The sequence below is a fragment of the Nocardia sp. NPDC051052 genome (genome assembly GCF_044456045.1).
In the GTDB taxonomy this organism is placed as follows: Bacteria; Actinomycetota; Actinomycetes; order Mycobacteriales; family Mycobacteriaceae; genus Nocardia.
This window is the reverse complement of sequence record NZ_JBITFL010000018.1, coordinates 134,085-177,372: the sequence shown is the minus strand read 5'-3', so window position 1 is coordinate 177,372 and position 43,288 is coordinate 134,085. Positions and strand designations below refer to the sequence as shown.

The 43,288-nt window shown below is 68.7% G+C and carries 22 protein-coding genes (1 of these 22 running past the window's edge); 8 read left to right on the top strand and 14 right to left on the bottom strand.

Translation table 11 applies throughout. The annotated features are described in order from the left end of the window. Nucleotides 1-102: 102 nt before the first annotated feature. On the top strand, nucleotides 103-753 hold the full coding sequence (locus ACIBCN_RS40370) for a hypothetical protein (protein WP_396997614.1): 651 nt from the start codon (nucleotides 103-105) through the stop codon (nucleotides 751-753). Here ACIBCN_RS40370 and ACIBCN_RS40365 read toward each other — a convergent pair whose 3' ends face one another. The 10 genes from ACIBCN_RS40365 to ACIBCN_RS40320 all read right to left on the bottom strand — a co-directional run bounded on the left by ACIBCN_RS40365 (nucleotide 754) and on the right by ACIBCN_RS40320 (nucleotide 13,305). Then, nucleotides 754-1,998 (bottom strand): TetR/AcrR family transcriptional regulator, encoded by a 1,245-nt coding sequence (locus ACIBCN_RS40365; protein ID WP_396997612.1) that lies wholly within the window; start codon nucleotides 1,996-1,998, stop codon nucleotides 754-756. It abuts the gene before it with no gap. Nucleotides 1,999-2,179: 181 nt separating this feature from the next. Then, nucleotides 2,180-3,424 carry a TetR/AcrR family transcriptional regulator gene (locus tag ACIBCN_RS40360; RefSeq protein ID WP_396997610.1) on the bottom strand — a complete coding sequence of 415 codons (1,245 nt, stop codon included), beginning with the start codon at nucleotides 3,422-3,424 and terminating at the stop codon, nucleotides 2,180-2,182. A gap of 35 nt (nucleotides 3,425-3,459) precedes the next feature. Further along, on the bottom strand, nucleotides 3,460-3,594 hold the full coding sequence (locus tag ACIBCN_RS40355; RefSeq protein WP_396997608.1) for a hypothetical protein: 135 nt from the start codon (nucleotides 3,592-3,594) through the stop codon (nucleotides 3,460-3,462). Between the two features lie 39 nt (nucleotides 3,595-3,633). Next, nucleotides 3,634-4,974, bottom strand: a complete 1,341-nt coding sequence (locus ACIBCN_RS40350) for a cytochrome P450 (RefSeq protein ID WP_396997606.1) — start codon at nucleotides 4,972-4,974, stop codon at nucleotides 3,634-3,636. A gap of 243 nt (nucleotides 4,975-5,217) precedes the next feature. Continuing rightward, nucleotides 5,218-7,167, bottom strand: a complete 1,950-nt coding sequence (locus tag ACIBCN_RS40345; RefSeq protein WP_396997604.1) for an acetoacetate--CoA ligase — start codon at nucleotides 7,165-7,167, stop codon at nucleotides 5,218-5,220. 31 nt (nucleotides 7,168-7,198) lie between these two features. Beyond that, nucleotides 7,199-8,011, bottom strand: a complete 813-nt coding sequence (locus ACIBCN_RS40340; protein WP_396997602.1) for an HpcH/HpaI aldolase/citrate lyase family protein — start codon at nucleotides 8,009-8,011, stop codon at nucleotides 7,199-7,201. After that, complete coding sequence (locus tag ACIBCN_RS40335; protein WP_396997600.1) at nucleotides 8,008-8,508, bottom strand: MaoC family dehydratase; 501 nt, start codon at nucleotides 8,506-8,508, stop codon at nucleotides 8,008-8,010. The genes ACIBCN_RS40340 and ACIBCN_RS40335 overlap by 4 nt, the downstream gene beginning before the upstream one ends. Then, nucleotides 8,505-9,665 (bottom strand): acyl-CoA dehydrogenase family protein, encoded by a 1,161-nt coding sequence (locus ACIBCN_RS40330; protein ID WP_396997598.1) that lies wholly within the window; start codon nucleotides 9,663-9,665, stop codon nucleotides 8,505-8,507. Before ACIBCN_RS40330 ends, ACIBCN_RS40335 begins: the two co-directional genes overlap by 4 nt. Further along, nucleotides 9,662-11,701: an acetyl/propionyl/methylcrotonyl-CoA carboxylase subunit alpha gene (locus ACIBCN_RS40325; RefSeq protein WP_396997596.1), complete on the bottom strand. Its 2,040-nt coding sequence runs from the start codon at nucleotides 11,699-11,701 to the stop codon at nucleotides 9,662-9,664. The genes ACIBCN_RS40330 and ACIBCN_RS40325 overlap by 4 nt, the downstream gene beginning before the upstream one ends. A 5-nt stretch (nucleotides 11,702-11,706) precedes the next feature. Beyond that, complete coding sequence (locus ACIBCN_RS40320) at nucleotides 11,707-13,305, bottom strand: carboxyl transferase domain-containing protein (RefSeq protein ID WP_396997594.1); 1,599 nt, start codon at nucleotides 13,303-13,305, stop codon at nucleotides 11,707-11,709. Between the two features lie 195 nt (nucleotides 13,306-13,500). Between ACIBCN_RS40320 and ACIBCN_RS40315 the strand changes: the two genes are divergently transcribed. Next, nucleotides 13,501-14,094 carry a TetR/AcrR family transcriptional regulator gene (locus ACIBCN_RS40315; RefSeq protein WP_396997592.1) on the top strand — a complete coding sequence of 198 codons (594 nt, stop codon included), beginning with the start codon at nucleotides 13,501-13,503 and terminating at the stop codon, nucleotides 14,092-14,094. 8 nt (nucleotides 14,095-14,102) lie between these two features. Here ACIBCN_RS40315 and ACIBCN_RS40310 read toward each other — a convergent pair whose 3' ends face one another. Next, nucleotides 14,103-14,849: a 3-hydroxybutyrate dehydrogenase gene (locus tag ACIBCN_RS40310; RefSeq protein ID WP_396997590.1), complete on the bottom strand. Its 747-nt coding sequence runs from the start codon at nucleotides 14,847-14,849 to the stop codon at nucleotides 14,103-14,105. Further along, on the bottom strand, nucleotides 14,846-16,228 hold the full coding sequence (locus tag ACIBCN_RS40305; protein WP_396997588.1) for an MFS transporter: 1,383 nt from the start codon (nucleotides 16,226-16,228) through the stop codon (nucleotides 14,846-14,848). The genes ACIBCN_RS40310 and ACIBCN_RS40305 overlap by 4 nt, the downstream gene beginning before the upstream one ends. Nucleotides 16,229-16,329: 101 nt before the next feature. On the opposite strand from ACIBCN_RS40305, the gene ACIBCN_RS40300 reads away from it, so the two are divergent. Then, nucleotides 16,330-17,295 (top strand): LysR family transcriptional regulator, encoded by a 966-nt coding sequence (locus ACIBCN_RS40300; protein ID WP_396997586.1) that lies wholly within the window; start codon nucleotides 16,330-16,332, stop codon nucleotides 17,293-17,295. Between the two features lie 28 nt (nucleotides 17,296-17,323). Here ACIBCN_RS40300 and ACIBCN_RS40295 read toward each other — a convergent pair whose 3' ends face one another. Continuing rightward, complete coding sequence (locus ACIBCN_RS40295) at nucleotides 17,324-18,067, bottom strand: ABC transporter ATP-binding protein (protein WP_396997584.1); 744 nt, start codon at nucleotides 18,065-18,067, stop codon at nucleotides 17,324-17,326. A 44-nt stretch (nucleotides 18,068-18,111) separates the two neighbouring features. Then, nucleotides 18,112-19,170, bottom strand: coding sequence for an ABC transporter permease (locus ACIBCN_RS40290; RefSeq protein WP_396997583.1), 1,059 nt, complete (start codon nucleotides 19,168-19,170; stop codon nucleotides 18,112-18,114). A 130-nt stretch (nucleotides 19,171-19,300) separates the two neighbouring features. On the opposite strand from ACIBCN_RS40290, the gene ACIBCN_RS40285 reads away from it, so the two are divergent. From ACIBCN_RS40285 to ACIBCN_RS40265, 5 genes are all read left to right on the top strand, one after another. Beyond that, complete coding sequence (locus ACIBCN_RS40285; RefSeq protein ID WP_396997581.1) at nucleotides 19,301-20,497, top strand: sensor histidine kinase; 1,197 nt, start codon at nucleotides 19,301-19,303, stop codon at nucleotides 20,495-20,497. Beyond that, nucleotides 20,494-21,111 (top strand): LuxR C-terminal-related transcriptional regulator, encoded by a 618-nt coding sequence (locus tag ACIBCN_RS40280; RefSeq protein WP_396997579.1) that lies wholly within the window; start codon nucleotides 20,494-20,496, stop codon nucleotides 21,109-21,111. Before ACIBCN_RS40285 ends, ACIBCN_RS40280 begins: the two co-directional genes overlap by 4 nt. A 95-nt stretch (nucleotides 21,112-21,206) precedes the next feature. Further along, the gene (locus tag ACIBCN_RS40275) at nucleotides 21,207-21,632 is read left to right on the top strand and encodes a PPOX class F420-dependent oxidoreductase (RefSeq protein WP_396997577.1); all 426 of its coding nucleotides are present in this window, start codon (nucleotides 21,207-21,209) and stop codon (nucleotides 21,630-21,632) included. 27 nt (nucleotides 21,633-21,659) lie between these two features. Then, nucleotides 21,660-22,409, top strand: coding sequence for a precorrin-4 C(11)-methyltransferase (gene cobM / locus ACIBCN_RS40270; RefSeq protein ID WP_396997575.1), 750 nt, complete (start codon nucleotides 21,660-21,662; stop codon nucleotides 22,407-22,409). Between the two features lie 376 nt (nucleotides 22,410-22,785). Then, nucleotides 22,786-43,288 carry the start of a non-ribosomal peptide synthase/polyketide synthase gene (locus ACIBCN_RS40265; RefSeq protein ID WP_396997573.1) on the top strand. It continues 23,543 nt past the right edge of the window, so 20,503 of the gene's 44,046 nt are visible here — the first part of the coding sequence; it begins with the start codon at nucleotides 22,786-22,788; its stop codon lies beyond the right edge, outside the window.

Below are 43,288 nucleotides of genomic sequence, written 5' to 3'. Positions count from 1 at the left end.
CGCACCAACAAGGCCGACAAGCACCTTTCTCAAGCCTCACCCGACCCGCCTGGGTGTCCAGCACAACGTACTGAACCCCAACGAACTTAAGGAGCACATCTGATGAACGACAACGAGGGCGAGATCGAAACGCCGACCGAGGATTCGACGCCTGTTGAGTCGAGCGATCCTGCGGCAAAGGGGGTTTCGGTCGAACCGGAACAGGAAGCACCGCCGCTCGCGGGCAAGCGTTTCCGGCTGATCCCGGGCCGGGCCGGACGGATCGCACTCCGCGTGGCAGCTGCCGTATTACTCTGCGCCGCAATAGCTTCGACCGTCGTCTTCTACCTCCAGAACAAGGGCAACAAGGCGATCATCGACGCCAACGCGGACGCGCGCACCGCCGCCTGCAAGTACGCCCCGGTCCTGGCTGACTACGACGCCAAGAAACTGGACGACTACTTCGCCGCCGTCCTCGGCGGCGCGACCGGCGACTGGAAGAAGCAATTCGACAGCACCAGCAAGGAATTGCGCGACGTGCTCACCCAGGGCCAGGTGGTGTCGAAGGTCAACGACGTCCAGTGCGCGATCAAGACCGGCGACGAGAACTCCGCCGAGGCCATCGTGGTGATCGGCCAGACCATCACCAGCTTGGGCACCCAGGGCAAGCCCGCACCCGGCCAGCTGTCCATGGTGATGCGGCTGGAGAAGGTGGACGGTCGCTGGTTGGTGAACAAGGTGAACTCACCGCTGGCACCGCCGCCGCAGCCGTAGTTACCCGCCGTCGGGACCGAACAGGACGACCCGCATCAGGTGAACTACCCGCTGCCGCGAGCACACCGGGTCGTCGGATCCGAAGCGCTGACCAAGATCTACGACCAGGGCGAGCGCCGCCTGCACCAGCAGCCTGGCCTCGGCCGCGGACAGCTCGGGCCGCACGCCGACGAGCAGCTTCGCCCACTCTTCGACGTTGAGCCGCTGGATGTTCCGCAGCACCGTCCGCTCGTCGGCAGGCACGTTGCTGATCTCGGCGTAGTAGACGAAGGTCAGCTCGCGTTCGGCGAACGAGCCTGCCACGTACAGCTCGATCACTGTCGTCAACGCCTGCTCGGGGCCGTCCGCCACCGCGACGGCCGGGCCGATCGCGGCCGAAACCCGTTCCGCGGCACGACGGAACGCGGCCGCGAGGATGTCGCCCTTGCTGCGGTAGAAGCGGTACACCGCCGAGGAAGCGGGCAGCCCGGCCGCGGTCGCGATGTCCTCGACGCTCACATTCGGATAGCCGTGCTTGTGGAACAGCTCGATGGCGCGTGCGAGCAGCAGTTCATGCTTGAAGGTCCACGGAATCTCGTTCGCCGCAAGGCGTTTGGCGTGATCGGCGGAGGGCGGAAGGGTGCAGGCGGCGACGGCCCGGCAGGCGGCGCCGAGCAGTGCGGTCAACGCACGCACCGGGATCGACACATGATGATCGCCGATGCTGCTGAGCACGCTCAGCACGGCGGCGGACAGGACAGCCCGGTCCGCCGCGGCGAGCTCTGGCCGGGTCTCGCCGAGCAGCGACGTGAGGACCGAATCCGCCTCCGCTAGTTGGCGGTCCAGGATCGCGGCGTCGGCTTCTTCGAGATAGCGGCGTTGCCAACGCAAGAGTGCGGCGCTGCGGCGATTGCTGATCGACGCCGCGATGAGTGCGTCGATGACCTGCTCGAGCCGTGCTTCGGCGGGCAGTCCACGTGCCGCGTCCGGCAGGCGCACCGCCGCCTCACAGAGCGCGCCGAGCCGCAGCGCCTCCTCGCGGAACAGCGCGTACTTGCTCGGGTAGTGGCGGTACAGCGCGGCCGAGCTGATGTCGAGCCGGGACGCGATGTCCTCCATGCTCACGCCGTGGTAACCGAGCGACCCGAACGCCTCCGCCGACGCCGCCGCGATCTGGGCTCGCCGATCCCGCGGCCGCCGCCGAACCACGCGCGCGGCGGTGCCGTCGGACGCCTTGTCCGCGGCGCGGCCTTCCTGGGCACCCATGCCGCGATGGTAGCCGAACTGGACGCTCGGTAGCGGGGCGTTTTCTTTCTGGAAGCAAACTGAATGGAAGATCACAATGTGAGGATGATTTGGGCAGCTACCACTAGCTCTTCCGATTCACATAGATAGAATACTACGTAACATAAGCGACCGGTCGGTACCGCTCGCCTGTCCGGGAGGTCTAGGCCGCGGCGGGACGACCGAAAAGAACCACCTGCATCAACAGCCGTACCCGGCACTGCGCCGCCATCGGCTGGTCGTCGAACGCGCGACCCAGATCCACCACCAACGCGAACGCGGCGTGGATGAGGAAGCGCGCCTCGGCGGGGGACAGCTCCGGGCGCACCTCGCGCAGCAGCCGCGCCCACTCTTCGACACTGAGCCGCTGGATGTTTCGCAGCACCGTGCGTTCCTCCGTCGGCACATGCTGGAACTCGGTGAAATACACGTAGGTCAGCGCACGCTCGGCGAACGACCCCGCGACGTACTGGTCGATCAGCGTGGTCAGCGCGGCCTCCGGGCTCGCCGCGGTCGCGACCGCCGGACCGACCGCACCCGAAACCCGTTCCGCGGCACGGCGAAACGCGGCGGCGAGCAGGTCGCTCTTGCCGCGATAGAACCGGTACACCGCCGAGGCGGCGGACAGTCCCGCCGCGGTGGCGATATCCTCCACACTGACATTGGGATACCCGCGCTCGTGGAACAGCTCGACCGCTTTACGCAGCAGCAGTTCGTGTTTGAAGGAGTCCGGGATCTCGACCACCTGGACCGGTTCGGCGGCCTGCGCCGCGGGCAGTTCCGTGCCGATGATCGGCTGGCACGCCGAACTCAACAGCCGGGCAAGGGATTTCGCCGGGAGAGTGGCGTGGTGGTCGGCGATGCTGGTGATCGTGCTCAGCAGTGCCATGCGCAATATACGAGTGTCGTCCTCGGTCAGCTCCGGCCGCAGCTCGGCGAGCTGGCTGCCGAGCGCGCCGAGCACGGCGAACTGCTGATCGTTCAGCAGCGTCAAATCGTCGGGCTCCAAGTAGCGGCCCTCCCAGCGCACCAGGGTGATGGTCGGCCGGTTCTCGATGGTGACGGCGATGAGTGCGTCGAGCACGTGCCGCAGCCGCCGCTCGGGCGTCCACGCCGTCGCCTCTTCCGGCAGCTCGACCGACTCGGTCATCGCCCGGCCGACCCGCAGCAATTCCTCGCGGAACAGCGCGTACTTGCTCGGATAGTGGCGGTACAGCGCCGCCGAACTGATGCCGAGGCCGGTGGCGATGTCCTCCATGCTGACGCCGTGATAGCCGAGCGCGCCGAACGCGGCGGCCGAGGCGGCGGCGATCTGAGCCCGCCGATTCTTCGGCCTGCGCCGGACCTCCCGGGGTGCCGAGTCGCCGGTGCTCGCCTTCCGCGCCGTACGGCGATTGTCGACACTCATGCGGACATCGTACTGATCAGGGCTGGTTAGACGGGCTACGGCTCGGTGCGGGGCAGCTGCCGGACCGGCTGGGTGTGCCAGGTCACCCGGAATCGGGGCGGCACCTGCCGGAAGCCCGCGGCCGTCGCCGCGACCCGTAGGCGCGGGTCGCCGCAGGTGAGGGCCGCCACAGCCGATCGGCCACGGCGGCGTCGAGCGTCGTCGCCCGATCAGTCGCGCGGCGTGATGACCAGTAGCGCCTTACCTTCGGGGATCGTGGTGATGTTCCTGGTCTTCGCGCGTTCCGGATCCGCGCCATCCGGGCGTGAAAGAGAATGTCGCACAATGATTTCCCGCAGCACCGCGGTGCCTTCCATCAGCGAGAAGCCCGCGCCGATGCAGCGCCGGACGCCGCCGCCGAAGGGCAGCCAGGTGTTCGGCGCCACCTCGCCGGACAGGAAGCGGTCCGGCCGGAAGACCGCGAGGTCGGGATAGTTGTCGGGGCTGCGGTGCGCGAGCAGGATCGAGGTGTTCACCACCGTGCCCGCGGGCAGTCGCCTGCCGCCGATTGTCATGTCCCTGGTCAGTTTTCGATTGGTGCCGTTGATGATGACGCGCAGCCGCATCGCTTCCTTCATCACGGCCTCGAGGTACTTGTCGTCGCCGATGCGCGCGGCGACGAGGGCCGCTTCTTGGATGTCGGGGTGCGTCGCGATCTCGTATAGCGCCCAGGACAGCGCCGCCGCGGTCGTCTCATGGCCGGCCAGCAACAGCGTGATGAGCTGGTCACGCAGTTCGGCGTCGGTGAGCGGCGGGTCGTGATCGTCGCCGGTGCCCGCGTGCAGCAGCCGGGACAGCACATCGGTGCGTTCGGCCAGATCCGGCGCGCTTCGACGGGCGGCGATCTCGGCGTAGAGCAGGGCGTCGACCGCGCGCATATTCTCGGCGAACCGCTTCCACGGCCCGACGCGGCGGAGCACGCCCCACTTGATCCCGAGGAACACCAGCGGGTTGAGGTGCACGATCCGCCGCAGTCGCGGCGCGAGCTCGGCGCGGGTCTGTTCGTCGGAGACCCCGAACACCACCTGAATCATCACCTCGAGGGTGAGCGCGTTCATCCGGTCGAGCGTGACCACCGTGGAACCCGGTGTCCAGCGGTCGATTTCGGCGACGGCGATGCGGGCGACCAGATCGCGGTAGCCGCGCAGTGCCGAGCCGTTGAACGCGGGCATCAGCAATCGTCTGGCCCGCGCGTGCTCGTCCTCGTCGGTGAGCAACAGGGAGTGCTGGCCCATCACGACGCCGAGGATCTGGTTGCCCTCGCCCGCGTGCAGGTCACGCGGGTTGCCCGCGAAGATCTCCTTGATGTGCTCCGGGCGGGAGAACACCACGGAATGGTCGGCGAGCGGCGGGATACGCAGCGTGAAGACGTCGCCGTATCGGCGCGCGACGGCGGGCACGAAGCGCTGGCGATCGAGCTGGAACAGCACGCTCTGCACGAAGGCGGGCAGTCGCGACCCCGGCGGATAGGCGGTGGTCTCGTCACGCTCCTGGACGTCCTGTGCGGCCACGATGCCACCTTCGTTGAGTATGAGACGAACCTGTTTCATACCACGCTAAGAGATCTATGCCGTGGGGTCTATAACGCGGCAGGTAATCAACCGGACTTGACGCGGTGGTCTGACTTGGTATCGGCGACGCGCGCGTGCCAGCCGTGGCCCGCGCCGCCCAGGCGGCCATTTCCACGGCCGCCCTGGGTGGGCATCCCTACTGCCGGTGACTCCGGCGCCTAGCGGCCCGTCACCGGCGGGCCGCTAACTTACGGTGCCGGGTCGCTGCGCGGAGTACCAATCGAGCAGGTCCGGGTTGTCGACGGCGCTGCGTTCGACGACGCGGGCCGCCTCGGCACCCTGGAACAGCTTCTTGATCGGGATCTCGAGCTTTTTACCGGTGCGGGTGTGCGGGATACCGGGGGCGACAAGGATTTCGTCGGGGACGTGGCGCGGGGAGACCTCGGTGCGAATGGTGGTGTTGATGCGGGTCTTCAGGTCCTCGGTGAGCTCCGCCCCGGGGGCGAGCACGACGAACAGCGGCATCCAGTACCCGCCGTCCGGCTGTTCGGCACCGATGACCAGGGCCTCGGCGATCTCGGGGAGGCGTTCGACGGACTGGTAGATGTCGGCGCTGCCCATCCGGATGCCGTGCCGGTTGAGGGTGGAATCGGAACGGCCGTGCACGACGACGGAGTTGCGGTCGGTGATGGTGATCCAGTCGCCGTGCCGCCACACGCCGGGGTACATATCGAAATAGGCGTCGTGATAACGCTTGCCGTCGTCGTCGTGCCAGAAGCGAACCGGCATGGACGGCATCGGCTTGGTGATCACCAGCTCGCCGACCTCGTTACGGACCGGTGCTCCGGTGCCGTCGAAGGCCTCGAGCGCGGCGCCGAGGAAGCGGGTCGACAGCTCTCCCGGCCAGGCGGGCACGGTGCGGGCGCCGCCCATGAAGGCCGACACCACGTCGGTGCCACCGCTGATGGAATTGACCTGGACGTGCTCACCGGTGTTCGCGCCCAACCAGAGTGCCGACGAGGTCGGCAGCGACGCGCCGGTGATGCCGACCGTGCGCAGCGCGGACAGGTCGTGCTCGGCGCGCGGCACGGCACCCGCCTTCATGCAGGCGAGCACGTAGCCGGGACTGGTGCCGAGCACGGTCGTCCTGGTCTCGGCGGCAATGCGCCACAACCCATCCGGTGCCGGATAGGTGGGGCTGCCGTCGTAACAGACGATGGTCGCACCGACCAGCAGACCGGAGATCTGGAAGTTCCACATCATCCAGCTCGGGCTGGTGTACCAGAAGAAGGTGTCGGCGGGCCCGATATCGGATTGCAGCGCAACGGCTTTGAGGTGCTCCAGCAGCACGCCGCCGTGACCGTGCACGATGCCCTTCGGCAGCCCGGTGGTGCCGGACGAGAACACGATCCACAGCGGATGGTCGAAATCGACCGACTCCGTGGTGATCACGGCGGGCGCGGCCTCGTCGTAGGCGATCGCGTCGGTCCACGCGGTCGCGTCCGCGACGTCGAGGCCGAGCTGGGAAACGGCGATCGTGGCGCGCAGCGTGCCGAGACCGGCTTGCAGCTCGGCGATGTCGGCGCGCCTGTCGTGCGCCTTGCCGCCGAATCGGTAACCGTCCACGGTGATCAGCACGGTGGGTTCGAGCTGGCCGAGCCGGTCCAGTGCGGCCTTGGCCGAGTAGTCCTGGCCGCAGGCGCTCCACACCGCGCCGATGCTGGCCGTCGCGAGTAGCGCGACGACCGTCTCCGGGATGTTGGGCAGATAGCCCGCGACCCGATCGCCGGCCTGTACACCCAATGATCGCAGGGTGCGCGCCAATGCCGCTGTGTCGTCGATCAATTCGGCCCAGGACACCTCGCGCGGCGATGCGTCCTCGGTGATCCCGATGATCGCGGGCCGGTCGCTGCGGAACTGGCGGATGAGCTGATCGACATAGTTCAGCCGGGTGCCCGGAAACCATTGCGCACCCGGCATTTCGGCTTCGGCGATCACCTCGCCCGCGATCTCGCCGAGCTCGAAGTAGTCCCATACCGCATGCCAGAAGTCGGCGAGCTCATCGACGGACCACTGCCACAGCGTGTGATAGTCGGGCGCGACGAGACCGGTGCGGGCCTCGACGAACTTCGCGAAGTCGGTGATCCTGGCGTCGGCGATATCCTGCTCGGTCGGCACCCACTGTGGTTGCACCGCGTTCCTCCTGGCTGTTCGAACTGGTGGGTCAGGCGCGCGCCGCGCGCCGCACGATCTGCTCGGCGTGCCGCAGGACGGGGGCGTCGACCATGCGGCCCTCGAAGGCGAACACGCCACGATGTTTCGGAACTTCGTCGAGCACCCTTCGGGCCCAATCGATCTCGTCGGCCGACGGAGCGTAGGCCGCACGGATGATCGCTACCTGGCTGGGGTGGATGGCGACCTTCGCGTCGAATCCGACGGCGACCGCATCCAATGCCTCGGCGCGTAGGCCGTCGAGATCACCGATATCGAGATATACCGAGTCGAGCGCGAACTTCCCGTACGCCTTGGCCGCGAGCAGCGAGGTGGACCGAACGTGGCGGGCCACGTCGCGATAGCTGCCGTCGGCGTGCCTGCTCGACTTACCGCCGAGCCCGGCGACGAGATCCTCGGCGCCCCACATCACGCCGATCGCGTTGTCCGCCGTCATCGCGTCGCCGACCGTCAGCGCGCCGAGCGGGGATTCGATCAACGCGAGCACCTCGAACTCGGCCAGCGTGGTGATCTGTTCGGCCGATTCACATTTCGGCAGCATGATGCGCCGATACCGGGTGTCGGCCAAGGCGGCCAGATCGAGGGTGTGCTCGTCGGTGCCGACGGCATTGACCCGGACGAACGTGGTCTCGGGGTCGAGGGGCGTCTCGACGAGCGCCTTACGCGCCGCCGCCTTGTCCCCGGCGGCGACACCGTCCTCGAGATCGAGGATCACCACATCCGCTGCGACCGCGGCCTTTTCATAGCGCTCCGGCCGATCCGCCGGACAGAACAGCCACCCGGGCCCCGGCATCGCCCAGGTCATGGTTTTCCGGATTCGGGACGCAGGCGGATCATCGCGTTGCGCACGGCGACCGCGACGACGGTGCCGTGCTGGTTGCGCGCGGTATGGCGGAAGGTCACGATGCCCTCGCCCGGCCTGCTCTTGGACACCCGCTTGTCCAGCACGACGGTCTCGGCGTAGACGGTGTCGCCGTGGAACAGCGGCGCCGGGAACTTCACCTCGGAGAAGCCGAGATTGGCGACGGTGGTGCCCTGGGTCAGGTGCGCGACCGCGAGGCCGACCATGGTGCCGAGGGTGAACAGCGAGTTGACCAGGCGCTGATGGAACGGCTCCTGGGCCGCGCTGTAGGCCGCATCGATGTGCAGCCCTTGCGGATTCATGGTCAGCGTGCTGAACAGCACGTTGTCGGTCTCGGTCATGGTGCGGCCGGGCCGGTGCTCGTACAGCACCTCGGTTTCGAGTTCCTCGAACCACATCCCGGTCTGCACGACCCGGCGCAAGTTATCGGTATCCGTCACAGTCCGAGTTCCCGTCCGATCAGCATCAACTGCACCTCCGTTGTGCCCTCGCCGATTTCGAGGATCTTGCTGTCCCGGTAGTGCCTGGCCACCGGGTATTCGTTCATGAATCCGTAGCCGCCGAAGATCTGGGTGGCGTCGCGGGAATTGTCCATCGCCGCCTCGCTGGCCACCAGCTTGGCGATGGACGCCTGCTTCTTGAACGGCTTGCCCGCCAGCATCAGGGCCGCGGCGTCATAGTAGGCGGTGCGGGCCGTGTGTGCCCGCGCCTCCATCCGGCCGATCTTGAAGGCGATGGCCTGATTCCTGCCGATGACCTGGCCGAATGCCTCGCGCTCCTTGGCGTAGCGCACGCTCTCGTCGACGCAGCCCTGCGCGGCGCCGACCGCGAGCGCCGCGATGGCGATGCGGCCCTCGTCCAGGATGCGCAGGAAGTTCGCGTAGCCGCGGCCGCGCTCGCCGAGCAGGTTCTCCTCGGGCACCCGGACGTCGGTGAAGCTGAGCGGGTGCGTGTCCGAGGCGTTCCAGCCGACCTTGTTGTAGGCGGGTTCGGCGACGAAGCCAGGGGTGTCGGTGGGCACCAGGATGGTGGAGATCTCCTTCTTGCCGCCGCTCTGGCCGGTCACCGCGGTCACCGTCACCAGCGTGGTGATGTCGGTGCCGGAGTTGGTGATGAACTGCTTGCTGCCGTTGATCACCCAGTCACCGCTGTCGGCGATCGCGGTGGTCTTGGTGCCGCCCGCGTCGCTGCCCGCACCGGGTTCGGTGAGCCCGAACGCGGCGAGCGAACGCCCACTGGTCAACTGCGGCAACCATTCCTGCTTCTGTTTGTCGTTGCCGTAGCGGTAGATGGGCATCGCGCCGAGGGAGACACCGGCTTCCAGGGTGATGGCCACGCTCTGGTCGATCTTGCCGAGTTCCTCGAGCGCCAGGCACAGCGCGAAGTAGTCGCCGCCCATGCCGCCGTACTCCTCGGGAAACGGCAGGCCGAACAGGCCCATGTCGGCCATGCCGGAGACCACCTCGTACGGGAAGGTGTGCTTCGCGTCGTGCTCGGCGGCCACCGGTGCGACCACCGTCCGCGCGAAATCACGCACGGTCATGGCGAGGTCGCGGTACTCCTGCGGCAGTGCGCCGGTGGACAGGAAGTCGGTCATGCTGGGTTTCCTTCTCGCTCGGCGGTATCGGGGGTTTCGGCGACGGGCGTCGCGATGATGCGGGCCAGCACTTGATCGAGGCGGACCTGGGTGCCGGGTGTCACCAGTATTTCGACGGTTCCGGCGATCGGCGCGGTGAGCGAATGCTCCATCTTCATCGCCTCGACGATGACCACCGGGGCACCCGCGGCGACGGTGACGCCCGTGTCGGCCTGCACCGCGATCACCGAACCCGGCATGGGGCTTTTGATTTCGGCATCGCCGACGTGTTCGGTCGCGCCGCGCACGCTGGCCTCGGGGACCTCGCGCAGCATCGCGCTGCCATCGGGTCCGGCCAACCACAGTTGCCCGTCGTATTCGGCGACCCGGTATTCGTGGCGGATGCCGTCCAGCGTCAGCGTCAGCACGCTGTTGTCGAAAGCGGCGGTAACCGAGGTCGTTTCGCCGCCATCGATACGAGCCGTCGCGTCGGCGGGGGTGCCGGTGAGGTAGACATGTTCGGTCCGATCACCCCCGGCCAGCCGGATCGAGGTCGGCGCGGCGTTGCCGATGCGCCAGCCGGAGGGGACGTGCCAGGGATCGCGCTGTGTCGTCGGCCAGCGTCGCACCCATCGATAGGTGGCGGCGGCCAGGAACATCTCGTCGGCGACCGGGGCGGGGTGGAAGTCGGCGACCCGGCGGTCCAGCAGCCCGGTATCCAGGTGTCCTGCAGCGACATTCGGGTCGGCGAGCAAAAAGCGCAGGAACTCGATATTGCTGGTCACCCCGAGTAGCACCGTATCGCCGAGTGCCCGATCGAGTTTCGCGATCGCGGCGGTTCGATCGGCGCCGTGCGCGATGACCTTCGACAGCATCGGGTCGTAGTCACTGCCGACCACGGTGCCCATGCGCAAGCCCGAATCGACCCGGACCCCAACGTCTTCGGGCTCGGACAGCTCGAGCACCGTGCCACCGGTGGGCAGGAACCCCCGACCAGGATCCTCGGCGTACACCCTGGCCTCGATGGCGTGCCCGATCATCCGGATCTCGGCCTGCTCCACCGCGAGCTTCTGCCCGGCCGCCACCCGCACCTGGGACTCCACCAGGTCGATGCCGGTGACCAGCTCGGTGACCGGATGTTCCACCTGCAGCCGGGTATTCATCTCCATGAAGAAGAACTCGTCGGGCCGATCGGCGGAGACGATGAATTCGACCGTGCCCGCGCCGACGTAATCGACACTGCGCGCGGTGTTGCAGGCGGCCGCGCCGATCCTGGCCCGCGTCGCGGCGTCGAGCAGCGGAGAGGGCGCCTCCTCGATGACCTTCTGGTGCCTGCGTTGCAGACTGCATTCGCGTTCGCCGAGGTGCAGCACGTTGCCGAACTGGTCGGCGAGGACCTGCACCTCGATGTGCCGTGGGCGGGTGACGAAGCGTTCCAAAAACAGCGTGTCGTCGCCGAACGCGGCGGCGGCCTCGCGGCGCGCGCTGCGCAGCGCGTCCGGCAGCTGCGCGGGATCCTCGACCAGCCGCATGCCCTTGCCGCCACCGCCGGCGGAGGGCTTGACCAGCACCGGGTAGCCGACCTCACGGGCCGCGTCGATCAGATCCGCGTCGGTCAGACCGGGCCTGGCGATGCCGGGCACGACCGGGACATTGAAGGCGGACACGGTGTTCTTCGCCGCGATCTTGTCGCCCATCACCTCGATAGCGCGGACGGGCGGGCCGAGGAAGACAATGCCCGCGTCGGCGAGCGCCGCGGCGAAAGCGGCATTCTCGGAGAGGAATCCGTATCCGGGATGCACGGCCTGTGCGCCGGTGCGCACGGCGGCGGCCACCACCTTGTCGATGGCGAGGTAACTTTCGCGTGCCGGGGCCGGGCCCAGCCGCACCGCGGTGTCGGCCTCGTGCACATGCCTGGCATCGGCGTCGGCGTCGCTGTATACCGCGACCGAGCGAATTCCCATGGCGCGCAACGTGCGGATGACACGCACCGCGATCTCGCCGCGATTGGCGACGAGAATGGTGCCGAACCCGACGGGATGAGATTTAGTCAACATCGCACTCACATCCGGAAGACGCCGTAGGAAACGGGTTCGAGCGGCGCTTGCGCGCACACCGAAAGGGCAAGTCCGAGGACGGTTCTGGTGTCCGCGGGATCGATCACGCCGTCGTCCCAGAGACGGGCCGTCGAGTAGTAGGGGTTGCCCTGGCTCTCGTACTGGTCGCGGATCGGTGCTTTGAACGCTTCCTCGTCCGCCGCCGACCACGGCTGTCCCGAGCCGTCGAGCTGATCACCGCGCACCGTCGACAGCACAGAGGCGGCTTGCTCGCCGCCCATCACCGAGATCCTGGCATTGGGCCACATCCAGAGGAAGCGCGGCGAGTAGGCGCGCCCGCACATCGAATAGTTGCCCGCGCCATACGAACCGCCGATCACCACGGTCAGCTTCGGCACCCGCGCGCAGGCCACGGCGGTGACCATCTTGGCGCCGTGCTTGGCGATGCCGCCCGCCTCGTAGTCGCGGCCGACCATGAACCCGGTGATGTTCTGCAGGAACAGCAGCGGGATCTTGCGCTTGTCGCACAGTTCGATGAAATGCGCGCCCTTCATGGCGGATTCGCTGAACAGCACGCCATTGTTGGCGACGATGCCGACCGGGTGGCCGTGGATGTGCGCGAAACCGGTGACCAAGGTCTTGCCGTACTCGGCCTTGAACTCGTGAAAGGCGCTCTCCCCGTTCGCAGCACCGTCGACGAGGCGATGGATCACTTCCCGGACGTCGTACGGGGTGCGCAGATCGACCGGCACCACGTCGTACAGCTCCGACTCCGTTGCGGCGGGCGCCACCGTCGGCAGCACCGCCCACGGACTCGCCGGACGCGGGCCGAGGGTCGCGACGATGCGGCGCACGATGCGCAGCGCGTCCTGATCGTCCTCGGCCAGATGGTCGGTGACACCCGAAGTGCGCGAATGCAGTTCGCCGCCCCCGAGCTCCTCCGCGGTGACCACCTCGCCGGTCGCGGCCTTCACCAGCGGCGGGCCGCCGAGGAAGATGGTGCCTTGATTGCGCACGATCACGGCCTCGTCGCTCATCGCGGGCACATACGCGCCGCCGGCGGTGCAGGAGCCGAGGACCGCGGCGATCTGCGGAATTCCCTTGGCGCTCATCGTCGCCTGGTTGTAGAAGATGCGCCCGAAATGCTCCCGGTCGGGGAACACCTCGTCCTGCTCGGGCAGGTACGCGCCGCCGGAATCGACGAGGTACAGACACGGCAGCTGATTTTGCAGCGCGATCTCCTGGGCGCGCAGATGCTTCTTCACTGTCATCGGGTAGTAGGTGCCGCCCTTGACGGTGGCGTCGTTGGCCACGATCACACACTCGCGGCCGGACACCCGCCCGATCCCGGTGATGATGCCCGCACCGGGAGACTCGTCGCCGTACATCCCGGTCGCGGCGAGGGGGGAGAGTTCGAGGAATGGGCTGCCTGGGTCGAGCAGCTGGTCCACCCGCTGGCGGGGCAGCAGCTTGCCGCGTGCCACGTGGCGATCCCGTGCCTTCACGGGTCCGCCGAGCGCGGCGGCGGATAGCCGGGCGCCCAGGTCGTCTACCAGTGCCTTGTGGGCGACCCGGTTGTCGACGGCCTCTTCGGTAACGGTCATCACGTGATCCTGTCAAGTGAGCGTCGCGGAGCGACTCGATGAGGGGTGTGGTCGGGCGGCGGGTGTGCCAGCGTCGCGGAGCGACTCGATGGGGGGTGGTGGTCGGGTGACGGGTGGGCCAGTTAGTCGCCGATAACTGGAATCCAGGTTAATCTTGGTTAACCGAGATGTCCACATCAGGCGAAAGGAGCGCGTGTGACCAGCACTGACCCCGTCACGCTCACCCGCCGTGAACAGCTGAAGGCGCAGCGTCGGCAGCAGCTCCTCGACGCCGGAGCCCGGCTCGTCGCCGACCGTGGCTTCCTCGGCATGCGCCTCGACGACCTAGGCGCGGCCGTCGGCATCAGCGGGCCCGCGGTCTACCGTCATTTCCCGAACAAGGAAGCGTTGCTGGTGGAACTGCTCGTCGGGGTCAGCCAGCGACTGCTCGACGGCGGCAAGGCAGTGGTCGCGCGCACCGCCGGTGCGGCGGAGGCGCTGGACGGCCTCGTCGACTTCCACCTGGACTTCGCGCTCGGCGACCCGGATCTGATCCGGATCCAGGATCGCGATCTGGAGAACGTGCCCGCCACCGCCCGGCGGGAGCTGCGCCGCACCCAGCGCCAGTACGTGGAAATCTGGGTCACGGTGCTGCGCGAGCTGCATCCCGGGCTACCCGAGGAGACGGCGCGGGTGCAGGCCCACGCCGCCTTCGGGCTGATCAACTCCACCCCGCACAGCGCGACCACGGCGACCGCCGCGCGCGCCAGGCCCATCCTGCGACGGATGGCCTTGTCCGCCTTGGGGTGAGCGCTCCCTCATCGAGCGCTCCACCCACCGTCCATGGTGTAGGAGGCGCCGGTCACCATGCCCGCGTCCGCCGAGGCGAGCCAACTCACCAAGGAGGCAACCTCTTCGGGCTCGACCAGCCGCTTGATCGCGCTCTCGGTGAGCAGGATCTTCTCCAGCACCTCCTGCTCGGGGATGTCGTGCGCCTTGGCCTGATCGGCGATCTGCTTGTCCACCAACGGGGTTCGGACGTAGCCGGGGCTGACGCAGTTGCTGGTGACGCCGTGTCGGCCGCCCTCCAGTGCGGTGGCCTTGGAAAGGCCCTCCAAGCCGTGCTTGGCCGTCACATAGGCGGACTTGTACTCCGACGCCCGAATCCCGTGCACCGATGAGATATTGACGATCCGGCCGAACCCCCGGCGGTACATGTGCGGCAGGGCCGCGCGGATGAGCAGGAACGGCGCCTCGACCATCAGGGTGAGCATGTCGCGGAACTGCTGCGGGGCGAAGTCCTCGATCGGGCTGATGCTTTGCACCCCTGCGTTGTTCACCAGTATGTCCACGTCCAGCTCGAGCGTTTCCAGCGCCTCGACCTCGAGAAGATCCACCGCCCAGGACTTTCCGTCGAGTTCGCGGGCCAGTGACTTGGCGCCCACCTCGTCGATGTCGGCGATGGTGACCAGCGCGCCGCGGGCGGCGAGCGCCCGCGCGCAGGCGGCGCCGATACCGCTGGCGCCGCCGGTGATCAGGGCGGAACGGCCGGTCAGGTCGCTCATTTGGCGGCCACCGTCGCGGGCTTGCCTGCTAGGTACTCGGCATCGGCGAGGTCGACGGTTTCCAAATCCAGACCTTTCGTTTCCCGGGCGAAGAAGACGGCGACGACGGTGATGGCGGCGGCGATGGCCAGGTAGATGGCAATCGGTACCGCGGACTTGTAGGTGTTGAGCAGCCGGACCGCGATGATCGGCGCCAGCGACCCGGCGACGATCGAGGTGACCTGATAACCAAGGGACACACCGGAATACCGCATGCGGGTCGGAAACATCTCCGCCATGATCGCGGGCTGGCCCGCGTACATGAAGGCGTGGAAGACCAGGCCGATGATGATGGCGAACAAGATGATCGCGTTGTGCCCGCTGTCCATCATCGGGAAGGCGAAGAAACCCCAGGTGCCCGCGGTGAGCGCACCGATCAGGTAGATCGGTCGCCGGCCGAAGCGGTCGGAGAGCCGCCCGACCAGCGGGACCGTCACGAAATGCACCGCGTGCGCGGCGAGCAGCCACCAGAGGATGACCTTGGTGTCGACGTGCACCTGCACCTTGAGGTAGGTGATGGTGAAGGTGACGACCAGGTAGTACAGGATGTTCTCGCCGAAACGCAGACCCATGGCGGTGAACACGCCGCGCGGGTAGCGCTTGAGCACCTCGACGACGCTCAACGAGGTCGCCTTGATCTGCTCCAATTCCTGTTGCGCGGCAACGAAAATGGGTGCGTCGGTGACTTTGGTGCGGATGTAGTAGCCGATCAGCACGACCACCGCCGACAGCCAGAAGGCAACGCGCCAGCCCCAACTGAGGAAGGCCGCGTCCGACAGCCAGGTGGTCAGTGCCAGCAGCACGACCGTCGCCAGCAGGTTCCCCATCGGCACCCCGGCCTGCGGCCAGCTCGCCCAGAAGCCGCGACTGCGGCTCGGACTGTGTTCGGCCACCAGCAGAACCGCGCCGCCCCACTCGCCGCCGACCGCGAAACCCTGGATGAAGCGCAGCACAACCAGCAGTGCGGGCGCCAAGTAGCCGACCCGACCGAAGGTCGGCAGGCAGCCCATCAAAAACGTCGAAGCGCCGACCAGGATCAGGCTGAACTGCAGCAGCTTCTTGCGCCCGTACTTGTCGCCGAAGTGCCCGAACACGATGCCGCCGAGGGGGCGTGCGGCGAAGCCGACGGCGTAGGTGATGAAGGCGGCGAGAATCGCGTCCAGATCGCTGGTGCCCTTGGCGAAGAACACCTTGCTGAACACCAGCGTCGCGGCCGTGCCATAAAGGAAGAACTCGTACCATTCGACGACCGTGCCCGCCATCGACGCGGCGACCACCCGTCTCAAGCCGGTCGGTACCCCGCCGGGGTCGCTGGGCCACAATGCACTGCGCACGCTCATCGAACTCTCCTTCGTGCCAGGGGTCACATCAGGGTGTAGATGTGATGGCCCCCACAAATCTCGGCTGCAACGAAGTATTAGTGCAGATGGGTTTGTCCGCAATGGCTAGATGTGCAGTACGTATCTGCGAGGATGCAGATATGAACGTCGGTTCCGCGGGGTCTGCCCGTCGGCCGAGCGCGGACGACCTGCTGGTGCTGCTCGCAGTCGGCCGATCGGGGCGTTTCGTGTCGGCGGCCGAGGAGCTCGGCATCAACCACACCACCATCTCCCGCCGCATCGCCGCGCTGGAACACACCCTCGGCGGCCGAGTGCTCACGCGCGCCGCGGGCGGCTGGGAGCTCACCGAACTGGGCAAGGAAGCGCTGGCGGCCGCCGAGGCGATCGAGTCGGCCGTCAAGTCGCTCGCCGCCGACGCCGACGGCAGCCGAGTCCTCGAAGGGGTAGTACGGATTTCGGCAACCGACGGTTTCAGCGCCTACCTCGCCGCGCCCGCCGCCGCCGACGTCCAACGCCAACATCCCAAGATCACCGTCGAAATCGTCGCCGCCACAAGGCGAGCGAGCACCCAGCGCTCGGGTCTGGACCTCGAAGTGGTCGTCGGCGAACCACAAGTCCACCGCGCCACCGCAATCCGCCTCGCCGACTACTCCCTAGGCCTCTACGGCAGCCGAGACTATCTGCGCGACCACGGAACCCCCGCGACCATCAATGACCTGGCCCAACACTCGTTGGTCTACTTCATCGACTCCATGCTCCAAGTAGACGACCTGGACCTGGCCTCCAGCTTCGTCCCCGCCATGCGCGAATCCGTGACCTCCACCAACGTTTTCGTCCATGTAGAAGCCACCCGAGCCGCCGCGGGCATCGGCCTGCTCCCCTGCTTCATGGCCGACCGCCACCCCGACCTCATCCGAGTCTTAGCGGACGAGGTCTCGGTGCAACTGGCGTATTGGCTCGTTGCGCGCGCCGAAACGCTCCGCCGACCAGAGGTAGCCGCCTTCGTAGACGCACTTCGCGTAAAAGTCCACGACCAGCGCGCGGCCCTCCTCGGCGTAGGCCGGTGAGTGGCCACCGGCTGGAATAGGCCCGGCCTCAAACGGTGTGTGGAACGAATTGTGTTGGAACGTTCCAGTTTTGGGTCAAGTGTCCGTCGGTCATGTGATGGACAGCGTTCATGCGGTGGAGGTGGGTGCGGTCGTGGGTTACCAGGAGGGTGGCGGCTCCGTGGTCGTGGACGATGGTGAGGATCAGGTCGATGATGGCGGCGCCGCGTTCGGTGTCGAGGGCGCTGGTGGGTTCGTCGATGACGAGTAGGGCGGGGTTGTTCATCAGGGCGCGGGCGATGTTGACGCGTTGACGTTGGCCGCCGGAGAGTTGGGCGGGGCGTTTGGACCTTTGGTCGGCTAGGCCGACGGCGTCGAGGAGTTCCATTGCCCTGGTGTGGGTTTCGCGGCGCTGGTGGGCTGAGGTGCGCAACTGCTGGCCGAGGTGAGACATCACCTGGAGTTGTTCGAGAGCGGTGAGGGCGGGGATCAGGTTCGGTTGCTGGAAGACGATGCCGATGGATGAGCGGCGGAGCTCGGCGGCTTCGCGGCGACCCACAGTGGCGAGATCGACGCTGCCGCTGGGTGTCCGGAGGTCGATGCGGCCTGAGTCCGGGTAGATCAAGGTGGCGGCGACGGCGAGCAGGCTGGATTTGCCGGAGCCGGAAGGGCCGGTGATGGCGGCTATCTCGCCACCCGCGACGCGGAGGCCGACGCGGTCGAGTGCGGTGAGTCTGCCCGATCCGTCCGGGTAGGTGAGGGTGACGTCTTCGAGGGTCAGGGTGGTGGTCATAGGTCGAAAACTCCAGTGCGTCAACGAGTCTTGTGCGGTGGCCGTCAGCGTCCGGCGCCGAGTGCGGTCAGTGGGTCGGTGGTGAACAGGAAGCGGAGGGCGAAGGCTGCGCCGAGTAGGCCGAGCACGATCAGGGCTAGTGCGGGCAGCAGCGTGGTGGCGGGGCTCAGGACGAAGGGCAGTGCGTCGCCCATGAAAGCGGCTGCGGCGACAGTGATTCCGAGGCCGACCGCGACACCTGCGGTCAGCACGACGGCGGCCTGGGCGAGGGCGTCGCGGACCAGGGAGCCGGAGGTGGCGCCCAGTGCCTTGAGGGTGGCGATGTCGGGCATGCGCTGGACGGTCCAGACGGTGAAGAAGGCGCCGATCACCAGCGCCGAGATGGCGAACAGCAGCACGGTCATCAGGGTCAGGGAACCGTTCTCGGCCTGGTACGCGCTGAGTGCCGACAGTGCGCCGGATGGATCGGTTGTCTGGGTGTGCGCGGTGGTGTTCACCGCGGCCTGATCGGCGACGCCGGAGACCGCGAGCACGGTGGCCGCGCCGGAGCGGGGGCTCATCGCCTGCCAGTCGGCGAGGGTGGTCCAGACCACCGGTGTGTGGCTGTACCAGTCGTCTCCGCGTACGGCGGCCACGGTGAAGGCGCGGCCACTGATGGTGACGGAGTCGCCTGCGGCCGCGCCGAGATCCTTGGCCGCGCCGGTGCTGAGCACCACGCTGCCGTTCTCGGTTGCGGATCGGTTGCCGAATGCCGTTCCGGTGGTGCCGAAGAAGGCGACCTGCACCGAGGCCCGGCCGCTGGGGTCGACCTTGCCGTGGCTGATGCCGATCGGGTCGACGGTGCCGCCCTGGCCCGCCGCGGCCTGCCACGCCGCGACCTGTTCGGCGGTCAGGGTCGAGGCGTCGAAGGACGGGGCCGCGCCGGTGTCGGCGAAGACGATGGTGTCGCCGGGGAACGATTCGACGGCCGAGATGTTCTGGTGCGCGAGCCCGGCGGTGAGCCCGCTCAGGAAACTCACCAGCAGCGCCACCAGGGTGACGACCAGGGTGATGAGTAGGAAGCGGCCGCGGGCGGCGCGCAGATCTCGGAGTGCGACGAACATGCCTTCACTGTTCCGCGCGGTGCGCCCGCGGCCATCGCACGCGGGAAGGAAAGGCGCACCATCGAACGGTGGGTGGCGGTTTACACCTTTCGATGGATGCCGCCCGGGTAGCCGCACATAAGCTGGCAGGGTGCACTCGTCCCCGCTCACGCCTGTCTTCACCGCGCTGCGGCTCGGCCTGCATGTGCTGGTGGCGGCATTGGCGGTGGTGATCGCCGTGCGCGCGCTGCTGCCCGGCGCACCGCATCCGATCCCGGTGGTGGCGTTGACGGCGGGCTTCCTGGCGACCTACTTCGCAGGTCACGTCCTGAGCGGGCGGCGCGGCGGTATCGCGATCTGGTTGACCGCGCTGACGGTGTGGTGGCTCTGCCTCGTGGTGCTCGCCCCCGACGCCGGATACCTGGCCTTCGGCCTCTTCTTCCTCTACCTGCATCTGCTGCCGCGGCCATGGAGCCTGCTCGCGGTGGCGGCGGCAACGGCGATCGCGGTCTTGGGTTTCGGCGCGCACCGCGGGTGGTCGGTGGCGGGCGCGATCGGCCCGATCTTCGGCGCGGCGGTTGCCGTCGGCATCGGCCTCGGTTATCAAGCGCTGTTCCGCGAGTCCGCCGAACGACAGCGGCTGATCGACGAATTGATCAGTACCCGAGCGATACTCGCGGATAAGGAGCGCACAGCGGGCAAGCTGTCCGAGCGCGAGCGTTTGGCGCAGGAGATCCACGACACCGTTGCCCAGGGCTTGAGCAGCATTCAGCTGCTCCTGCACGCCGTCGAACAGTCCGCCCCGGATCACCCCGCAATGCAACGGATTCAGCTGGCCAGGGAAACTGCTGCGGAGAACCTCGCCGAAACGCGAAGGCTCATCGCCGAATTGGCACCCGCCGCGCTCGACGGTCAGTCGCTGGCCCAGGCATTGGAGCGAATCTGCTTGCGCGCCAATGCCCCAGGGCTCGCCACGCAACTCGTGGTCGAGGGCACCCCCGAACGCCTTCCGATGCCGATCGAGGCGGCGCTGGTGCGCATCGCGCAGGGCGCGGTCTCGAATGTGGTGCGGCACGCGAAGGCCGACCGGATGCGCCTGACGCTCACCTACGCCGGCGCCGAGGTCCTGCTCGACGTGGTGGACGACGGCGTCGGAATCGAGCCCGACGTCCTCGCGCACGCACCGTCCGGCTCGTTCGGCCTCGCCGCCATGCGGTCGCGGGTGGAGCAGCAGGGCGGCACCATGGCGGTGGAATCGGAGCCCGGTCACACCGCGGTCACCGTCTCCTTCCCGCTCGAACCCGCCGCACCCGAACCGGATTCGGCCGAACCGGGGGAGCGCGCATGATCCGCCTGCTGCTGGCCGACGACCACGCCATCGTCCGCGCGGGCCTGCGCGCGCTGCTCGACGGCGGCGGCGACATCACCGTCGTCGGCGACGTGCCCACCGGCGAGGCCGCCGTCGCGTTCTGCGCGACCACCCCGGTAGATCTGGTGCTGATGGACCTGAGCTTCGGTCCTGGCCGGTCCGGCGCGGACGCCACCGCCGAGCTGCGCGCACTCCCGCAACCGCCGAATGTCTTGGTGGTCACCAACTACGACACCGACGCCGACATCCTCGGCGCCATCGAAGCGGGCGCCTGCGGCTACATCCTGAAGGACACCCCGCCCAGCGAACTGCTCGCCGCCGTCCGCTCCGCCGCGGCGGGGGAGAGCGTGCTCTCGCCCGCGGTGGCCTCGAAGCTGATGACCCGCGTGCGCCGCGCCGATACCACCTTGAGCGCGCGCGAAATCGAGGTGCTGCGGCTGGTCGCCGACGGCCGCTCCAATCGCGAGATCGCCAAGGAGCTGTTTCTCAGCGAAACCACCGTCAAATCGCATCTGGTGCACATCTACGCGAAACTCGGTGTCCGCTCCCGCACCTCGGCCGTCGCCCGCGCCCGCGAACAAGGCGCGATCTGAGAGAAGGCGGGTACTCGGCGGCAGCGCCCGCCGATCTTGCGACATGCGCTCGCGGCTGCCCCGTCCGACCGCCTGTGTGGCTCTAGGGTGAGTCAATGGCAACTCTGTCGGATCCTCAGGTGCGCGAGTTCCTCTCCGCGGGCACGCGGACGGCCAAAGTGGCGTTCGTTGCCGCCGACGGCAGGCCGGTGGTGACCCCGGTCTGGTTCGTGCTCGAGGGTGACGAACTGGTTTTCAACACCGGCAAGACCACCGCCAAGGGCAAGGCGTTCGCGCGCGACGGCCGGATCGCGGTGATCGTCGACGTCGAGGCGGCGCCGTACCCGTCGGTGCAGTTGCAGGGCACCGTGACCCTGTCCGAGGATCCGGAAGAGCTGGTGCGGACGGCCACCGAGATCGGCGGCCGCTACATGGGCGCCGACCGTGCCGAGGAATTCGGCAAGCGCAACGGGGTGCCCGGCGAACTCGTCGTTCGACTGCGGCCGACCAAGGTGCTCGCGCACTTCGACGCGACGGCCTGACCCGGACAGCGTTTTACACTCACCCGCATGACCGTGCACTTCATCGGAGCCGGGCCGGGCGCGGCCGACCTGCTCACCGTCCGCGCGGTCACCATGCTCGGCTCGTCACCGGTGTGCCTCTACGCGGGCACCTATCTGGACCCCGAGGTGCTCGGCCATTGCGCGCCCGACGCCGAACTGATCGATACCCAGCACCTGGACCTCGACCAGATCACCGAACACCTGGTACGCGCCGATAAATCCGGCAAGGACGTAGCCCGGCTGTGCTCGGGTGACCCGTCGCTCTACTCGGCCCTCACCGAACAGACCCGCAGACTCGACGCGCACGGGGTTTCGTGGGACATCACCCCCGGCGTCCCCGCCTATGCGGCCGCCGCCGCCCTGCTCGGCACCGAACTCACCGTCCCCGAGGTGGTGCAGTCGGTCGTGCTGACCCGAGCCCAGGCCCGCTCGACCGCCATGCCCGGCACCGAGGCGCTGGCCAACTTCGCCGCCACCGGCGCCACTCTCGTGCTGCACCTCGCGATCACCCGCATCCGCACGCTGGCCGCCGAGCTCGTCGCCGACTACGGCGCGGACTGTCCGGTCGCCGTGGTGTACCGCGCCAGCCAGCCCGACCAGCTCGTCCTGCGCGGCACCCTCACCGATATCGCCGCTCAGGTCGAGGCCGCCGGGCTGCGGCAGGCCGCGATCATCCTGGTGAGCAAGGCCCTCGCGAGCACGGTGCCCTGTGCGCAATCGCACCTTTACGACCCGGCGCGCGCCCGCCATCGGTGACCCGCCGCGCCGCCCGCACAGCGCGTCGCGCAGGATGTGAGGTCTGCAACATGAGGGCCGCAAAGTACTGACACCCCGACTGCCTGTGATGATGTCGGTCAGCTATCGAGGTTGGTTGGTTCGGTGCGGACGACGACGGTAGATTGGTTCGGTGATCTGCAGCGAGATTCCCGGCATTGCCGGTCGGTGGGTAGTGGGCGCGGTCGCGCCTATGTAACAAGGTCACCCTGGCGGACAGATAGTGCCAATGAGCTTTTTTGCCTGATTGATTAGAGAACTGAACCCCGAGACGCGGGCGCCACGCTGGGATAGGTGAGCGTCCTGTCCGGGTGTCGTCGGGGAGCGCTTGCGTGGTGTTCCGGAAGCGAGGTTACGGTTGGACCGGCTGGATTTCGGCGGAAACGGCGAAGCTGGTGACGAACGGGCGCACGCTGGTTCGGACTACTTCCCGCTGTCTCCTGCGCAGCTGGGCATCTGGTACGCGCAGCACGTTGACCCGCAGGTGCCGGTCAATATCGCGCAGTACGTGGATCTGCACGGCGCGCTGGATGTCGAGATCCTGGAACAGGCCAGTATCGACGCCTCGCACGAGCTCGGTTCGGGCTTCCTGCGCATCATCGAACGCGACGGCGAGCCGCTGCAGTTCGTCGATCACAGCATCGCCGACTACGACAAGGTCACCTATGTAGACCTGCGCGCCGAGGCCGATCCGGCCGCAGCCGCGATGGCGTGGATGCGTGCCGAGTACAGCCGTCCGATGGATCTGACGACCGACCGCCTGATCGCGGTCGCGGCACTGCAACTGGCCGACGAGCACTGGTACTGGTACTCGCGGGCGCATCACGTCACGCTCGACGGCTTCGGCGCGATGACCAACCTGAACCGGATCGCCGAGCTGTACACCTCGTACGCGAACGGCACCGAGCCCGCCGTCTCCAAGGCCACCGACCTGCACACGCTCTATGAGCAGGAAATGGCTTACCGGGAGAGCAAGCGCTTCGGTACCGACAAGGAGTACTGGGCCGAACGGGTCGCCGGGCTGGAGGAGGGCACCAGCCTGACCGGCCGGTCCGCCCCGCCCGCCGCGATCAACGGGATCGCCAGCGCCGCGCTGTCCGATGACCAGAACACGCTGCTGGATGCGGCTGTGCGGCGCCATGATTCGTCGCCCGCCGGGCTGCTGCTCGCCGCGTTCGCGGGGTACCTGGCGCAGTGGAACGGCGTCGAGGACGTCATCCTGAGCCTGCCGGTGACCGCGCGCACCACCGCGGCGATGCGTCGCTCCGGCGGTGTCTCGTCGAACATCGTGCCGCTGCGGCTGCACGTCGGCCACGACACCACCGTCAGCGCACTGCTCAAGCAGGTGACGGTCGAGGTGTCCGGCGCGCTGCGGCATCAGCGATACCGGCACGAGGACATCCGCCGCGACTCGGCCGGCGACGGCATGGTGACCACGGAATTCTTCGGTCCGTGGGTCAACATCATGCTGTTCCACGACGAGCTGGTGATGGGCCCGATGGTCGGCCAGCTGCACGTGCTGTCCACCGGCAGCATCGAGGATCTCGGCGTCAACTTCTATCAGTCGGTGGCGGGTACCCGTTCGCACATCGACTTCGAGACCAACCCGAACCTTTACACCGAAGACGAAGCGCGGCGCCATCATTCGCGCTTCCTGGAGTTCTTCGACCGGTTCCTCGCGGCCGACGACGACGCCGCGATCTGGGCGTTGGACGTCACCACCGCCGACGAGCGGGAGCGCTCACTGCTGGAGTGGAACGACTCCGACCAGGACGTGCCGGACACCACGCTGTCCGCGCTGCTCGACACGCAGATGCCGTTGGCGCCGAACAACATCGCGCTCGATTTCGAGGGCGCGACCCTCACCTACGCGGAGTTCGACGCGCGGGTCAACCGGCTGGCCAGATACCTGATCGCCGACGGTGTCGGCCCGGAATCGCTTGTCGCGCTGGGCATGCGACGCTCGCTCGAGCTGGTCATCGGCATGCACGCGGTGCTGAAGGCCGGTGGCGCGTATGTGCCGATCGATCCGGATCATCCGGCCGATCGCACGGCCTACATCCTCGACAGCGCGGCACCGGTCTGTGTGCTGACGCTGTCCGCCGACGAGGTGGAACTGCCGGAGTCAGTGCGGCAGGTGCGCATCGATACGCTCGACGTGTCGGAGTTCTCCGCCGCGCCGGTGACCGACGCGGACCGGCTCGCGCCGCTGCGCTCGGACAACACCGCCTACGTCATCTACACCTCGGGTTCGACTGGACGCCCCAAGGGCGTTGCGGTGTCCCATCGCGCGATCGTCAACCAGCTGCTGTGGATGCTCGACGAGTATCGGCTCACCGCGGCCGACGTGTACCTGCAGAAGACCGCGACCACGTTCGATGTGTCGCTGTGGGGTTACTTCCTGCCGCTGCTGGTCGGCGCGAAGCTGGTCATCGCCGCGCCCGACGGGCATCGTGACCCGCTGTACGTCGCGGACATGATCGAGCGGCACGGCGTCACCGTCACCGACTTCGTGCCGTCCATGCTCACGGTGTTCGTCTCGCACGCGACGCAGGCGCAATGTGCCACGCTGCGTGCGGTTTTCGTGATCGGTGAGGCACTGCCGCCGGAGACCGCCGCCGGTTTCCGCGCGATCACCACGGCCGGACTGCACAACCTGTACGGCCCCACCGAGGCCGCGGTCTCGGTGACCTATTGGGAGGCGACCGCCGCCGACACGGTGACCGTGCCGATCGGTATCCCGGAGTGGAATGTCTCGGTCTACGTGCTGGATTCGCGGCTGCGACCGGCCGCGATCGGCGCACCGGGTGAGCTCTACCTCGGTGGCCGTCAGCTGGCCCGCGGCTACCGCGGCCGCCCGGATCTGAGCGCGGATCGTTTCGTCGCGAACCCGTTGTCGGACAACGGCGAACGCATGTACCGCACCGGCGACCTGGTGCGCTGGAACGACGCGGGCACGCTGGAATACATCGGCCGCACCGACTTCCAGGTGAAGTTCCGTGGCCAGCGCATCGAGCTCGGCGAGATCGAGACCGATCTGCTCGCCCACCCGGCGGTCAGTCAGGCCATTGTCCTGGTGATGGATACCGCCACCGGTCAGCAGCTGGTGGCGTATGTGGTTCCCGCGCCGGGTCATTCGATCGATCCGACCGAGTTGACCAGGTTCGCGGCCGAGAAGCTGCCGAGCTACATGGTGCCCGCGTCGGTCATGGTGCTGGACGCCTTCCCGCTCAACACCTCCGGCAAGCTGGACCGAAAGGCGCTGCCGGAGCCGGTGTTCAGCGTGGACGCGACGAGCTTCCGCGCCCCGCGTACCCAGGCCGAGCAGATCGTCGCGGGCATCTTCGCCGACGTGCTGAGCCAGGACCGCATCGGCATCGACGACAATTTCTTCGATCTCGGCGGCAACTCGCTGGTCGCGACCCAGGTGGTGTCGCGGATCGGCGTCGCGTTCAGCACCCAGATCGGGGTGCGCGCGCTGTTCGAGTCGCCGACCGTGGCCGGGATCGCCGCCCGCGCGGAGAACGCCAGCCAGACCGAGGGCGCCCGGCCGCCGCTGGTGGCCCAGCAGCTGCCCGAGCGGGTGCCGCTGTCGCTGTCGCAGCAGCGGATGTGGTTCATCAACCAGTTCGACTCGACCGTGCCCGCCTACAACCTGCCGTTCGTGGTGCGGTTGCGCGGCGAGGTCGACCTGGACGCGCTGCAGGCCGCGCTGATCGATGTGGTCGCGCGCCAGCAGTCGCTGCGCACGATCTTCCCCGAGTCCGGCGACGGCGGCTACCAGCAGGTGCTGCCGGTCGATCAGGTGGACCTCGGCATTGCGATCGAGCCGATCGACGAAGCCGAATTGCACGGTGTACTCACCGCGTTCGCGTCCACCGGCTTCGATGTGTCGCGGGAACTGCCGATCCGGGTCCGGGTCTATGCGGTGACCGGCGGCAACGGCAACGGCACCGCCGATTACGCGGTCGCTTTCGTGGTGCATCACATTGCCGCGGACGGCTTCTCGTTCGGCCCGCTGGCCCGCGACGTGGCCGCCGCCTACCTTGCGCGCGCCGCGGGGCAGGCGCCGAGCTGGGCGCCGCTGCCGGTGCAGTATCAGGACTTCAGCGTCTGGCAGCGCGAGCTGCTCGGCGCCGAATCCGACCCCGGTTCCATGGCGGCCCGCGAAATCGCTTACTGGCGTAGGGCTTTGGCCGGTTTGCCGGATCAGCTCGACCTGCCCGCGGATCGTCCGCGCCCGTCGGTGCAGAGCTTCAGCGGTGGCCGGGTCAGCTTCGACATCGATGCCGAACTGCACCAGCGGCTTTCGGCGTTGGCGCGGGCACAGGGCGTCAGCCTGTTCATGGTCATGCACGCCTCGCTCGCGGTGCTGCTGGCGCGTTTGTCCGGCACCAACGACATCGCCATCGGTACCCCGGTCGCCGGGCGTGGTGAGCAGGCACTCGACGACCTGATCGGCATGTTCGTCAACACGCTGGTGCTGCGCTCGGAGGTCGACGGCAGCGAGCCGTTCACCGAGTTCCTCACCCGCACCAGGGAAACCGACCTCGCCGCGTTCGCGTTCGCCGACGTGCCGTTCGAGCGCCTCGTCGAGGTGCTCAACCCGACCCGCTCGCAGGCGCGGCACCCGCTGTTCCAGGTGATGCTGTCGTTCCAGGAAATGTCGCACGCCGCACTGGAACTGCCCGGTCTCTCGGTCACCGCCGACGAGCTCGACGTCGACATCGCCAAGTTCGACCTGCAGTGGACCGTCACCGAAGAGCGCGGCGCGCAAGGCGAACCGGCGGGTATGGCGGCCGTGGTCTCCTTTGCCACCGATCTGTTCGATGCCGCGACCGTCGCCGAATTCGGCCGCCGCTACCTGCGCGTGCTGGAAGCCGCCGTCACCACACCGCAGTCCGCGGTGCGCGACATCGACATCCTCGACGACGCCGAGCGCGCGCTCGTGCTCACCGGCTGGAACCAGACCGCGCACGAGTTACCCGCGGCGACCGTGCTGGATCTGTTCGAGGAACAGGTCCGCCTGCGCCCGAACGACATCGCCGTCCTGTTCGACGGCGGCACCCGTAGCGCCGGTGAATTCGGCCCGCAGGTGCGGCTGAGCTACGCCGAGTTCTCGGCGCGGGTGAACCGCTTGGCGCGCAAGCTGATCGCCGAGGGCGTCGGCCCGGAATCGTTGGTCGCCGTCGGCATCCGCCGCTCGGTGGACATGCTGATCGCCATCTACGCCACCATGACCGCGGGCGGCGGCTACGTGCCGATCGACCCCGATCACCCGGCCGAACGCACCGACTACGTGCTGGCGAACTCGACGCCGGTGTGCGTGCTGACCACCCTGTCCGACGACGTCACGTCCGACAACTGCCCGGTGATCGCCCTCGACACCCTGGATTTGAGCGAATTCGGCGACGAGCCGATCACCGACGCCGAGCGCCGCGCACCGCTGCGCGCGACGAACACCGCGTACGTGCTCTACACCTCCGGCTCCACCGGCCGGCCCAAGGGCGTGGCCGTCAGCCACGCCAGCGTGCTCAACCAGATCGCCTGGATCACCGGCGAATACCGGATCGGCCCCGCCGATGTGGTGCTGCAGAAGACGCCGGTCACCTTCGACGTGTCGGTGTGGGAATTGTTCGGCTCCTTGGCCGTCGGTGCCCGCATGCTCATCGCCGCGCCCGACGGGCACCGCGATCCGATGTACCTCTCCGAGATCATCGGACGGCACCAGGTCACCATGACCTCGTTCGTGCCGTCGATGCTCTCGGTGTTCGCCGGTGCCGCGTCCACCGCCGAATGCGCCTCGCTGCGTGCGGTTCTCGTCGCCGGTGAGGCGTTGCCGCCGGCCACCGTCGCCGCGTTCCGGCAGTTCTCCACCGCCGCGATGCACAACCTGTACGGCCCGACCGAGTTCACGGTGCACGCCACCGCATGGCACCTCAACGAGGTCGCGCCCATCTCGGTGCCGATCGGGCGCCCGGTGTGGAACGCGCAGGCCTACGTGCTCGACGAGGGCCTGGATCCGGTCCCCGTCGGCGTGCCCGGTGAGCTGTACATGGGCGGCGTACAGACCGCCCGCGGCTACCACGGCCGCCCCGACCTGAGCGCGGAACGCTTCGTCGCCAACCCGTTCGGCGCGCCGGGCAGCCGCCTCTACCGCACCGGCGACCTGGTCCGCTGGGTCGAGCCGCACGACCCCGAGGTCGGCGCCGCGGGCGTGCTGGAATACATCGGCCGTACCGACTTCCAGGTGAAGTTCCGCGGTCAGCGCATCGAGCTCGGCGAGATCGAGGCCGCGCTGCTCGACCACCCGGCCGTCACCCAGGCGGTCGTGCTCGTGCTGGACACCGTCACCGGCGATCAGCTGGTGTCCTACGTGGTCACCCCGGCGGGTCCGGTCGATATCGACAACATCAAGAACGCGCTGCACCGCACGCTGCCCGCCTACATGGTGCCGTCGGCGATCGTGGTGCTCGAGGCGCTCCCGCTCAACCCGTCGGGCAAGCTGGACCGCAAGGCGCTGCCCGCGCCGATGTTCGAGGTGCGCGAATTCCGTGCGCCGACAACGCCGATCGAGGAAATCGTCGCGCAGATCTTCGGCGAGGTGCTCGGCGTCAACCGGGTCGGTGTCGACGACGACTTCTTCGAGCTCGGCGGCAACTCGCTGATCGCGACCCAGGTCGCCTCGCGCCTCGGCATCGCGCTGGACACCCGTGTTCCGGTGCGCATGCTGTTCGAGGCGTCCACCGTCGCGGCGCTCGCGGCGCGGGTGGAATCGCACGCCGGTGACGGCGCGCGCAAGGCGCTGGTGGCCCGGGTCCGTCCGGAGGAAGTGCCGCTTTCGCTTGCGCAGCAGCGCATGTGGTTCCTCAACCGGTTCGACACCGCGTCCGCGGTCAACAACATCCCGGTCGCCATCCGGCTGTCCGGCGACCTCGACGTGGCCGCGCTGCAGGTCGCCGTCATCGACGTGATCGACCGGCACGAGTCGCTGCGTACCGTGTTCCCGGAGACCAAGACCGGGCCGGTGCAGGTGGTCCTCGACGCGGCGCAGATCGTGCCCGACCTGACGCCGATCCCGGTGACCGAGCACAACCTGATCGACCACTTGGTCCAGCTCGCCTCGATGGCGTTCGATGTGACCAACGAAGTGCCCTTGCACGCAAGGCTTTTCGAGGTCAGCGAGACCGAGTACGTGCTCGGCATGGTGGTGCACCACATCTCCGCCGACGGCTGGTCGATGGGCCCGCTGGCCCGCGACGTGATGGTGGCCTACGCCGCGCGCACCTCGTGGGAGGCGCCCGCCTGGTCGGCGCTGCCCGTGCAGTACGCGGACTACGCGCTGTGGCAGCGCGAGGTGCTCGGCTCCGAGGACGACCCGAGTTCGTTGATCGCTAACCAGATTCGCTACTGGGCCCGCGAACTCGCCGATCTGCCGGACGAATTGGTGCTGCCCTCCGACCGGCCGCGCCCCGCGGCGGCGTCCTATCGCGGCGGCACCTATCCGTTCGTGATCTCCGGTGAGACCCAGCGCGCGCTGGTCGACCTGGGCCGCAGGCACAATGCCTCGCTGTTCATGGTGATGCACAGCGCGCTCGCCGTGCTGCTCGCCCGCGCGAGCGGCACCGGTGACATTGCCATCGGCACGCCGGTGGCCGGCCGCGGTGAGGCCGCGCTGGACGATCTGATCGGCATGTTCGTCAACACGCTCGTGCTGCGCACCGAGGTGGACGGCGCGGCCGGCTTCGCCGATCTGCTCGCGCAGGCCAGGGAGAAGGACCTGCACGCGTTCGCCCACGCGGACGTGCCGTTCGAGCGCCTCGTCGAGGTGCTCAACCCGGCCCGTTCGCAGGCCAGGCATCCGCTGTTCCAGGTGATGCTGACCTTCCAGAACACCAGGCAGGCCAGCCTGGAGCTGCCAGGACTCTCGGTCAACGGCGTCGACTACGACGCGCGCCTGGCCAAGTTCGACCTGCAGCTGACCCTGCAGGAGACCCAGGACGAGCTGGGCGACGCGGCCGGTATGTCGGCCGAATTCTCCTACGCCGAAGACCTTTTCGACGAGGACACGGTTGCCGCGTTCGCGCGCAGGCTCGACCGGGTGCTCGCGGCGGTCACCGCCGACCCGAACGTGCCGATCGGCGACATCGACCTGCTGGTGCCCGAAGAGCATGCACAGGTGCTCGTCGACTGGAACGACACCGCGCGGCAGGTGCCCGGCGAAACGCTGGTCTCGCTGTTCGACGCGCAGGCCGCGGCGACGCCGGACGCGACCGCGCTGGTCTTCGACGAGGAGCGGCTCACCTACCGCGAACTGCAGGTGCGGGCCAACCGGATCGCCAGACAGCTGATCAAGGCGGGCGTCGGACCGGAATCGCTGGTCGCGCTGTCCATCCGCCGCTCCAACGAACTGGTCATCGCGATGTACGCGGTGCTGCAGACGGGTGCGGCGTATGTGCCGCTCGACCCGGATCAGCCCGCCGACCGGATCAACCACATCGTCGACACCGCACGCCCGCGGATGATCCTGTACCGCTCCGCGGACGGGTTCGGCATCGACCTGCAGCGTGAGGTCTCGGTCATCGCGATCGAGGGCATCGAGGGCGTGCCAGGCATCGCCGCCTCCAGCGGCGCGCCGATCACCGATGCCGAACGCACCCAACCGCTTCGGCCGGGCAACACCGCCTACGTCATCTTCACCTCCGGGTCGACCGGCCGCCCGAAGGGTGTGGCGGTCAGCCATGCCGCGATCGTCAACCGACTGCTGTGGATGCAGCACGAGTACCCGATCGGGCCCGGCGACGCCGTGCTACAGAAGACGCCGGCCACCTTCGACGTGTCGGTGTGGGAGTTCTTCTGGCCCTTGCAGACCGGCGCGCGACTGGTCGTCGCGAAGCCGGACGGCCATCGCGATCCGGTGTACCTGGCGCAGCTCATCGCCGAACACGGCATCACCACGGCGCATTTCGTGCCGTCGATGATGTCGGTGTTCGTGTCCACCCTCGGCAACGAGAACGGTGACGCGGACGGGTACCCGTCGTCGCTGCGGCAGGTGTTCGCCTCGGGCGAGGCGTTGCCCGCGCAAACCGCGCAGCGCCTGCGCGAGCTGACCGGTGCCAAGCTGCACAACCTGTACGGCCCGACCGAGGCCGCGGTCGACGTCACGTATCACGAAGTGACGGACGCGGATTCGGTCTCGGTGCCGATCGGCCGACCCGTGTGGAACACCAGGGTCTTCGTGCTCGACGCCAGGTTGCACCCGGTCGCACCGGGTGTCGCGGGTGAGCTCTATCTCGCGGGCGATCAGCTCGCGCTGGGTTACCTCGGCCGGTCGGATCTGACCTCGGATCGTTTCGTCGCCAATCCGTACGGCGCCCCGGGTGCACGGATGTACCGCACCGGTGACTTGGTCCGATGGACGACCGCATCGCGAAGCGATTCGATGAGGGGTGGTGGCCGGGCGACGGGTGGGCCGGCGGCTGGTGAGCTGGAGTACTTGGGCCGCACCGACTTCCAGGTGAAGCTGCGCGGCCTGCGCATCGAGCTCGGCGAGATCGAGGCCGCGCTGCTGACCCAGCCCGGCATCGCGCAGTCGGTCGTGGTGGTGCGGACCGACGCGCACGCCGGCGATCAGCTGGTGGGTTACCTAGTCGCCGAAGCGGATTCGGTCATCGACACCGACGCGGTCAAGGCCGCACTCGCCGGTCTGCTGCCCGGCTACATGATTCCGGCCGCGCTGGTCGTGCTCGACGCGTTCCCGGTGAACGCCAGCGGCAAGCTCGATCGCCGGGCGCTGCCCGCTCCGGTGTTCGAGGCCAAGCGTTTCCGTGCGCCCGCCACCCCGATCGAGGAGATCGTGGCGGAGGTCTTCGCCGAGCTGCTCGGGCTGCCGCGCGTCGGCGTGGACGACGACTTCTTCGAGCTCGGCGGCAACTCCCTGGTGGCCACCCAGGTGGTGGCGCGGCTGAGCGCGGCGCTGGACACCGAGGTCGGTGTGCGCGCGCTGTTCGAGGCGCCCACCGTGGCCGCGCTGGCCGCCCGCGTCGAATCGCGGGCGGGAACCGGTGCGCGCCAGGCGCTTACGGCACAGGTGCGCCCCGAGCGGCCGCCGCTGTCGCTGGCGCAGCAGCGGATGTGGTTCCTCAACCGCTTCGACGCCGACTCGGCCGCCAACAACATTCCGGCCGCGGTGCGGCTGGAAGGAGCGCTGGATCTGGCCTCGCTGCGCGGCGCGGTCGCCGACGTGGTCGCGCGGCACGAATCGCTGCGCACCGTCTACCCGTCGCAGGACGGCGTCGCCTACCAGCGGGTGCTGCCCGCGACCAGGGCGATCCCGGACCTGGAGGTCTTCCCGGTCGCCGAGGGCCAATTGCTCGGCGCGCTCTACGAATTCGTCGAGCGCGGCTTCGACGTGACGGTCGAGCCGCCGGTGCGGCTGCGGGCCTACCAGCTCGGCGAGCAGGACTACGTGCTGGTTGTCGTGGTGCATCACATCGCGACGGACGGCTTCTCGATGCGGCCGCTGGTCCGCGACCTGATGACCGCCTACGTGGCGCGCACCTCGGAGTCCGAGCCCGGCTGGCCGCCGCTCGCGGTCCAGTACGTGGATTTCGCGCTGTGGCAGCGCGCAACGCTCGGCTCCGAGGACGATCCCACCTCGCTGATCTCCGAGCAGCTCGACTACTGGCGCAACGCGCTCAACGGTCTGCCCGACGAGCTGCGCCTGGCCGGGCGTCCCCGGCCCGCGGTCGCGTCGTATCAGGCGGGGACACACCGATTCCGGGTGCCCGGCGAGCTGATCGACGAGCTGAACCGGGTCGCGCACGCGCACGGCACCACGCTGTTCATGGTGGTGCACAGCGCCTTCGCCGCACTGCTCGCTCGACTGAGCGGTTCCGACGACATCGCCATCGGCATCCCGGTGGCGGGTCGTGGCGAGCAGGCCCTCGACGACCTGGTCGGCATGTTCGTCAACACCCTGGTGTTGCGTGCGCAGGTCGACACCGACGCGTCGTTCACCGAACTGCTCGCACAGGTGCGCGAGCGTGACCTGCAGGCCTTCGCGCACGCCGACGTGCCGTTCGAGCGGCTTGTCGAGGTGCTCAACCCGGCCCGTTCGCAGGCGCGGCACCCGCTGTTCCAGGTGATGCTGTCGTTCCAGAACCTGGGCCGCGCGTCGCTCGAACTGCCCGGCCTGCTGGTCTCCGAGCTCGGCATCGACCAGCCGACCGCGAAGTTCGACCTGCAGCTCACGCTGAGCGAGGTGCAGGGCACCGAGGCGTCGATGGACGCCGAACTCCTCTACGCCACCGACCTTTTCGACGGCGCGTTCGCGAATACCTTCGCCGAGCGCTTCCTTCGCGTGCTCGGTGGCGTCGCCGCCGAGCCGACCGCGGCGGTGGGCGATATCGAGCTGCTCGACGTGGCCGAGCGTGAGCTGGTCATCGAGCGGTGGAACGACACCGAATTCCCGGTGGACGCGGCGCTGACCTCGCCGGTCGGCGATGCCGCCGGGACGCTGGTCTCGCTGTTCGAAGCGCAGGTCGCGCGGACACCCGACGCGGCCGCGGTCACGTTCGAGGGGACAAGTCTTTCCTACGCCGAGTTCGCGGGCCGGGTGCACCGGCTGGCGCGCTGGCTGAAGCAGAACGGCGTCGGCCCGGAATCGTATGTCGCCCTTGGCATGCGGCGCTCGATCGATCTCGTCGTCGGCATGTACGCGGTGAACGCGGCCGGTGGCGCGTACGTGCCGCTCGATCCGGATCACCCGGCCGAGCGCACCGACTACATCCTGGAAACCGCGCGCCCGGTGTGCGTGCTGACCTCCGGCACCGGCCTGGCGTCCACGGGCTCCCGGCAGGTGCGCATCGACGAGCTCGACCTGTCCGAGTTCTCCGACGCGCCGCTGACCGACGCGGACCGGCACAAGCCGCTGCGCCCGGCCAACACCGCGTACGTGATCTTCACCTCGGGTTCGACCGGTCGGCCGAAGGGTGTCGCTGTCTCGCACGCGGCCATCGTCAACCGGCTGGTCTGGATGCACGCGGAGTACGGCCTCGCCGCCTACGACGTGGTGCTGCAGAAGACGCCGGCCACCTTCGACGTGTCGGTGTGGGAGTTCTTCTGGCCCTTACAGGTCGGCGCCCGCCTGGTCGTCGCCAAGCCGGACGGCCACCGCGATCCCGCGTACCTGGCTCGGCTGATCATCGAAGAGCGGGTCAGCACGGTGCATTTCGTGCCGTCGATGCTCTCGGTGTTCGTCGCCGAGGAGCGCGCGGGCGAATGCGTCAGCCTGCGTAATGTTTTCGCCTCGGGTGAGGCGCTGCCCGCCGTCACCGCGCAGCGACTGCGCGCGCTGACCGGTGCCAGGCTGCACAACCTGTACGGCCCCACCGAGGCCGCCGTCGACGTCACCTTCCACGAGGTGACCGAGGCCGACACCAGCTCGGTGCCGATCGGCGCCCCGGTGTTCAACACTCAGGTGTACGTGCTGGATTCGCGGCTGCGGCCGGTTCCGGTCGGCGTGCCCGGCGAGCTGTATCTGGCCGGCGCGCAGCTGGCGCACGGGTACGTGGCCCGCCCGGACCTGACCACCGACCGGTTCATCGCGAACCCGTTCGGCGATGCCCAGCGCATGTACCGCACCGGCGACCTGGTCTCCTGGACGGAGGACGGCGAGCTGGAGTACCTGGGCCGCACCGACTTCCAGGTGAAGCTGCGCGGCCTGCGCATCGAGCTCGGCGAGATCGAGAACGCGCTTACCGCACTGGATTCGGTGGCGCAGGCGGTCGTGCTGGTGCGCACCGACGAGCGGACCGGCGATCAGCTGGTCGCCTATGTGGTCGGTAACCCGGATCGGGCATTGGACGTCGAGTCGGTCAAGACCGCGCTCGGTGCGCAGCTGCCCGCGTACATGGTGCCCTCGGCCTATGTGGAGCTCGACGAGTTCCCGCTGAACCCGTCCGGCAAGCTGGATCGCCGGGCACTGCCCGAACCGACGTTCGCGGCCAAGATCTTCCGCGCGCCGGCCACCCCGGTGCAGGAGATCGTCGCCGATACCTTCGCCGCGGTGCTCGGTGTCGAGCGCGTGGGCCTGGACGACGACTTCTTCGAGCTCGGCGGCAACTCGCTGGTCGCCACCCAGGTGGCGGCTCGCCTCGGCGAGGCGTTGGATACCCAGGTTCCGGTGCGCGCGCTGTTCGAGGCGTCGAGTGTCGCCGCGCTGGCCGCACGCGTGGAATCGGCTGCCGGACAAGGCGGCCGGGCGCCGCTGGTGCCGCAGGAGCGCTCCGGCCTGGTCCCGCTGTCGCTGGCACAGCAGCGGATGTGGTTCCTCAACCGGTTCGACAACCGCACCGCGGTCAACAACATCCCGGTCGCCATCCGGCTCACCGGTGACCTCGATATCGATGCGCTGAATGCCGCCATCGGCGATGTGCTGGCCCGCCACGAGGCGCTGCGCACCGTGTACCCCGAGGTGGAAGGCGTCGGCTACCAGCGCATCCTGCCGGTTTCCGAGGTGTCGTTCCCGGTCACCGCCGAGCCGGTGACCGCCGACGAGCTGCCCGCGCGCATCGTCGAGCTGGCCGGCTTCCACTTCGACGTGACCCGCGAGATCGCGTTCCGCGCAAGCCTGCTCAGCCTCGACGCGCGCAACCACGTCGTGGTGCTGGTCATGCACCACATCAGCGCCGACGGCTTCTCGCTGCGGCCGCTGCTGCGCGACGTGGTCGTCGCCTACAGCGAGCGCACCCGCGGTGAAACACCGTCCTGGGCACCGTTGGACGTGCAGTACGCCGATTACTCGTTGTGGCAGCGCGACGTGCTCGGCATCGAGCACGATCCGGAATCCGTTGCGGCCCAGCAGATCGCGTACTGGACCGAGCAACTGCGCGATCTGCCCGATCAGATCGAGCTGCCCGCCGACCGGCCGCGTCCCGAGATCGCCTCCAATGCCGGTGGCACGCACAACTTCTCGGTCGATGCCGAACTGCACGCCGCGCTGGCCGAACTGGCCCGTCGTCGCGGGGTCACGTTGTTCATGGTGGTGCACGCCGCGCTGGCCGCGTGGGCGAGCAGGCTGTCCAACAGTTCCGACATCGCCATCGGCACCCCGATCGCCGGACGTGGCGAGCGGGCCCTCGATGACCTGGTCGGCATGTTCGTCAACACGCTGGTGCTGCGCAGCGAGGTCGATCCCGCCGCGCGGTTCAGCGAGCTGCTCGAGCAGGTGCGCCGGACCGATCTGACGGCCTTCGGCAATGCCGATGTGCCGTTCGAGCGGCTGGTGGATGTGATCAGCCCGGCCCGCTCGCAGGCGCATCATCCGCTGTTCCAGGTCGCGCTGACCTTCGAGGCGGCCTCGGCCGCCGATATGGGCACCGTCGAACTGCCCGGCCTGGATCTCGATGTCGTCGAATTCGACGCGGGCACCGCCAAGTTCGACGTGCAGCTGACCGTCGGCGAGACCGCCGACGGCGCACTCTCCATGTCGTGGAACTACGCGACCGAGCTGTTCGATCCGGAGACGGTGGCCTCGTTCGCCGACCGGCTGGTGCGCGTGCTGCACACCATCGCCGAGGATCCCGAGATCGCCGTCGGTGACATCGACCTGCTCGGCGAGTCCGAGCGGCTCGATGTCTCGCAGCGCTGGGTGTCCTCCGGGATGGACGCCGTGGCGCGAGCGACGGGCGCGGAGGCGGCAGCCGGCGTAACCACGGAGCGCACCGGGAGCGCCACCAATAGATACAGCGCAGGTGTTTTCGATCAATCCGGGGCCACTCTGGTCACCGTGTTCGACGCGGCCGTCGCCGCGCATCCGAACCGCACGGCGGCCCGCTTCGGCGTCGAAACACTCACCTACGGCGAGCTGGATCGGCGCGCGAATATCTTGGCGCGCAGGCTGATCGCGGACGGCGCCGGGCCCGAGTCGCTGGTCGCGGTGATCCTGCCGCGCTCGCTCGATTTGGTCGTCGCGCTGGTCGCGGTGGTCAAGACCGGTGCGGGCTATGTGCCGGTGGACCCGACCTACCCGGCGGAACGCATCGCCTACGTGCTGGGGGATTCGCAGCCGACCAGCGTGATCCTGGACTCGACGGTCCAGGTGACGGTGCCGGTGGACCTGCCGAGCGTGGTGCTGGACGGCTTCGCCGTGGAGACCGGCAATGTCGAGGACGCCGACGACGCGCCGATCACCGACGCGGACCGCAACGCGGCACTCTCGCCCGACCACGTCGCGTACGTGATCTACACCTCCGGTTCGACCGGCCGCCCCAAGGGCGTCGCCGTCACACACCGGAATGTGGTGCGGCTGTTCGCGAATACCGATCGCGACTTCAACTTCGGCCCCGACGATGTGTGGACGCTGTTCCACTCCTACGCCTTCGACTTCTCGGTGTGGGAGCTGTGGGGCCCGCTGCTGTTCGGCGGCACCCTCGTGGTGGTCGACTACTACACCTCGCGCTCGCCGGAGCAGTTCCTGGAACTGCTGCGCGCGGAGCGGGTTACGGTGCTCAACCAGACTCCGTCCGCGTTCTATCAACTGGCGGAAGCGGATCGCAACGCCGCGCCCGACGCCACCCCGCTGGCCCTGCGCTACGTGGTGTTCGGCGGCGAGGCGCTCGAGCTGCGCAGGCTCTCGGATTGGGTTGCCCGCCACGGCGCCGGGCCCGAGAACGCCTCCGCGAGCTCCGCGGCGGGGTTTCCGCTGCTGGTCAACATGTACGGCATCACCGAGACCACGGTGCACGTCTCCTACCGCGCACTGGACGCCGCGACCATCGCCGCCGCCTCCGGCAGCGTGGTCGGCCGCGCCATCGCCGGTCTGCGGGTGTATGTGCTCGACAACCGGCTGCGGCCGGTCCCGGTCGGTGTCGCGGGCGAAATGTATGTGGCCGGACCGCAATTGGCGCGCGGCTACCTCGGTCGTCCCGACCTGTCCGCCACCCGTTTCGTCGCCAACCCGCTCGGCGGCTCCGACGCGGCGGGCTCGCGCCTGTACCGCTCCGGCGACCTGGCGCGCTGGAACCGCTTCGGCGAGCTCGAATACCTCGGCCGCGCCGACGATCAGGTAAAGGTCCGCGGCTTCCGCATCGAACTCGGCGAGATCGAGTCCGCCATCCTGGCCCAGCCCGGCATCGCCCAGGCGGCGGTCATCGTGCGCGAGGACCAGCCGGGCGATCAGCGGATCGTGGCCTACGTGGTCGCGGAGCCCGACGTCGTGCCGCTGCTCGACCGGGTGCGTGACGGTGCCGCCGAGCGGCTGCCGTCGTTCATGGTGCCCGCCGCGCTGGTGCGGCTCGAGTGGATTCCGTTGACGGTCAACGGAAAGCTCGATCGCCGTGCGCTGCCGGCGCCCGCTGTGCAGTCGCGTGCCTTCCGCGCGCCGGTCACCCCGGTGCAGGAGACGGTGGCGGCGGTGTTCGCCGAGGTGCTCGACCTGCCACGGGTCGGTGTCGACGACGACTTCTTCGATCTCGGTGGTAACTCGCTCATCGCCACCAGGGTCGTCTCCCGCATCGGCGCCGCGCTCGGCACCACCGTCGCGGTGCGCGCGCTGTTCGAGGCGCCCACCGTGGCCGCCCTGGCCGCGCGGGTGGAATCGCACGCCGACGGCGCCGCGCGGGCCAGGCTGGTCGCCAGGCCGCGCAAGGCCGACGAGCTGGTGCCGCTGTCGTTCGCGCAGCAGCGCATGTGGTTCCTCAACAAGTACGACACCTCCTCGGCGGCCTACAACCTGCCGGTCGCCATCCGCCTGACCGGCGCGCTCGACGTGGCCGCGCTGCGGCTCGCGGTGGCCGACGTGGTGCGCAGGCACGAGTCGCTGCGCACCCGCTACCCCGAGCACGGCGGTACCCCGGTCCAGGTGATCGTGCCCGCCGAGAACATCGCGCTCGACCTGCACCCGGTGCAGGTGGATCCGGCCGAGCTGACCGCCGTGGTGACCGACTTCGTCACCACCGGATTCGATGTGGCCGAACAGGTTCCGCTGCGCACCAGGCTCTACAGCGCGGGCCCCGACGAGCACGTACTCGTCGTGGTGGTGCACCACATCGCGGCGGACGGCTTCTCGATGGGGCCGCTGACCCGCGACGTGATGCTGGCCTACTCGGCGCGCGCCCAGGACAGCGCGCCCGGCTGGGCACCGCTGGCCGTGCAGTACGCCGACTTCGCCGTCTGGCAGCGTGAAGTCCTTGGCACCGAAGACGATTCGGACTCGCTGCTGGCGCGCCAGGTGGCGCACTGGCAGCAGGTCCTCGACGGTGTGCCGGACGAGCTGACGCTGCCCGCGGACCGCCCGCGTCCGGCGATCGCCTCGTTCCGCGGCGCGACGCTGCACCGCGAGCTGCCCGGCGAACTGATCGCCGGGCTGGAAGACATTGCGCGGCAACGCGGTGCGTCGCTGTTCATGGTGATGCACGGCGCGCTGACGGTGCTGCTGTCGCGGCTGTCCGGCGCGGACGACATCGCGGTCGGCACGCCGATCGCGGGCCGCGGCGAGCAGGCGCTCGACGATCTGGTCGGCATGTTCGTCAACACCCTGGTGCTGCGCACCGGCATCGACGCCGCCGAATCGTTCACCGAGCTGGTCGATCGGGTGCGGCGCACCGACCTGGACGCGTACGGCAACGCCGACGTGCCGTTCGAGCGACTGGTGGAACTGCTCGCACCGGAACGCTCGCAGGCGCGTAACCCGCTGTTCCAGGTGATGCTCGCCTTCCAGAACCTGGATCGCACCAGCCTCGAACTGCCCGGGCTCTCGGTGTCCGCGCTCGACCTCGAAGAGAATGTCGCGCGCTTCGACCTGCAGTTCACGCTGTCGGAGCTGGGTGAACCAGGCACGGCCGGAATGGCTTTGGCGCTCACCTACGCCACCGAGCTGTTCGACGAGTCCACTGCTGCGGAGATCGCGCAGCGGTGGCAGCGGGTGCTCGAGGCCATCGTCGCCGACCCGGCCATCGCGGTCGGCCAGATCGACGTGCTCGATGCCGCGGAACGGGCTGACCTGACCGCCCGCACCGGCCCGCAGGCTACGGTCGCGCGGACGCTACCCGACCTGATCGCCGAGGCCGCCGCCATCGACCCGGCCGCACCCGCGGTGGTGTTCCAGGGGCGCAGTCTGTCCTACGGCGAGCTCGACGAACGCTCGAACCGCTTGGCTCGCTTGCTGATCGAGCGTGGCCTCGGCACCGAAGATCTGGTCGCGATCGCCGTGCCGCGCTCGGACGACTCCTACTTCGCCGAATGGGCGGTCGCCAAGTCCGGTGCCGCCTTCGTGCCGATCGACCCGACCTACCCGGCCGACCGCATTGCGCACATGGTCACCGATTCGGGTTCCCCGGTCGGTCTGACTGTGACGTCGGTGCGGGGCGACCTGCCGGACTCGGTCGAATGGCTCGTCCTCGACGAGCTGGATCTGACCGGCGTCGACGCGGCCGCGATCACCGACGCCGAGCGCGTGCGCCCGGTCCGGCCGGAGCATCCGGCCTACGTCATCTACACCTCCGGCTCCACCGGCGTCCCCAAGGGCGTCGTGGTCACCCACACCGGTCTCGCCAACTTCCGGGACGAGCAGAACGCTCGCTACGACGTCGATTCATCCACGCGCGCACTGCATTTCGCGTCGCCGAGCTTCGACGCGTCGATTCTCGAGTTCCTGCTGGCGATCGGCTGCGGCGGCACCCTGGTGGTCTGCCCGCCCGGGGTGTACGGCGGCGACGAGCTGGCCGAGCTGATCCGCGCCGAGCGCGTCACGCACGCGTTCATCACTCCGTCCGTGCTCGCCTCGCTGGATCCGGCCGCGCTGGCCGGCATGCGGGTGGTCGTGGCCGGTGGCGAGGCGGTCCCGGCCGACCTGGTCACCAAGTGGGGCGGCGCGCCGGACGGTTCCGGGCGGCGCTTCCACAACGGTTACGGTCCGACCGAGACCACGATCATGACCAACATCAGCGACGCGCTGACGCCGGGCGATCTGGTCACCATCGGTGGCCCGACCCGCGGCATGCAGTCGCTGATCCTGGACGCCCAGCTCCGGCCCGTGCCGGTGGGTGTCGCGGGTGAGCTCTATCTGTCGGGTGTCCAGCTGGCCCGCGGCTACCACGCGCGCGCCGGGCTGTCCGCCGACCGCTTCGTGGCGAATCCGTACGTGGCCGGTGCGCGGATGTACCGCACTGGTGACGTGGTCCGCTGGACCCGTACCGGTGAGGTGGAATACGTCGGGCGGTCCGACTTCCAGGTCAAGGTGCGCGGTTTCCGCATCGAGCTCGGTGAGATCGACGCGGCACTGGCCGCGCACGAGAACGTCGACTTCGCGGTCACCGTCGGGCACAAGGGCACCGCCGGTGCCACCTCGCTGGTGGCCTATGTGGTTGCGGCACAGGGCCGGACGATCGATGTGGCGGCGCTGACCGCACACGTCGAGGATCGGTTGCCCGCGTACATGGTGCCGTCGTCGATCATGGTGATCGACCGGGTGCCGCTCACCCCGGTCGGCAAGCTGGACCGAAAGGCGTTGCCGGAGCCGGTGTTCGCGACCGAGGTCGTGTTCCGTGCGCCGCGCACGCCGGTCGAGCAGGCCATCGCCGAGGTGTTCGCCGAGGTGCTCGGCGTGGAGCGGGTCGGCGTCGACGATTCGTTCTTCGCGCTCGGCGGCGACAGCATCGTCTCCATCCAGCTGGTGTCGCGGGCCAAGGCGCGTGGCGTGGTGTTCACGCCGCGCAACGTCTTCGAGCAGCGCACCGTGGCCGGGCTTGCCTCGGTCGCAGGCACCGCCGACGCCGCGGCGGCGTCGGCCGTGGTGCTTGCCGAGCTGCCCGGTGGTGGTGTCGGCGCGATGCCGCTGACCCCGGTCGTGCGGTTCATGGCGGAGCGGCGCGGCTCGTTCGGCCGGTTCAACCAGACCCTCGCGCTGGAGCTTCCGGTCGGTATCGACCGGGCGGGCATCGTCGCGACGGTCGGCGCGGTCATCGACCGCCACGACATGCTGCGGGCGAGCCTGCGCGAGGTCGAGGGGGAGTGGATCCTCGAGACCGCCGCGGCAGGCACGGTCGACGTGGACGCGTTGGTCGACCACAGCACCTTCGACGCCGGTGTCGATGATGCCGAGCTGATCGAGATCGCTTCCGCCGCACTGGATTCCTCGCTCGATCGACTGGATCCCGCTGCGGGCGTTGTCATTCGGTTCGTCTGGCTGGAGCCGTCGAGCAGCGAACGGGCCGGACGCCTGATCGTGGTCGGTCATCACCTGGTGGTCGACGGTGTCTCCTGGCGCATCCTGGTGCCGGACTTCGTCGCGGCCTGGGGCCAGCGCACCGCGGGCCAGCAGCCCGAGTTGGTCGCACCGGCCACCTCGATGCGGGCCTGGGCGCACGGGCTCGAACGCGAGGCGCGCAGTGCCGAACGTGTCGCCGAGCTCGACCATTGGCGTTCGGTGGTCGACGCGGCCGATCCGCTGCTCACCGAGCGTCCGATGGACCCGGCGATCGACACCTCGGGTGTCATCGAGAAGCTGCGGGTCGAGGTGTCCGCCGAGGTCACCAAGGCGCTGCTGACCACGGTCCCCGCGCTGTTCCACGGCGGCGTGAACGACGGCCTGCTCACCGCGCTTGCCCTGGCGACCGCGAAATGGCGGGCGCGCCGGGCCGGTGCTCGCGGCGATTCGCTGCTGATCCGCCTGGAGGGCCACGGCCGCGAAGAGGACATCGTGCCCGGCGCGGACCTGTCCCGCACCGTCGGCTGGTTCACCGCGATCTTCCCGGTCCGCTTCGACCTGTCCGGCATCGACATCGATGCCGCGCTGGCCGGCGGGCCCGCGCTCGGCCAGGCCGTCAAGGCGATCAAGGAGCAGCTGCTCGCGGTGCCGG

Excerpts from the sequence above, each read along its gene's own strand:
- ACIBCN_RS40370 (WP_396997614.1), top strand. The coding sequence starts at position 103 with ATGAACGACAACGAGGGCGAGATCGAAACGCCGACCGAGGATTCGACG.
- ACIBCN_RS40365 (WP_396997612.1), bottom strand. The coding sequence starts at position 1,998 with ATGGGTGCCCAGGAAGGCCGCGCCGCGGACAAGGCGTCCGACGGCACC.
- ACIBCN_RS40360 (WP_396997610.1), bottom strand. The coding sequence starts at position 3,424 with ATGAGTGTCGACAATCGCCGTACGGCGCGGAAGGCGAGCACCGGCGAC.
- ACIBCN_RS40340 (WP_396997602.1), bottom strand. The coding sequence starts at position 8,011 with ATGACCTGGGCGATGCCGGGGCCCGGGTGGCTGTTCTGTCCGGCGGAT.
- ACIBCN_RS40330 (WP_396997598.1), bottom strand. The coding sequence starts at position 9,665 with ATGACCGACTTCCTGTCCACCGGCGCACTGCCGCAGGAGTACCGCGAC.
- ACIBCN_RS40325 (WP_396997596.1), bottom strand. The coding sequence starts at position 11,701 with ATGTTGACTAAATCTCATCCCGTCGGGTTCGGCACCATTCTCGTCGCC.
- ACIBCN_RS40320 (WP_396997594.1), bottom strand. The coding sequence starts at position 13,305 with ATGACCGTTACCGAAGAGGCCGTCGACAACCGGGTCGCCCACAAGGCA.
- ACIBCN_RS40310 (WP_396997590.1), bottom strand. The coding sequence starts at position 14,849 with ATGAGCGACCTGACCGGCCGTTCCGCCCTGATCACCGGCGGCGCCAGC.
- ACIBCN_RS40305 (WP_396997588.1), bottom strand. The coding sequence starts at position 16,228 with ATGAGCGTGCGCAGTGCATTGTGGCCCAGCGACCCCGGCGGGGTACCG.
- ACIBCN_RS40300 (WP_396997586.1), top strand. The coding sequence starts at position 16,330 with ATGGCTAGATGTGCAGTACGTATCTGCGAGGATGCAGATATGAACGTC.
- ACIBCN_RS40295 (WP_396997584.1), bottom strand. The coding sequence starts at position 18,067 with ATGACCACCACCCTGACCCTCGAAGACGTCACCCTCACCTACCCGGAC.
- ACIBCN_RS40290 (WP_396997583.1), bottom strand. The coding sequence starts at position 19,170 with ATGTTCGTCGCACTCCGAGATCTGCGCGCCGCCCGCGGCCGCTTCCTA.
- ACIBCN_RS40280 (WP_396997579.1), top strand. The coding sequence starts at position 20,494 with ATGATCCGCCTGCTGCTGGCCGACGACCACGCCATCGTCCGCGCGGGC.
- ACIBCN_RS40275 (WP_396997577.1), top strand. The coding sequence starts at position 21,207 with ATGGCAACTCTGTCGGATCCTCAGGTGCGCGAGTTCCTCTCCGCGGGC.
- cobM (WP_396997575.1), top strand. The coding sequence starts at position 21,660 with ATGACCGTGCACTTCATCGGAGCCGGGCCGGGCGCGGCCGACCTGCTC.